Below are 56,316 nucleotides of genomic sequence, written 5' to 3' on the forward strand. Positions count from 1 at the left end.
GGCCGCGCCTGCCCGCGTTCAGTACGCCCGAAGGCGCTGCGGCGGGATCCAATCGACGGTCGCGCCGAGTTCACGCGCCCAGCGCAGGGGCGTGCTCGGGTCGCGCAGGGCCGCGCGCCCGATACGCACCGCGGCGACGCCGCGCTGCACGACCTCTTCCGCCTGCTGCGCCGTCTCGATCAGACCGACGGCCGAGGCGACGACGCCCTCCCGGGCGATGCGCTCGGCGAGGTGCGCCTGATAGCCCGGCCCGACGGGGATGTCGGCGAGCACGAGCCCTCCGGATGAGGCGTCCACGGCATCCGCTCCCGCCTCGACCGCCCACCCCGCGACGGTGGCGGCATCGTCGGGGGTGAGACCCCCCTCGACCCAGTCGGTCGCCGACAACCGCACGATGATCGGCACCGTCGGCAGCTCCGCTCGGATGCGACGGACGATGTCGAGCAACAGGGTCGCCCGGCCGGCGAGGTCGCCTCCGTAGCGATCGTCGCGGCGGTTCGACAGCGGCGACAGCAGCTGGTGAAGCAGATAGCCGTGGGCCGCGTGCACCTCGACCACGTCGAAGCCCGCGTCGTCCGCACGGCGCGCGGCGGCCACGAACGCCTCGGCGACGGCTTCGAGCTCGGCGGTCGTGGCCGGGCGCGGCGCCGCCAGACCCATGACCGGCGCGTCCGATGCCGACACCGTCTGCCAGCCACCCTGCTCGACGGGGACGGAGCCCCGCTCGTCGCCGTCGCGGCCGAAGCCTGCGAAGGTGCTCGCCTTGGCGCCGGCGTGGTTCAGCTGCACGCCGATCGCCGCGCCCTGCGCGTGGGCGAACGCGACGATGCCGCGCCACGCCTCGACCTGCGCCTCGTTCCACAGCCCGGTGTCCTGGCGGGTGATGCGCCCCTCGGGGACGACCGCCGTCGCTTCGACCACGAGCAGACCGGTGCCGCCCGCGGCGAGCGCGCCGTAGTGCACCCGGTGCCACTCGGTGGGGATGCCGTCGTACGCATCGACCGAGTACTGGCACATCGGGGCGATCCAGATGCGGTTGCGCAGCGTCAGCTCGCGCAGCCTCATCGGCTCGACGATGCCGGTCACGCGGCATCCCCTCCGCCCAGGCGCACGAGGATGCCGGCCGCGAGCGCCGTGCGCTGCACCATGCCGTCGATGGAGATCCACTCGTGACGCGCGTGCGCGCCGTCGCCGACGGCGCCGAGGCCGTCGAGCACCGGCAGCCCCAGAGCGGCGGCGAAGTTGCCGTCGCTGGCGCCGCCGACCGAGATCTCCTCGACCGCCCATCCCTGCTCCGCCGAGACCGCCTCCGCGATGCGGAACAGCGCCACCGTCGATGCGCTCCGCGGCATGACCGGTCGGTTCCACCCGCCGGCGATGTCCAACGTCGCCTCCGCGCGGTGGGGCTCGAGGGCGGCGAGCGCGGCGTCGATCCGCTCGCTCTCGGCCACGTCGGTCACGCGCACATCGACGAGGGCGTCGGCGCGACCGGCGGTGACGTTGGAGCGGGACCCACCCGCGACGGTGCCGACATTGACGCTCGTCCCGGCACCGAGGTCCGCGAGCGCGTGCAAGGCGAGCACGACGCGGGCCATCTCGTCGATGGCGCTGACCCCCCGCTCCGGGTCGAGCCCCGCGTGGCCCTCGACGCCGTGCGTCGTGACGCGGAAGATCCCCACGCCCTTGCGCGCCGTCTTGAGCGCGCCGCGGGCGCTCGCCTCGAAGACCAGCACGGCGTCGCGGCCCGTGACGGCCTCCTCGATGTGCGGGCGGGAGCCGAGCGAACCGATCTCCTCGTCGCCGTTGAGCACGAGACGGATGGCGGGCAGCGGCAGTCCCTGAGCGCGGGCGATCGCGATCGCGTGCGTCGCCTGGACGAGACCCGCCTTCATGTCGAAGACGCCGGGGCCGGTGAGCCGGTCGCCGTACACCGTGACGGGCCACTCGGCGAGGGTGCCGAGGGGCCACACGGTGTCGTAGTGGCAGAGGATCGCGACGGACCCCGCGCCGCCGCCCGTCGCCGCCCAGTCGAGCACGGCGACATCGCCGTGGGGAGCGGCGTCGATCACGCGCTCCGCGTCGGGGGCGCCGAGGTGGCGCGTCACGAAGGCGCGCACCCACGCGAGTCCCCCCGCGAGGGCGTCGAGGTCGTCCGAGGGGGTCTCCTGCTGCGTGTACGTCGTCAGGTCGGCGACGAGCGCCTCGCGCGCGGCCTCGGCGGCCGTGACCAGCGCGCTCATGCCGTCACCATCCGGTCGAGCTCGTCGAGGTGCGCCTCGTCCATCGCGATGGCGTGCGTCTCGAGCTGCTCGATGCGCGACACCAGCCACCGTGTGAGCGGGGCCGGGATCCCCCGGCCTTCGGCTGCTTCCAGCACCGGCGCGTACTGCGTCGGAACCTCGGTGCGCCGACCGCGCACGGCGATGTCGCGCCAGATCCCCGAGCGCTTCTTCGTCTGGCGGGCGAGCCAGGCCACGAGCCCGTCGGTCGCGGCGTCGGCGGCGCTCGCCTCGCCGAGGTAGTCGTAGGGGACGAAGGCGTCGAACCCCTCGAGGTGGATCCCCTCGGCGACCGCGACCTCCAGCACTTCCCGCACGAGGGCGTGCAGGCCCGCGCGGTGGCGGTCGATCAGGTCCCCCATGTCGTCGTCGGCGAGGGCGGATGCCACGAGCATCGCGCCGAATCCCAGCTTCGACCACAGGAATCCGGGCACGTTGTCGGAGACGATCGGCGTGCCCCACTCGCGCAGATCGTGGGCGAGTGCGCGGACGCGGTCACTGGACCCGCCGGCGTGCTCGCCCAGCGCGATGTCGCCGATGCCGCCGTCGCGCACCACACCGGGCTCGACGACGTCGGCGAACAGGTCGACGAAGGCGGCGACCGTGCGGTCGACGCCGATGTGCCGGGCGATGGTGGCCTCGTTCAGACCGTTCTGCATCGACGCGACCCACCCGTCGGGGGCGAGACGCGGCGCGATCCACTCGGCGACGGCGCCGGTGGCCTGCGCCTTGACGGCGAGGAGCACCGCGCCGAGCTCGTCGGGAGCCTCCTCGGGGGTCGAGATCGGCAGGCGCGCCGTGAACGCCCCACCGGGGTGCTCGATGCGCAGGCCCCGCTCGCGCACGGCGGCGATGTGCTCGGCATCCGTGTCGATCAGGCGTACCTCCGCCCCGGCCCGATGCAGGTGCACCGCGAGGGTGCCGCCGATGGCTCCCGCGCCGATGATCGTGTAATTCGAGGTCATTCGTGCTCTCCCTGGCCGGTGGCGGCCCAGTGTTGCGGGAGGTGCCACGCACCGGTCGACGATCCGCCGTCGACGCGCAGCACCTCCCCGGTGATCCATTCGGCTTCTCCACCCGCGAGCCAGACGACGGCGCGGGCGATGTCGGCGGGCGTCCCCCGGCGACCGAGAGGCGTGTCGCCGACAGCGGCGGCGTACTCGTCTGTGACGGGATTCACGCGCGAATCGACGGTGACGAACCCCGGCGAGACGGCGTTGACCCGGATGCCATGGGGCCCGAGTTCGAGGGCCGAGGCCCGGGTCGCGGCCTCCAGCGCCGCCTTCGACGTCGAGTACGGCGCCGCTCCCGGTCGAGCGCGCAGCGCCGCTCCGGAAGAGATGTTGACGACGGATGCCGGACGCCCGGCCTCGATGGCGCGGCGCGCGAGAGCCACGGTGAGCAGCACGGGCGCCCGCGTGTTCACGTCGAGCACGCGGTCCCAGGTGTGCGCGTCGAGGTCGAGGAAGGGCGTCGCGGGGTACACGCCCGCGCTGGAGACGAGCACGTCGACGGGCGCGGTCGACCACGCCGTGCGCATCAGGTCGGCGGGGGCGTCGTCCTCGCGGAGGTCGACCGTCGTCGTGGCGCAGCTCGGCGCGCCCGCGTCGAGGGCCAGGGCGGCCGTTTCGGCGAGGGGCTCGGCGTGCAGGTCGGCGACGGTGAGCGCCTCTCCGCGTCGTGCGAAGGCGAGGGCGATCTCGCGGCCGATCCCCGACCCCGCCCCGGTCACGAGGACGTGACGCATCAGTCCAGCTCCTTGCCCTTGGTCTCGGGCATGGTGAGGTACACCGCGAGGCCGATCGCCGCGGCGATGGACGCGTAGAGCCAGACCCATCCGCCGTAGCCGTTCGTGTTCATCCACGTGGTGATGTACGGCGCGGTGCCGCCGAAGCAGGCGACCGCGAGGGCGTACGGGAGGCCGATGCCCGTCGCGCGCACCTCGGGCGGGAACTGCTCCGCCATGATCACCGCGCAGTTCGCCGAGTAGCCGACCAGCAGCACGATGCCGATGATCTCCACGGCCAGCAGCGCCCAGAATCCGCCGCCGATCAGCTGGAAGGCGGGCCACGCGAAGATGAGGAAGCCGCCCGCGAAGGCCGCCATGGTGGGCTTGCGACCGATCTTGTCGGAGAGCAGACCCCCGAAGGGCAGCAGCACGATGAAGATGATCATCGCGATGACGTTCGCCAGCAGTGCCTGGTTCAGCGGGATGCCCGTGGTGACCGCCGCGTAGGTGGGCATGAAGTTGACCCACATGTAGTAGAGCAGGGTGCCGGCGATGGTGATGCCGAAGACGCGCAGCGTGGCCTTGGGGTGGTCGCGGAACATGCGCACGAAGGCGTTGTGGCGGGCGGGCTTCGCGGAGCCGTCGACGCGCTCCCGGCCGGTCGCGAACGACTGCGTCTCCTCGATGCCCCGCCGCAGCCACAGCCCGACGAATCCGAGCGAGGCGGCGAAGATGAAGGCGGCGCGCCAGCCCCAGCTGTCGACCGCTTCCGGCGGCAGCGCGGTCGTGATCGTGAAACCGAGCGCCGACGCGATGAGTACTCCCGCGGCGACCGAGACCTGCTGCCACGATCCGGCGAATCCACGCCGTTGGGGAGCAGCGGATTCGACGAGGAACGCCGACGCCGAGCCGAACTCCCCGCCCGCGGCGAAGCCCTGGGCGAGGCGGGCGAGCACGAGCAGCAGCGGCGCGAAGATGCCGACCTGTTCGTAGGTCGGAGCGAGGCCGATCACGAGGGTGGCGACCGCCATCAGGGTGATGGTGAAGAGCAGGCCCTTCTTGCGGCCGAAACGGTCGGCGTACGTGCCCATGACCGCGGCGCCGATGGGACGCATGATGAAGCCGACGGCGAAGATGGCGAGCGTCGACAGCAGGGCCGCGACGTCGTTGCCCGCGGGGAAGAAGTGGTGGGCGAAGATCGACGAGAACGTCGAGTAGACGGCCCAGTCGACGAACTCGACGGCGTTGCCGATCGAGCCGGCGACGATCGCCTTCTTGCCCTTCTTGCTGAGCTTCGTCGCGTGGACGGTCTCGGGTGCGGTGGAGGTCATCTGCATTCTCTCTCGAGGCGGTGCGGGTCAGAGGAGGGGGCGCACGTGGGCGGCCAGGTCGGCGTGGGTGCCGATCCACACGTCGTCGAACGAGCGGATGTGACGGAGCAGCTCATCGAGGATCCGCAGGCGCGAGCGGTGCCCGATGATGTGCGGGTGCATGGTCAGCTGGAAGACCCCGCCCTCCTCGCGCGCCGCGTCGAACTCGTCGATCCAGATCTGCAGGAGGCTGCGGGGCGGCATGTGGGGACGGAGGCCGCCGAATCGGTCCATCATCAAGTACGGGGCGTCGTCACGGATCCACTCGACCGGGATCTCGACGACCCCGGTGCGCTCGCCGTGCTCCAGCAGCTCGTAGGGGTCGGCATCCGCCATCAGCGAGGAGTCGTACACGAACCCGAGCTCGCGGATGACGGCGAGCGTCGACCCCGAGAAGTCCCACGACGGGGTCCGGATGCCGGTCGGGCGATGTCCGATCTGCCGCTCGAAGACATCGAGGCACCGGCTGACGAGCTCGAGCTCGTCGTCGTGGCCGAGTGCGGTGTTGCGCTCGTGGATCCAGCCGTGCACGGCGACTTCGTGACCGCCCGCGACGTAGGACGGCGCCTCGTCCGGCCGCAGCAGAGCGCAGACCGCGGGCATGTAGAACGACGAGGGCGCCTCGTACCGGGCGAGCAGGTCGAGGATCCGGGGCACCGCGAACCGTGCGCCGAACTCGCCCTGCGCCATCCGACCCGGTGACGTCTCCCCGTCGCGGAGGGGGATCGACTCGTGGTCGGAGTCGAACGACAGCAGCACGGCGACCCGCGCGCCCGACGGCCATCGCTGTGCGGGGTCGTCGTGCACGAGCCGGCGCCCCGCCCGGACGTGCTCCACGTGGCCGCGCCACACGCTCTCGTCCCACTGCCACGGTTGCTGCTCGTCCATGCGATCCTCCTGGCCTTCGACGACACCTGCGTCATCGATGCAGGCAACTGTAGGAATAAACAAACTTGGAGGCAAGCATGATGGGCAAATGTGTCGTTCGTGTTTCCTCGAATGGGATATTCGCGTTCCGGCCAGCGAGAAGCGGCTGAGATAGGTTGAGACCGTGCACCGATCAGACCCGCGCGCGGTCCGACCCCAGCTCGACGAGACCGATCTCGACATCGTCGCGGCCCTGCACATCGCCCCCCGCGTCCCCACGGCCGCACTGGCCGACATCCTCGGCATCCCCACCAGTACCGCGTCCCGGCGCCTCGCGCGCCTGCAGGACGAACGCCTTCTCCGGGTCGTCGGTCGGTTCGCCTGGGAGCTGATCACCTCGAGCAACCCGTTCGAGCTGTGGGTCACCTCCACCCCCGGGCACTCCGAGGCCGTCGTGAGCGAGCTCTTGCGCATTCCGGACGTGCAGTTCGTGCTGCGCACCAGCGGCGCGGCCGACATCTACGCCAACCTGTTCCCGCTGCGCGGGTCGGACCCCCACGATCTGCTGACCTCGACGATCCCCTCCATCCCCGGGGTGCGCGCCATCGACAGCCGGATGATCCTGGAGCCCGCGAAGGTCGGACAATCGTGGCGGTACCGCCGACTCGACGCTGCGCGCACCGCGGAGCTCGAGAAGCACTCCTCCGTGGCCGACGGCGAACCGCTCCGCGACCTCGAACAGCTGTCGGACCTCGAGTTCGAGACCATGCGGATGCTCGGCGCGAACGGCCGCGTCACCGCCGCCGAGGTGGGGCGCACGCTCGGCGTCTCGCCCACGACCGCCGCCCGCGCGATGCGGCTCCTCATCCACTCCGGGGCCATCTCCCCCCGCATCGAGATCCAGCCCGACCTCATGGGCTTCCCCCTCAACGCGGTCGTCACCATCGACGTCCGGCCGCGCGACATCCGCGGCGCGCTCGACACCCTCGCCGCGCACCCCAGCGTGCGCCTGCTGTCGACCGTCACCGGCTCGGCGCCGGTCAGCCTCGCGGGCGTCTTCGCCGGGCCCGTCGATCTCGCCCGCTTCGTGCGCGACGACCTCGGCACCCTCGCCGGCGTCAGATCGGTGCAGTCGGTCGCGGGCCTGCGGCTCGAACGCCGGTACTGGGTCGATCGCGACGGCCTGCGCCTCGGCGACTCCGTCGAGGGCGTGCTGCGCCGCTGAGCACCCCCCGACATCGCCGTGCTGCGGGCGACCGGACAGGCAGCCCCGGATGGCGGCCGTGAGGCGGCACCCGAGCCTCACCGATCGGGGGCGCGGCCCCTCGTCGAGGGCGCCCGACCGCGGGCCCCTCGGCAGGACGCCTCAGACGCGGAAGACCGCGTGCACGTCGTCGCCGAGCACATCGCGGCCACCGAGGCCGTCGATCTCGAGCAGCGTCGCGATCCCGACGACCTCGCTGCCCACCGCCTCGAGCAGGTCGCGCCCGGCGCGCAGGGTTCCGCCGGTCGCGAGCACGTCGTCGAGAAGCAGCACGCGCGCGCCGGCGGCGTTGTCGTCGTGCATCTCGATCTGCGCCGAGCCGTACTCGAGGTCGTACGACATCGTCGCCGCGGGGCGCGGCAGCTTGCCCGCCTTGCGGATCGGCATGAGACCCACGTCCGCGGCGATCGCGGCGGCGCCGGCGAGCAGGAACCCGCGCGCCTCGACCCCCGCGACAGCGTCGAAGCGGCCCGCGAAGGGCTCGATGAGCGCCTCGACGACGGTCCGCAGGGCGGCGGCATCCGTCAGCAGCGGGGTGATGTCGCGGAAGACGATGCCCGGCTTCGGGTAGTCGGGGATGCTGGTGATCAGCGATTCAGCGCGGGAGAGGGCGGAGGCGTCGGGCACCGCCCCAGCCTAATCGCGGCTCTCCCCTGCCGCCCCCGCACTCTCCCCCGTCGAGTGTCCAGAACACGCCGCAGCAGCCCGCGCGATCACGGCGTGTTCTGGACACTCGACGCGACGGAGGGGGGTGGGCGTACGCGGCGACGAGGGAGCGGTTGACGTGACTGTAAGCGCTTGCAGTAACGTGGGGCGCATGACTTTCACGCAGGAGGGCGCGCGCGCCGATCTCGTCTCGGCCCCGGGCTCCGAGTGGTGGCGCACTGCCGTCATCTACCAGATCTACCCCCGCTCCTTCGCCGACGCCTCGGGCGACGGCCTGGGCGACCTGCCCGGTGTCACCGCGCACCTCGACGACCTGCGCGATCTGGGAGTGGATGCCATCTGGCTCAGCCCCTTCCAGACCTCACCGCAGAAGGACGCGGGCTACGACGTCGCCGATTACCGCGATGTCGACCCGATCTTCGGCACCCTGGCCGACTTCGACGCGATGCTCGCCGGGGCCCACGAGCGTGGCATCCGGGTCATCGTCGACCTCGTCCCCAACCACTCCAGCGATCAGCACGTGTGGTTCCAGCAGGCGCTCGAGGCTGCGCCCGGCAGCCCGGAGCGCGCGCGGTACATCTTCCGCGACGGCAAGGGTGAGAACGGCGAGCTGCCCCCCAACAACTGGGAGAGCGTGTTCGGCGGCGGCATGTGGAAGCGCGTGACCGAGGCCGACGGCACGCCCGGCCAGTGGTACCTGCACATCTTCGACGAGAGCCAGCCCGACTTCGACTGGACCAACGAGGAGGTACGCGCGGAGTTCCGCGACGTGCTGCGGTTCTGGCTCGACCGCGGGGTCGACGGCTTCCGCGTCGACGTGGCGCACGGCCTCATCAAGGCCGAGGGCCTGCCCGACTACAGCCCCGACCCCGAGGCGGGTTCCATGGGCGGCGACGCCGAGGAGGTCCCCTACTGGGGCCAGCCCGGTGTGCACGACGTCTGGCGGGAGTGGCACGAGGTGCTCGACGAGTACGACGGCGACCGTGCCCTCTGCGCCGAAGCCTGGTTGCCGACGGTGAAGCAGACCGCCCTGTGGGTGCGCCCCGACGAGATGCACCAGGCGTTCAACTTCCACTACCTCGAGACGAAGTGGGATGCCGCCGCCCTCCGCGACGTCATCACGGAGTCGCTCGACGAGTACGGCGCCGTCGGCGCCCCGAGCACGTGGGTGCTGTCGAACCACGACGTCGTGCGTCACGCCTCGCGCCTGGCACTGACGGCCGAGAACCCGCAGGGCGCCGGCATCGGCCCGGCCTCCCCCGGCCAGCCCGACCCGGTGAAGGGCCTGCGTCGCGCCCGCGCCGCCACGTCGCTCATGCTCGCACTGCCCGGCTCGTCGTACCTCTACCAGGGCGAGGAGCTCGGCCTGCCCGAGGTCATCGATCTGCCCGACGACGCCCGCCAGGACCCCACCTGGTTCCGCACGAACGGCGAGCGCTACGGCCGCGACGGATGCCGCGTGCCGCTGCCCTGGACGGCCGATGCGCCGGCATACGGGTTCAACGACACCGGTGCGTCGTGGCTGCCCCAGCCGGCCGAGTGGGCGGACCTCGCGTTCGACCAGCAGGTCGACGACCCATCGTCGACGCTCACGCTCTACCGCTCGCTTCTCGCCGAGCGCCGCGCCCGCAACCTCGGCGCCGGCGACCTCGAGTGGGTCGACGGTCTCGGGGACGCCGTCGTGGCGTTCCGCAACGGGTCGCTGCTCGTCGTCGCGAACCTGGGCGATGCCGCCGTCGAGCTGCCCGCCGGAGAGGTGCTGATCGCGAGCGGCCCCCTCGACGGCGACCGCCTGCCCGCCGACACGACCGTCTGGATCGCGGCGGCCTGAGCCGCGGCATCCACCGTTTCGGACGACGCACGAGACCGTGGTCGGCATCGACGACGTCGCCCGCGCGGCGGGAGTGTCGACGGCCACGGTCTCGCGCGCGTTGAGCGGGCGCGGCCCCGTTTCGGCCGCGGCGCGCGATCGCGTGGTCGCCGCGGCCGAGAGGCTCGGGTACGTGGCGTCGGCCGCCGCATCGAGCCTCGCCTCGGGGCGCACGCGAGCGGTCGGAGTGGTCGTGCCCTTCCTCGACCGGTGGTTCTTCAGCACCGTGCTGGCGGGCATCTCCGACGCCCTCGTGCGCCAGGGCTACGACATCACGCTCTACAGCGTCAGCGCCGACCCCGCCGAACGCCGCCGCGTCTTCGACGACCACCTGCGCCGCCGCCGGATCGACGCGGTCATCACGATCGCCCTCGAGCTGGATGCCGAGGAGTCGGCGTCGCTGCGCGGCCTCGGCGTCCCGATCGTCGCGATCGCCGGACCCAACCCCCTGCTGACCACCCTGACCGTCGACGACCTGGCCGTCGGTCGCCTCGCGACCACGCACCTGCTCGAGTTGGGGCACCACCGCCTCGCGCACATCGGCGCGGATGCCGTCATCGACGCCGGATCCACCGTGCCGTCGTTGCGTCGACGCGGCTTCGAGGAGGTGCTCGCCGAGGCCGGGATCACCGACGCCCGCGTCGAGCCGGCCGACTTCACCATCGAGGGCGGGTCGGCGGCAGCAGCGCGCGCCCTCGAGGCCGCCGATGCACCGACCGCGGTGTTCGCGGCATCCGACGAGATGGCCATCGGCGCGATCCTTGCCGCGCGCGAACGCGGGCTGCGCGTGCCCGAGGACGTCTCGATCATCGGCGTCGACGGACATGAGCTCGGCCGCTGGTTCGGGTTGACCACGGTCGACCAGTTCGCGCGGGGCCAGGGCGAACGCGCCGCGGACGCCGTGCTCGCCGAGCTCGAGGGCGCCGAGCCGGCCCGCGGTCGCGGAACGCTGCCGTTCGAGCTGGTCGACCGCGGCTCGACCGCCGCGCCGTCTCGGTGACGCAGCGGCCGGGCCGCGGACGACGTGTTCAGCGAGCGGAGCCCCGCAGCGATCCGGTGGTCTGATCCGCCTCGGGGTCGTAGAGCATGCAGGAGATCTCGCGGTCGCCCTCGGCCCAGGTCTCCGCGGTCGGCGAGACGTACGTGTAGGCGAGCGTCGACTGCTCCCACGGAACACCGACGTAGTCGGGGTAGGCGGCGTCGCAGCCCTCGTAAGCCGACGACGCGATCGCGTCGTCACCGGGGAAGGCGCCGTCGGCGAGGAAGAAGCCGCCGAAGACCTCGTAGGTGTGCGGCTGGGCGCAGTCGACCAGGTTGGAGGGCGAGATGAAGCCGCTGGGGATGTCGTCGAGGCACGCCCCCACGGGCAGCGTGTACGCACCGCCGGGCGCCTGCTCGCTCGGGCCGATCGTCACCCCTCCATCGCCCGGTTCGGCGGGCAGCTCGAAGGGATCGCTCGAGGAGGTCGCGACGCCGGCACCGAAGATCGCGATGAGCACGAGCGCGAAGATCGCGACGATCGAGAGCACCGTGATGACGCCGCCCGCGATGATCCCGCCGATCGCGAGGCCACGGCCTTTCTCGCCGGTGCGCTTGATCTGGGCGAGGGCGACGGCCCCGGCGATGATCCCGCCGATCGGCAGCACGAAGCCCATGATGATCGCGGCGATCGCCACGCCGTTCGTGCGTTCGGAGGTCCCGGATGCCGCGCCGGGGGCGTATGGCGACGTTCCGGCCCCGGAGGGCGAGGCTCCGGGCGCGTACGGCGTATCCGACGGCGCGGCCGCTCCCGGATAGCCGGGGTACCCGGAGGAACCGGGATATCCGCTCGGCGGTACCGGGGGCGCTCCGACGTACGGCGGGGCGGGGGCCGCGGGCTCTCCCTCGGCGGCCGGCGGCGCCGGAGCGACCGGCGCGGGCCACGCGGCCGGGGCATCACCGGGCGAAGGAGCCGCGGCATCCCCCGATCCGGTGGGGGCAGCCTCCGCAGCATCGACGAGAAGCCCCTGAGACGCGAGGCGCCGGCCCGCGAGATGCGCGGCTTCGCGAACGACGTCGCCCGCCTTGGCGGCGCCGATCGCCCCACCCTTGAGGAACCCGCCGGCGGTCGAGTGCTCGAACGACGCGAGCGCACCCTCGGCTATCTCCGCGAGGTGCACGTCGAACCGGACGTGCATGTCCTGCCCGGCGAACGCGCCCGCGACGAGCGTCGTGCCCAGGCTGCCGCGCGAGACGTCGAGCGATCCGCCCGGGGTCGGCTGCACCGTGAAGCCCTGCTCGGTGAGAGCCGCCGCGACGGCGTCGCGGGCACGGTCGACGGGCAGGGTGAGACGAAGCTCGGCGGTGGCCATGGGTGCTCCCGGGTGTCGCGCGCCGCGAGACTCACAGCGCGCGTCCAGGTTAGACCCGTCGCCTGTCGTGGCGACACCGCTCGTCAGCAGCGGCCGCGGTCGGGCCGGTGGCGTCGCGGATCACCGGCCCTCGACCGACGCCACTCGACCCGGGACGCGTCAGCGGATGCGGCCCACCAGGTCGTCGCGCGTCAGGGTGTCGGCCTCCGCCAGCACCGCGCGGGCGGCATCCCGGGCCTCTTCGACGTTCCAGAGGAGCACGCCCACGACACGGTCGTCGTCGAGGTAGTAGACGACCCCGTGGTCGGTGTCGATCCAGTCCTCCACCGTCTCGAGCGACGAGTCCAGGGTTCCGACCGCCTCGTACCGGATGCCGAACACCGCCGAGTAGTAGTAGGGGGTGTGCGTGTACGGCTCGGCGGCGCCCGCCAGGTTGCGGCCTGCGGCCTTGCCCTGCTCGTTGGCGTTGTCGACGTGCTCGACCCGGCGACGCCCGAGCAGGCGGTCGGGGTAGCTCGCCACGTCGCCGGCGGCGTAGACGTCGTCGACCGAGGCGCGCAGTTGCGCATCCACGTGCACGCCGTCGTCGACCGCGAGGCCGGCCTTCTCGGCGAGGTCGGTGGCCACCTCGATGCCCAGACCGCTCACGACGGCGTCGGCGCGCACCTCGTCGCCGTTCTCGAGCCCGAGCGTGACGCCGTCGGCATCCGCCGATCCGCCCTCGACCTTGGATCCCGCGACGATCTCGACGCCCGCATCGCGGAACAGCGTCTCGAAACGCTCGGCGAGCGCCGCGGGGAAGACCGCGTCGCCCAGCACCGCACCCGTGTGGATGAGGACGGTGTCGACACCGTTCTGCACGAGGGCCGCCGCGAGCTCGGACCCGATGTACCCGCCGCCGACGACCGCGATGCGGTCGACGTCCTCGGCCAGGGCGCGAAGGCGCCGGTAGTCCTCCGCGGTGCGGAACGACAGCACCCGCTCGCCGTTCGATGCGTCGTCGACGGGGAGGGCGACGGGCTTCCCTCCCGTCGCGAGAAGGAGCTTGCCGTACGAGAAGGTCTCGCCGTCGGCATCCACCTCGTGCTCCTCGGGGCGGACCGCCGTGGCGCGCGTGCGCAGCCGGATGTCGGCGCCGGTGTCGGCGGCGGTGCCCAGCGGGACCTTGTCCCACGTGAACTCGTCATCGGTCCACAGCTTCTTGCTGAGGGCGGGGCGCGTGTACGGCTCGTCGATGTCGTCGCTCAGGATGCCGATCGATCCCTCGGCGTCGATCTCGCGGATGCCGCGCGCGGCGGTGTCGGCGACCATCCCGCCGCCGACGATGAGGTAGTCGAAGTGTGTCGTGGTCATGCGCTCAGCGTCCCCGCCCGACCTGACCGCACCGGACGGCTTGCGGGCGCGCGCGGCATCCGGTAGCGCCCGCCCCGGTCCGGCAGGAAGCAGGTCGAGTGTCCAGGACACGCCGCGTCTCGGACGCGCCTCGCGGCATGTCTCGGACACTCGATAGAAAGGGCGGCCGGGCGGGCGCGGGCGAGTGGTCGCGAACTAGGCTCGATCCATGAGCGTCGACCTCGAAAGCCTCTACACCGATCTGCACGCCCACCCGGAGCTGTCGTTCCAGGAGACGCGGACGGCGGGCGTCATCGCCCGCCACCTCGCCGACCTCGGCCTCGAGGTCGAAGAGGGCGTCGGGCGCACCGGTGTGGTCACCCGGATCGACAACGGCCCGGGCCCCGTCGTCTGGCTGCGCGCCGACATGGACGGTCTCCCCGTCGAGGAGCAGACCGGTCTCGCCTACGCCAGCACCGCCCGCGGCACCGATCCGGCGGGCAACGCCGTTCCGGTCATGCACGCGTGCGGTCACGACATGCACGTGACCGCCCTCATCGGGGCGCTCGAGCGGCTCGTCGCGACGACCGACGAGTGGTCGGGCACCGTCGTGGCGGTGTTCCAGCCCGCCGAGGAGTACGGCGCGGGCTCGCAGGCGATGATCGCCGACGGCGTGCTCGAGCGCTACCCGAAGCCCGACATCGTGCTCGGCCAACACGTCACGCCGCTGCCCGCGGGCGTCATCGGCGTGCGCCCGGGCACCCAGATGGCGGCATCCGACGGTCTCACCGTGGTGCTCCACGGCCGCGGTGGTCACGGCTCGCGCCCGCACTCCACGATCGACCCGGTCGTCATGGCCGCCGCCACCGTGATGCGCCTGCAGACCGTGGTCTCGCGCGAAGTCGACCCGCGCGACGTCGCCGTCGTGACGGTCGGTTCGATCCACGCGGGCCTGAAGAACAACATCATCCCGGCGGAGGCGAAGCTCGAGCTGAGCCTGCGCTACCCCGACGACGCGTCGCGCGAGCGCGTGATGGGCAAGGTCGAGCGGATCGTCCGCGCCGAGGCGGCGGCATCCGGAGCCGAGAAGGAACCCACCATCACCACCGACCACTCCCTGCCGCCCACCATCAACGACCCCGATGCCACCTCCCGCCTGACGGCCGCGTTCCGTCGGGCGTTCGGCGAGGCCGGCGTCGTCGACCCGGGTATGTTCACCGGGAGCGAGGACGTGTCATGGTTCGCCCGCGACTCGGGCGCGCCGCTGGTGTTCTGGTTCTGGGGCGGGGTGGACCCGCAGAAATTCGCGGATGCCGTGGCCGGCGGCACGATCGAGCGCGACATCCCGACGAACCACTCGCCTTTCTTCGCTCCGGTCATGCAGCCGACGATCGATCGCGGTGTCGAGAACCTCGTCGTCGCGGCGCGGGAGTTCCTGGACTGACGCGGGGCGCCGTGCGCGGGAGGGACCGACCCCGCGAGCGTCTCAGCCCCGGACGACCGCGTCCCGACCCGGCGTGCGGATACGCGACGGGTCGGGGAGCGGCCGTCCGCCCCGTCCTCACTCCGCGTACGTCGCCAGGCGCATGGTCGCCGTCGCGCTGTGCGCAGCCATGCCCTCGGAGTCGGAGATCGTCTGCACCGCTTCGGCGAGGGCGGGCGTGGCGGCCCGGCTGATCCGCTGGTAGGTGAGCGGTTTGACGAACCGCGACACCGACAGGCCGGCGCTGTGCTTGGCGCCGCCCGCGGTGGGAAGGACGTGGTTGGTCCCCGCCATGCCCTTGTCGGAGTAGGCGACCGTGCTCCAGGGCCCGAGGAAGATCGACCCGTAGTTGCGGAGGTGGTCGTGGTACCAGTCGTCGTCGGTCGTGATCACCTCGAGGTGCTCGGGCGCCAGGTCGTCCATGAGGGCGACCGCCGTCTCGCGGTCGGCCGCGACCGTCACGGTGCCGTAGTCGCGCCACGCGGGACCCGCGATCGGCTCCGTGGCGAGCGTCTCGAGCTGACGTTCGACGGCGGCGATCACGGCCTGCCCGTGCTCGTGCGACGTGGTCACCAGCGCCGCGGGAGAGTTGGGGCCGTGCTCGGCCTGCCCGAGAAGGTCGGCCGCGACGATCTCGGGGTCGGCACTGTCGTCGGAGAGCACGGCGACTTCGGAGGGCCCCGCGAGGAGGTCGATGGCGACGGTGCCGAACAACTGACGCTTCGCCTCGGCGACATAGGCGTTGCCGGCGCCCACCAACATGTCGACGGGGAGGTCGCCGAGCAGGCCGTAGGCCATCGCGGCGAGCGCCTGCACACCGCCGAGCACGAACACGCGGTCGACCCCCGAGAGGTGGGCGGCGTAGACGACGGCGTCGTTCGCGCCGCCATCGGGCTGCGGGGGCGTGCAGGCGATCACCGTCGGCACACCGGCCGCCTTCGCGACCCCGACCGTCATGAACGCGCTCGCGGTGAGAGGGAAGCGCCCCGCGGGCAGGTAGGCGCCGACACGCGACACGGGGACGTAGCGCACGCCCGTGGCGAGTCCCGGGACCAGCTCGGTCTCGAAGTCGGTCAGACGACCGCGCTGCTCGGCGGCGAACGCCTTCGTCCGCTCGGACCCCAGCTCGATCGCCGCGCGGAGATCGGGCGCGAGGCGGTCGCCGCTCGAGGCGATCTGCGCGGTGGTGAGCTCGATGTCGCCGCCCTCGTAGCGGTCGAGTCGACGCGCGTAATCGAGCACGGCATCCATCCCCCGACGACCGATGTCGCTGAGCATGGCCGAGACGGTCTCGATGACGGCCGGGTCGCGCTGAGCAGCGGGGGCGTCGATGAGCGGCGTCTTGAGGTGGTGGAAGGAGCCGTCGAAGCGCTCGAGGAGCGCGGGAGTGAATCGCATGAGTCGACGCTAGATCTCCCGATCCACCCCCACAAGAACGATGGATGCGATGCAAACCATCGGGTTTACCATTAGCTCGTGACCATCACCCAGCTGCGCGCCTTCCTGACCGCACTGGAACGGGGGTCGTTCACCGCCGCCGCGGTCGAACTCGACTCGACGCAGGCCTCGGTCTCAGAGCTCGTGGCCCGCCTCGAACGTGAGCTCGGCGTGCGGCTGTTCCAACGCGGAGGGCGGCGCCTCGTACCGACCGAGTCGGCCCTCGCGTTGCGGGCGCATGCGGAGCGCGCGGTGGGCGCGATCCATCACGGGGTCGAGGCGATGCGTGCACTCACCGCGCTCGAGTCCGGCACCTGCACCTTCGGCGTGCTGCGCAACGCCGCCTATTACGAGCTGTCGGATCTGCTGCAACGGTTCCACGAGCAGTATCCCGGGGTGCGGGTGCGGCTCGTGGGCATCAACTCCGCCCTGGTCGCGCGATCCATCGCCGCGGGCGAGATCGAGGCGGGACTCCTCGTGCTCCCCGTCGACGACGCGGGCCTGTCGATCACCCCGCTCATCCGCGACGAGGTCGTCTACGCCTCGGCTCGCCCCGACGCACCGGCGCACCCGGTGACCCTGGCCGAGGTCGCCGCCGCGAAACTCGTGCTGTACGACGCCTACGCCGGCTGGGACGATCCCACCCGGCGCCAGCTGCGTGAGCGCGCGAGCGCCCAGGGGCTGCTCCTCGAGCCCGCGATCGAAGTCGAGAACGTCGAGACGGCGTTGGGCCTGGTGGCCTCCGGGACCGCCGACACGATCGTCTCGCGCTCGATCGCCGAATCGCCGGCGTTCCCCGCCGGCATCCGGATCGCTCCCTTCACCGAACCCCTCTACGACACGATCGCGCTCGCGCGGCGAGAGGGGACGGAACTGTCACCGGCGGCGCGCCGCCTGGCCGACATGGCGCAGGACATGCTGCGCGCGCGTGCGGGACGCAGCGCGGTCGCCTGACGCACCCGCGGGTCCGCGGCTGACGCGCGCCGGCGCGTCCCGCTCCGCGCGGCGGCCTCAGCCGTACAGCTCGGGGCGCCGGTCGGCGAACAGGTCGTTGAACGGCGGGAGCGACTTGTCGGACGGATGCCGCACACGCAGCGTCGCCACGGCCGAGCCGCCGCCGCCCTCCGGCGCCGCCGCGATCCACCCGTCGTCGTCGATGATCGCCGTGCCCCCGGTCCACGCGACGCCGCGCTCGACCCCGTGGCGGTCGGCGATCACGGTCGCCAGGCGCGAGGAGCGGGCGGCGGCCATCGCCTGGATCGTCTCGGGGGCGCGCTCCCCCGCGGGCCGGTCGACCAGGGGCCAGTTCACCGGGAGCGCGAGCACCTCCGCCCCGGCGAGGGCGAGGCGCCGCGGAACCTCGGGGAACTCGTTGTCGTAGCAGATGGCCACCCCGATCCGACCGACGGGCGTCTCCACGACGGCGCCGGCGGTGTCCCCCGGCGCGAAGAACATCGACTCCTCGCCCCAGAGGTGCGATTTGCGATAGTCCCCCAGCCGGGCGTCGCGCGAGAGCAGCGCCGCGGTGTTGAACAGCCGGGGTCCGGCATCCTCCGCGTAGCCGATGACCGCGACCGCCCCCTCGGGCAGCTCCCGCGCGATCGCCTCCCAGCGGGGATCGTCGCGGGCGACGGCCGCGGACCGGGCCTCCGCGACGTCGGCGAAGACGTACCCGCTGAGGGCGAGCTCGGGCACGACGATCAGTCGCGCACCGGCATGAGCTGCGTCGGCGACGGCGGCGCGCACCGCCTCGAGGTTGGCCGCGACCTCCCCCACGACGATGCGGGGGGAGGTCGCGGCGACGACGAGCTCCCGAGGGGAGATCAGTCGTCCTCGGTCGCGGTCACCATCACGCCGACGGGCGCGAGGTAGCCGTTGGGGTCGAGCATCCAGTCGGCGTCGCGGGCTGCGTCCACGACCTCGGGGGCCCATTCGAGGTACACCCGGTCGTCTCCCGAGTTGACCACGAGCAGCTCTCCGGCGCCGCTGTCGCCGGCTTCGATGCACCGGAAGGCGCGCCAGGCGCCCGCGGGCACCGAGAACGAGTCCGAGGGGTCCAGCTCGACCGTCGTGGAGGGGTCGCCGTTCAGCGTGACCGCCCAGCGTCCGCTCTTGACCAGCAGCGCCTGGTTCTTGTCGTGACGGTGGCGCAGGATGCCTTCGTCCTCGGCGGCACGGACCCAGGCCATGTTGAAGGAGTGGGGTTCGTGGATGCGGGGGACCTGACGGCGGTCCTCGGTCATGCCGTAGCCGATGGCGAGGCTCAGTTCTGCGGCACCGCCCGGCAGGCTCGCGCACAGGAGGGCGTTGGCGCTGTAGACGCGGTCGCCGGGCTGGACGACCCGCTCACGCATCTGCTCGACCGAGAACGGGGTCAGCTCGTCGATGTACCGCTGCTGAATGGGCTTGATGAGCGCCACGTCCTGGGGCAGTTCGTCACCGGCGACGGTGTCGATGAGCTGGTTGTCGGCGGTGAGATAGAGACCGTACGACTCCGCCTCCTTCAGTACGGACGGCCCCCAGATGATGCCCCCCGTCACGTCGCGCCCGAGGACGGTCCACAGGATGCCGTCGTCCGGCCCCTCGTTCGTGAAACCGCGGAAGATCCAGGTCGGGATCGAGATGATGTCACCGTCGGTGCTGACGTACTCGCCCTGCTTGCCGTCGATCCCCCAGCGCAGGCGGAATTCGCCGCCGAGGTTGACGAACACCTCCGCCGTGAAGTGAAGGTGCAGGTTGTTCGAGATGCCGTTCGGCATCCCCGCGGCTCCGGTGTTGAAGCCGTGCTCCTCGGTGAGGTTGATGACCTGCCCCGCGTTCTGCGAGACGCCGCCGCCGATGAAGGCGTAGTTCGACTTGCGGTCGGACCCGGGGGTGCGACAGTCGATGAAGGCCGCGTTGTGCGGGGCCCAGTCGCTCTTGCGGATCGTTCGCCGCTGGATCTCGGCCCCGTCGACGTCTGTGGAGGGGCTCGCGTGGTCGGTGCTCATGATGTGTTCCTTCGTTGGATCAGTAGATGTTGCCGAGGACGACGGGCTCGTCGCCTCGCATTCCGGCGATCTGCGCGCGCAGCGCGATGTCGTCCCACAGCCGCACTTCCTTCACCAGCGCCCCCTGGTGGAAGGTGAACTGCGAGATCCCCAGTACGTCGACGGGGCGACCGGTGAGGGGGCCGTAGTTCGCGACGCCGTTGTAGTCGCCGACGAACTTCCACGTGACCGCGACGCGCAGACCCGCGTATCGCACGTCGTAGTTGGTCTGGATGTCGCGGATCTCGAACCGCCCGGCCGGGAACGACTCGAGGAACCGCAGCAGCGCGCGGCGGTACCCCTCGGGACGGATGACGAGGCGGTTGCCGACGGTCAGCAGCACCAGGTCACGATGGAAGAATTTCTCGACCTTCTGCAGGTCACGGTCGTTCCACACCGTCTGGATCATCTCGACGACGCGCTCGACCTCGGGGCGGTAGTCGTCGGGACGGGGGCCCGAGTCGCCCACCGCGGTGGGGTCGGCCGGAGCCGGCTCGGTCCAGGTGCCGGTGTAGCCGCGGAACGCCTGCGCACGGGCGAGCTCGTCGAGATCGCTCTGCAGCACGAGGGCGCCGGCGAGGGTGTCGCGAACGACCCACTCCTCGACCATGCGGCCGCGGCGGTACAGGCAGTTGGCGATCGTGCGGCTGTAGTCGGACGACTGCAGGTGCCCCGACAGCACCAGGTGCGAGCTGAGGAACGCATCGTCTCCGCGCGCCTCCCAGATGACGTCCTCCGCCTGTCCGGTGCGGTCGGGGGTCGCCGAGATGCGCATGAGGGTGCCCTCGATGACCTCGTCGCGGGTGGTCGAGGTGCCGTACGCCCCGTGGACGATCGAGTCGGGTTCGTAGTTGTCTCGGATGAAGCTGATGGAACGGTCCACCCAGATCAGATCGGTGACCTCGCGGATGAAGTCATCGGGATCCGCGTACGGCTGGTAGGCGACCGGGTCGAGAGGCACTCGGGGCTCCTTCGTGTGTGGCGCCAGGTCGGCGCGGGCGATGTCGGCAGTGTATGCGTATGCACAACCGCCACGCAAGAGTCCTGCGCACGCCGGACATCTCCCGCTCGAGTCCGCGCCGGAGGGTCAGCGCGTGACGGCGGCGGCGAGCGTGCGGCGCTCGATGAAGGTCGTCGCGAACTCCACGTGGGCGTACTCCTGCGGGCGCTCCTCGATGCGGCGCACCATGAGGCGTCCCGCCTCGCGCGCCATCTGCACGTAGTCGTAGGCGATGGTTGAGAGCTCGATGATGGGCCAGGATGCCGGGGGCAGGTCGTCGAAACCGATGATCGAGACGCCGTCGGGCACCGGCACACCCGCCCGCCGGGCGGCGTTGAGCGCCCCGTAGGCCATGACGTCGTTGCCGCAGAAGATGAGGGTGGGAGCACCCTCGAGCGCCAGCAGCTCCGCGGTCGCGGCGTCGCCCGCGTCGGTGTCGAACGGTCCGTGGCGCACGAGATCGGCGTCCAGTGAGACTCCGCGGTCGGCGAGGGCTGCGCGCAAGGCGCGCTCGCGGGAACGGCCCGTGCTGGTGTTCTGCGGCCCCAGCACCGCCCCGATGCGCCGATGCCCGAGGGCGAGGCCGCGATCGACGGCATCCTGCAATCCGACGGAGGGGGCGACGACCGTGGCATCCGCGTCGACGAGCGCCGCCGTGCGGTTGAAGTACACGAAGGGCAGACCCCTGTCGCGCAGGCGCAGCGGCACGACCGATTCCACCGTGGTCGTGGCGAGGATGACGCCGTCCAGGCCGTTGGCGATGAGACGCTCCGCCACCGACTCGTCGGTGGTCTCGGTGTGCAGCACCAGTTGATAGCCGTGGGTCTCGAGCTCGCGGTGGAGGGGGGCGATGATGTGCGAATAGAACTGGTTGTCGAGGTCGGTCACGAGCAGGCCGATGCGGCGCGTCCGCCCCGACGACAGCGCGCGCCCCGCCTCGCTGGGCACGTATCCCAGGAGCGCGGCGGCGTCGCGGACGCGCTTCTTGGTGTCTTCCGACACGCGGGGGTCGTCGCGCAGAGCGCGGGAGACGGTGGGCTGCGAGACGCCGGCCAGTCGAGCGACGTCTCTGCTCGTGATGGCCATGGATCCCCCCTGGCGGCTCAGTGCTGAGGGTCGAAGTCTAGCGAAAGGTTGACCCCGCGTGCATACGCAGTCATGATGTGAGCATACGTATGCAACGAGAGGATGCGAAGATGCCCCTTTACCTGAAGAAGGCGCCCACGAAGTCGTTCACCGACACCGCGCAGAGCGACGTCGCCGCCCGGGTGGGAACGATCATCGACGACATCCGCACGCAGGGAGACGACGCGGTGCGCCGGTACGCGGCGCAGTTCGATCGGTGGGAGCAGCCCTTCCGCCTCGACGACGCGCGCGTCGCGGAGATCATGGCCACCCTCGACCCCCAGGTGATCGAGGACATCCGCTTCGTCCAGGAGCAGGTGCGCACGTTCGCGCAGGCACAGCGCGACTCGCTCGTCGACATCGAGGTCGAGACCCTGCCCGGCGTGCACCTCGGGCAGAAGCACGTTCCCGTGCGGGCCGCCGGCGCCTACATCCCGGGCGGCAAATATCCCCTCACGGCATCCGCGCACATGACGATCATCACGGCCAAGGTGGCCGGCGTCCCGCGCGTCGTCGCGTGCACCCCGCCGATCCGCGGCGAGATCCCCGCGGCGACGGTCGCGGCGATGAAGCTCGCCGGAGCCGACGAGATCTACATCCTCGGCGGGGTCCAGGCCGTCACGGCCATGGCGGTGGGCACCGAGACGATCGCCCCCGTCAACCTGATCGCCGGACCCGGCAACGCCTACGTCGCCGAGGCGAAGCGGCAGCTGTTCGGCGAGGTGGGCATCGACCTCTTCGCGGGCCCGACCGAGATCCTCATCGTCGCCGACGACGACGCCGATCCGTTCCTGACCGCCGTCGACCTGCTCTCGCAAGCGGAGCACGGGCCCGAATCGCCGGCCGTGCTCATCACGACCTCGCGGGCCCTCGGCGAACGCGTGATGGAGCTGGTGGAGGAGATCCTGCCCGGCATGTCCACGCGCGACTACGCCGAGCCCGCGTGGCGCGACTGGGGCCAGGTGATCGTGGTCGACGATCTCGAGGAGGCATACGCCCTCGCCGACTCGTTCGCCTTCGAGCACGTGCAGATCTTCACGCGCGAGCCCCGCGCCGCGCTCGAGAAGATGCACGACTACGGGGCGCTGTTCCTCGGCGAGAACACCTGCGTCTCGTACGGCGACAAGGTCATCGGCACCAATCACGTGCTTCCGACGCTCGGCGCCGCCCGCTACACCGGCGGCCTCTGGGTGGGCAAGTACCTGCGCACGATCACGTACCAGGAGATCACCGACCCCGCGTCCTCCGCGATGCTCGGCGAGGTCTGCGGCCGCGCTGCGCGCGTCGAGCTCTTCGAGGGTCACGCCCGCTCCGGCGACGCGCGCGCCTGGCGCCACGGCGACGCGACCTTCCCCTGGATCGAGCAGAGCACGGCGGGAGCGCGATGACCGATCTGACCGGACGCACCGCGCTGGTCACGGGAGGAGGCAGCGGTCTCGGAGCGGCGATCGCCCACGCCCTGTCGACCGCCGGGGCCGACCTCGTCGTCGTGGGGCGCCGGCGCGACGCGCTCGACGCCGTCGCGGATCGGCTGCCGGGATCGGCGCGCGCGCTCGTCTGCGACGTCGCCGACGAGCACTCCGTGGCTCTTCTGAGCGAGGCGCTCGCCGGCACCGAGGTCTCGATCCTCGTCAACAACGCCGGCATCGCGGGCCCGGTGGCCGCCCTCACCGACATCGGCGTCGACGAATGGGACGAGGTCTTCGCGGTCAACGTGCGCGGGACCTTTCTCATGTGCCGCGCGTTCCTGCCCGCGATGGTCGCGCGAGGAGCCGGCGACGTCGTCAATCTCGCCTCCGTCTCGGGCAAGAGGCCCCTCGCGCACCGCACGCCCTACACCGCGTCGAAGATGGCGGTCCTCGGCCTCACGGCCACGCTGGCCTTCGAGGTCGGCCCCGCGGGGGTCAGCGTCAACACGCTGTCGCCGGGGCCGGTCGAGGGGGAGCGCATGGCCCGCAACTTCCGACGCGAAGCCGAGCGCTCGGGCGGCACCGCCGCCGAAGCCGAGGCCGCGTTCGTCTCGCGCGCAGCACTCGGGCGCATGGTGACGGAGGCCGAGGTCGGAGCGGCGGTCGTGGCCATGCTGGCGATGCCGGGCATGTGCGGCGCCGACGTCGATCTCTCCGCGGGGATGATCGCGTGAACCCGCCGAGCCGACCGGTCTCGCTCCGCGCGCGTGCCGAGTCCGGGGAACGGCTCATCGGTGCACTGCTGCGCATGCCCGCCGAAGAGTTGACCGAGATGCTCGCCGTCGCCGGGTTCGACTTCGTTCTGATCGACGCGGAGCACGGCCCCGCCGACGTCATCGCGCTGCGTCAGCACATCGCGGTCGCGACGATGCACGGCGTGCCCGTGATCGTCCGCGTCGGCGAGGACGACCCCGGCGCGATCCTGCGCGTGCTCGACCAAGGCGCACAAGGCGTGCTGGTGCCGCACATCGACGACGCGGCCGCGGCGGCAGCCGTGGTCGCGGCCGCTCACTACCCGCCCGTCGGCACGCGCGGCTTCGCGACCTACAGCCGGGCCGGACGCTTCGGCGAAACGGCGCCCGAAGACCACCGCGACTGGTACCTGCGCAACACCCTCGTGCTCGGGATGATCGAGTCGCCCGCAGGGGTCTCCGCTGCCGCCGCCATCGCCGCCGCGCCCGGCCTCGACGGGATCATGATCGGGCCGGCCGACCTCGCGGCATCCACGGGCCCGGACGACCTCCCCCTCCCCGAGGCGACCGCAGTCGTGAACCGCGCGGTGGCGGCGGCGGGCAAGATGCGCATGGACATCGTCGGCACCCCCGCCGCCGCGGCGGCGGCCTTCGACGACGGAGCGAGGCTCGTGGTCTACAACCTCGCGTCATCGCTCATGACGCACCTCCGCGGCCTTCGGGCGGCTGTCGATTGAGTTCGCCTGAGCCCCCGGCCCGCCCCTCTCACCCCTGACCATCTGCGGCGAACGCGCCTCCCGCGGCCAGTTGCCCCGGGTTGTCGCCCCGCACGCCGGGAGAGACCATCTGCGGCGAACGCGCCTCCCGCGCCCGGCGTCAGTTGCCCCGCGTGGTCGCCCCGCGCGCCGGGGAGAGACCATCTGCGGCGAACGCGCCCATCGCGGCCAGTTGCCCCGGGTTGTCGCCCCGCACAGCCGGGAGAGACCATCTGCGGCAAACGCGCCTCCCGCGCCCGGCGTCAGTTGCCCCGCGTGGTCGCCCCGCGCGCCGGGGAGAGACCATCTGCGGCAAAGGAACCCTCCCCCAGGGCGGGGCTCATCGACGAGACGCGCCCGGGTCGGATCGATGATGGCGAGGAGCCCGCGCGACATCCGAGACGGTACCTGAGCGCCCGGCCGCGCGCCGCCGGCTGCCGGCGTCAGAGCGGACCGTGGCTCGCTCCGGTGCGACCCGAGCGTGCCGATGCACCGCGCGGCACGGCATCCGTCCCGGCCCGCCACGCGCGCACGAGGGCGCCGAATTCGGACGGTCGCTCGAGCGGCACGAGGTGCCCCGCCTCGAGCCGCTTCTGACGCGCACCCGTCAGCGCCGCGGCGATCTCGTCGTGGAAATCCGGTGGGCACAGCGCGTCGTCCGCCCCCGCGACGACGAGCGTCGGCACGGCGGTGGAACGCAGATGCGGCAGGAGGTCCACGCGGCTCCCCTGCAGGCGCAGCTGCGCTTCGAGCACCCGGGACGGAGTCTCCTCCCCCATGCGTATCGTCCGCTCGACGAGGTCGGGGCGGGTCTCGCGCGCACTCGCCGACAGCAGGACGGGCAGGATGCCGGCTTGCAGTGCGGCGGGCGACTCCCCCGCGGACAGCCGGTCGAGCCACACCGCCCATCCCTCGCGCTGCCGCGGGGTGGGCGCCTTCGCGTTGGCCGCCGTGACGCACAGGCCGACGACGCGCTCGGGCGCGCGCACCGCCAGCGCCATCGCGACGATCGCGCCGAGCGAGAGGCCGCCGATCACGAACCGTCCGGGCAGCGTCCGCAGAAGCCGGTCGACCTGGGCGTCGAGGTCGTCGGCATCCACCGCCGGGGTGAGGGCGTCGTCAAGACCGCACCCCGTCCACAGGTCGGTCGTGCAGTTCATCCCCGCCAGCAGGACGAGGGGCGCAGCCGACACCCTCAGCCCTTGACGGCGCCGTCGCTCAGACCCGCCACGAGGTACTTCTGCGCGATGAAGGCGATGACGACGACGGGGATCGTCAGCAGCATCGACGCCGCGCCCGCCTGCTGGAGCATCGGCAGCGTCTGACCGAGCTGCGTGGCGATGAAGACGGGGACCGTCTTCGATGAGGTGTCGGTGAGCACCAGCGCCGTCAGATACTCCTGGAACGCGAAGAGGAAGACGAAGATGCCGGCAGTCAGGATGCCGGGTCCCATCAGCGGGATCATGACCCGGCGCAGCATGCCGATGCGGGTGCAGCCGTCGATCATGGCCGCCTCGTCCAGCTCACGGGGGATCTCGGCGAAGAAGTTGCGCAGCAGCCAGATCGTGAACGGTTGATTGATCGCGACGAGGGCGATGGCCAGCGCGAAGGTGGTGTCGTAGATCCCGAGCGCACGGCTGATGTCGTACATCGGCAGCACCACGGCGAAGCGCGGCAGGGCCCGGAAGATCAGGGCCAGCACGAGCAGGAGGGCCGAGATGTAGCTGGGGAACCGCGAGAGCGCATACGCAGCGGGGATGCCGATGACGAGGGCGATCAACGTGGAGATCACCGCCACCGAGAGGGTGTTGACGAGATAGTCGGCGAAATAGGTGGTCTCCCAGAGGTCGACGAACGCCTTCAGCGTCGGCTCGTAGCCCGACAGGACGGGCGGGTTGGCGAAGGCGACGTCGGTCGGCTTCGTCACCGACAGCGTCATCCAGATGAACGGGCTGAGCATGAGGAAGCACAGGATGCCGAGCAGCAACCCCGTGACACCTCGGATGCGGCGCCGCGGCCGCGGCCGTCGGTTCTTGCCCTCGATGTCGCCGGTGGTGATCGCGCGCGTGGAGAGCGCTTCGGTGCGGAGGGTCATCGGGCCGCCTTCGCTTCCTTGAAGATGCCCCGGATGAAGGGGATGAGCATGACCAGGATCAGCAGGATGGTCAGGACGTTGATGGCGCTGCCGAGACCGAGCTCCTGTGCGCCGTTGGCGAAGGCCACGGAATAGACGTAGAGCATGATCGACTCGTTGCCGATCGTCTCCGCCTGCGGCGACAAGGGGATCAGGGCGTCGAAGATGCGCAGCACATCCATGATCGTGATGAGGCAGACGAAGCCCAGCACTCCGCGGATGGTGGGGATGATGACCTGCAGGTGCGTCTGGAACGCGTTCGCCCCGTCGATCCGGGCGGCCTCCCGCAACTCGACCGGCACTCCCTGCAGACCGGCGAGGATGATGAGCATCGCGAACGGCAGCATCTGCCACACGGTGTTCAGAATGACGAGCAGGGCGTTGGGCACCTGATCGGTGAACCAGAGCACCTGCGTTCCGCCGAGGAAGCCGATCAATCGATTGACCACGCCTCCGAAGTTGTCGTCGAACAGCCACGAGAAGGCGACGGCGCCGACGAGATTGGGCAGCACGTACGACACGAGCATGATGCCGAGGACCAGCGGTCGCGACAGGCGGAGGGTGTTGACCGCGATGGCGATCAGATACCCGAAGACGAGCAGGATGGCGGTGGTGACCACCGTCACGGCGATGGTGAAGACGACGGCCCGATGGAATCGCGGATCGCTCAGGGCGTCGGTGAAGTTCGCGAGACCGACGAAGGTCCCCGGGACGCCGTACCGGACGTTCTCGAAGCTCCACTGCACGGTACGCAGAAGGGGGAACACGAGCAGAGCGCTCATGATGGCCAGGCTGGGGGCGAACAACACCCAGAACTCGCGTGCTTTCACGGGACGACTCCTCTCAGTGGGGCGCCGGCCCGGTCGTCGTCGACCGGGCCGGGCCCACCTGTTCACCGGTGGATGCGGGCGATGGCGGGCGTCAGCCCGCGATCTTCTCCCCCGCTGCCTGCATCTGCGCCGTCGCCTCGTCGACCGACAGGCCGCCGGCGAGGAACTGCGCCACGATCGGCGTGATCTCGTTGCTGATCGGGGCCAGCACCGGCGAGACCACGGGCGGCATGGCACCCGCGATGGAGTCGTTGGCAGCCTGCCCGTAGGGCGAGTTGTCGGCGGTGACCATGCCCTCGCGAGCGGGGTAGGCCGCCGGGACCGAGGCCTTCGACGCGTCCTCGCTGACGGCGGAGGCCATCATCTCGAACAGCATCTTGTGGTCGAGCTTGGTGTTGAACGGGATCGACCATCCGTCGATCGAGAGGCGGTCGTACAGGTACGGCGCCGACGTCGAGACCTTCGGCGGTGCCGCGAAGCCGAAGTTCTCGGACAGCTTGCTGTTCTCCGACTTGGTCAGATCGCTCATGCGCCCCGAGAACATGATCGACATCGCCGCGGTGTCGTTGTACATCTGCTGCTGCACCTTCGGCTGGTCGAAGGTGGTCACCTGCGGGTCCATGTAGGGCTGCAGGCTCTGCATGGCCTGGAGCGCCTCCTTGGCCTCCGGGGTGTCGAGGGTGACCGTGCCGTTCGCGTCGACGAAGTCGCCGCCGAGCGAGTTCATGACGGCTTGGAAGCTCGTCGTCACGTCGGCGGTGGCGAGCCACGGCAGCGCGATCGGGTACTGCATCTTGCCCGAGGCCTTGATGGCCTCGGCAGCGCTGATCATGTCATCGAAGGTCTGGGGGACCTCGAGGCCGAGCTCGTCGAAGACGTCGGTGCGGTAGGCCATGACGAACATCTGCGCCTGCATGGGCAGGGCGTAGAGCTTGCCGTCGTACGACATGCCCTGACGCATCGACTCGCTGATCGCGTTCAGGTCGTACTTGTCGGCGAATTCGGCGAACAGATCGTCGAGGGGGACGAGCTTGTCGTCGACGGCGAGGCTCGGGATGACGAAGCCGTAGGTCTCGACGATGTCGTAGCTGCCGGTGTCCCCCGACAGGGTGGCCGTGGTCTTCGTGACCTGGCCGCCGAAGTCGATCGGGTCGTGCTTGACCGTGACATCATCTTTCGTGCAGCTGGAGACCATCGTGTCGGTGAACGGATCGATGGCGGAGGAGTTGTAGGCGAGCACGTTGACCGTGGTCGCGGATTCGGGGGCGGTGTAGTCGCAGGTGACCTCGGTGGCATTCGCGTTCCCCGTGCGGCTACCCGCGCCGCATCCGGAGAGGGCGAGTGCACCCACGGCCGCGACGGCGGCGAGGGCGATAGCGCGCTTCTTGGTGGATGACATGGCCAAACCGTATACGTATGCATAGCGCTTAGGGAAGCCTAAGCGTTCACATCGGACGGTAACGATCGTGTTTCGTGAATACGTATGAGCATGGGCGGCGGCGCGGCCCGGGGCGCAAGACAAGAAGATGGGGCATCCGGTCTCATCGACACGTTGGGCACGCCAGGTCGGCGCCCGGCGCCGGGGCGCTCACGGAGGTGTGCTCCCACTCGGCGGTGAGAAGTCCAGCCCCGTGTTCGCGGCTGTCGGCGCGCGTACCGTGAACGCCGTGACGTTCAACGACAATGCCCGCGTCGGCGGGAACTCGGCCAAGCGGCGCGGCGGAACGGTCGCGGCCGTCGGCGGCGGCGCGGTGGGACTCGGTGCGATCGTGGTGTTCCTGATCTCGGCGTTCACCGGCACCGACCTGTCGGGGCTCCTCGGCGGCGGCGCCCCCGTCGCGCCCCAGGGCGGCGGTGAGGCGATCGCCAACTGTTCGACGGGACAGGATGCCAACAACGACGACACGTGCCGCCTCGCGGCGGCGACCCTCAGCATCGATCAGTTCTGGCAGGAGCGCCTCGACGGGTACCGGGAGCCGCAGCTGATCATCGTCGACCGGGCGACGTCGAGCTCGTGCGGGACGGCGTCGAACGCGACGGGACCGTTCTACTGCCCGCCGGATGAGACCGTGTACGTCGATCCGACGTTCTTCTCCATCCTGCGGGAGCAGTACGACACCACCGCCGGTCCCCTCGCCCAGCTCTACGTGCTCGCCCACGAATACGGCCACCACGTGCAGAACCTCACCGGGGTGATGCAGGAGTACCCGAACAACGGCACGGGCCCCGACAGCAACGGCGTGCGCACCGAACTGCAGGCCGACTGCTACGCCGGCGCCTGGGTCGCCGCGGCCGGCGAGCAGGTCGATGAGAACGGCACGCCGTATCTGCAGCCCCCGACCGAGCAGCAGATCACCGATGCGCTCTCGGCGGCGGCCGCGGTGGGCGACGATCACATCCAGGCCGAGGCGGGCCAGGTCACCAACCCCGAGAGCTTCACGCACGGCTCCAGCGAGCAGCGGACGCGGTGGTTCGACGCGGGCCGCCGGGGCGGTGTGAACGCCTGCGACACCTTCTCGGTGGCGGGCTCGAGCCTGTAGTCCGGGCCCCGGCGTCCGGCGTCGGGCGCCACGGAGCCGCCGTCCCGGCATCCGGATGCCGTCGTCCGCAGGACTTCACCCCGGCACGAGCCGCCCGCCGCGGACGTGGACGTCCGACGGCGGGCGGTCCGAGGACTCAGTCCTCGCGGCTGCGGGTGCGGAGGATGATGACGATGAGGATGCCGACGACCACCACGGCACCGCCGCCCGCGAGCAGTCCGATGGTGAGGCCGGACATCCCTGCCGGCGACGCCGCATCCGTCTCCGGTGCGGCCTCCCCCGCGCCGACGGCGGCGGCGCAGGGCGACTGCTCCGAGCCGTCGGACGCGCTCTCGCCCGTCCAGGTGAACGGGATGACGCCCGACACCGGATGACCGTCGGACGACACCGCGCGCCACTCGACCTGATAGTCGCCGGGTGCCCCGAGCGCGACGGCGGTCGTCAGTGTGGGACCGGCGAGAGCAGCGCACTCGCTCTCGTAGTGCCGGCCGTCGGGTCCCACCACGATGACGAGGTTCCCCCCGTCGGCGCCGAGCAGGTTGGCACTGAAGTCGAGGGTGACCTCCGACAGGCTCGAGACGCTGTCGCCCTCCGCGGGAGACGACGAGACGAGGCTGTCGTGCGCGGATGCGGCCGTGGCCCCGCCGAAGGCGGCGGTCATCGCCGCAGCGATCACCGCCGCCCCGGCGAGTGCGCGGCGAAGCGCGGTGCGGGAGCGCATGCTCACGCGCGCTTCGGACGACGCGCGAAGGCGAGGGCGCCGAGAACGGCACCGGCCGCGGCGACCACGAGGGCCGCGATGCTGAGCCCCAGCGCGACGCCCGACGAGGAGTCGCTCGTCGTGGCGCTCGCCTCGCTGGAGTGGTCGTCCGTGGCGGAGGCCGCCGTCGTCGACGTCCCGTGGCTGTGCTCCCCGGTCGGCGGAGCGTCGTTGATGTAGAGCACCGGCGCGGGCTCGAGCGTGTCGTCGGCTGCGACCTGGTCGGGCGTCGCCGCCCACTCCACGACCTCCCCGTCGGAGTAGGTCTGCGTCGCCGGCAGCAGCAGGTGCCCGGTGTCGGGCACCGGCCCGAGCACGGCCGAGAAGATCTGGAACTGGTCCTGGCCGATGCCGACGCCCGGGTCGGCCTGCCAGACGATCTTCAGTGCGGCATCCGAGATGGTGTTGCCGTCGACCTCGACGGGGGCGGGGAGGGCGCCCTTCTCGACCGTGGCGGTCCACCCGGTCACCGGCTCGACGAGCACGGAACTGAGCGGGGTGTCGGTGGGCAGGGCGACCTCGACCTTGACGGTGGATGCCGTCTCGGACTCGGTCGGGACGCGGAAGTTCACCGTGGCGTAGCTGCCCGGCGTCGCGGTGTTCGGGTTGACGGTGACGTGCGCGGACGCCGCGAGCGGTGCGCCGATGGCGAGGACGGCGCCGGCGGCGAGGCCCGCGAGGGTACGACGAAGGATGGTCTTGCGAGACATGGGTGCTGCTTTCTGCGAATGGGCGCGCCGATCAGACGGACGCGCCGCGAAGGAGGGTGTCGGAGGTCACGCCGCGCGCGGCGGACCCCGATGCCTCATCGGCGACAGCACCGTCATCGCCGTCGTCAGCAGCAGTGGTTCGGGTGCCGTGCGGACGGCATCCGTGCGCGCCGCCGGCCCGCGGAACGGGCGCAGCCGCAGAAGCACCGCGACGAAGAAGCGCGCGATCGCCCGCACCGCCCGCTCGCCGCGACCGAGGGCCAGGATCGTGACCGCCGCCGCGAACGCGTGCGCGACCCACATCCAGGGCGAATGCGCGGCGTGCGCAGGCCCCGTGGCGGCAGCATCCAGCAGAAGCGGCGCGGCACCGTGGTGCGACATCGGCCCCGCGCCGCTCCCGCTCAGATCGAGCGCCAGGATGCCGTGGAACAGCGCCTGGCTCAGCACGACCGCGAGCGAGAGGCGCCACCACGACGCCGTGCGCCCCGCCAGCAGCACGCAGACGGGGGCGGCGAGGCACAGCGCGAGGACGGCGTTGAGCGTGGGAGGGAGCTCCGCCCCGACGGAGGCGTGCGAGACGGTCGCGATGAAGGTCGCGACGGCCGCCGCGGCGACACCGCGGCCCACGCGTTGCGCGCGCCCTGCTCTCGACGACATCCGACCCTCCGCGTCCAGCCTAGGCGGCGCGGCCGGTGCCGGCGCGTGCGGTGTCACGGCATCGAAACGGGTGCCGTCCCGGCATCGAGCGGGGCCGGGACGCGACACGTGAACGCCGGATGGCGGGGCGGGGTCGCGACCGCGACCGATTCACTCGGTCCCGGCGCGCAGCGCCTCCCACGCGTCGTGCGCGGCGTCCGCGAGCTCGTCGACGTCGGGCACCGCGGCGGGGTCGACGCAGAAGCCGACGCCCAGCCAGCGGTCGTTGGAGATCGCCGCGACGCGCAGCGCGTGGCGGGGGCCCGGCTCCGACGACGTGTAGACGTGTCCGACGCGGCGCCCGGCGACGGCCACCGCGACGCGGGGACCGGGCACGTTCGAGATGGCGAGCGCGAATTCGCGTGGGTCGTCGGCGAGGCCGCGCACGTACGTTCCGAGGGGCCCCGCCGACGCGAGCGCGTGGAACAGTTCGTCGAGCGCCCGGGCATCGCGTCCGTTCTTGCGTGCGCGCATCTGCGCGCTCAGCAGGTCGAGTCGGCGCAGGTCGTCGGGCTCGTGCAGGTGCAGGCCCACGTCGACGAAGGAGTCGCGATTGCCGGATGCCGCGGCATCCTCCCCCTTCTCGTGCAGGCTCACGGGCACCTGGGCGTTCACGCGCGGCGTGTGGCCGTGGTGGAGGAGCCGTCGGCGCAGCGCCCCCGCGATCACGGCGAGGAGTACGTCGTTGACGGTCGCGTGCGCGGCGCGAGACGCACCGACCGCCCGCGCCTCGGCGAGGGGCACGTCGACGAACGCCAGGGCACGGCGTGCGGTGAGAGGGCGGTCGAACGGCGAATGCGATCCCGGGTGGCCGAGCTCGCGGGCGACGGTCAGCGGCATCCGCTCCCATTCGCTCCAGCGCGTCGGGCGCGCCGCGGGATCGCGGATGCCGACCTCGTGGGCCGGGGCGTCGTGCGGCTCGAAGACCACCGCCTCGAGGAAGCGCACGGCCGTCAGTCCGTCGGCGAGCGCGTGATGCAGGCGCACGGCCACGGCCTCGCGCCCGTCGGCGAGCGGCCCGATGAGGTCGATCGTCCACAACGGCCGCGACCGGTCGAGGGGTTCCGACATGAGCCGCCCGACGACCGCGCGCAGGCCCGCCGGGTCGCCCGCGGCAAAGCGGCGGACGTGGTGCGCGACCTCGACCTCGGCCGCGTCGACCCACGCGGGTCCTTCGCCGTCGTCGACCACGACCTGACGGCCGCGCGGGAAGGCACCCAGGCGTTCGGCGACGCTCGCGCGCACGGCCTCGAGGTCGAGGGACGGGCCCGGCTCGAGCACGAGCAGCTTCAGGGCGTGCCCGCGCACCACGTCGGACTCCAGCGCCAGGATGCGCGCGTCCGCCGGCGACAGCGGCTCTCTCATGGGGTCACGGTAGCGCGGCGGGTGGCGCAGCGCGGTTCTTCTCCCGACCGAGACGCCTCGGGGGTGGCGACACGCATCCCTCCGGTCGTCGCCAGGCAGGGGACACCGCCTCTGCGAGGGTGCGGCCCGCGTCCGCAGAATCGCCGGCATCCGCGAAGGCACCCCCGTAGGGTGAGCGCATGAAGAAGGCAGCAGCGATCGCGAGCGGGGTGTCGATCGTCGTCGTCGGCGGGCTCTTCGCGCTCGCCGCTCCCGCCGTGTCGGCCGCTTTCACGCACGTGACGTCGATCGGTGCGGCCGTGCCCGCTCCCTCCCCGACCGAGACCGCGGCATCCGGCGCGGGAGAGACGGACGCGACCGGGCTCGGCGAGGGCTACGTGGACGTCGGCAACGGCCTCATGATCCGGCGGAACGACCCCGAAGGGTGCGATATCCCGCGGTGGATCCATTTCGGCAGGATGAGCGCGAGCCTGAACGACGACCTGATCGACCGAGGCCCGCGCGAGCTCGCCGCCGGTCCGGTGGGGGTGGACGACGACGGTGTCGTCATGACCTACACCGTCGAACCGGGCAACTCGCTCTACGCGATCGGCGATCGTTTCTGCATCGCCAACCCGCTGAGCATCGCCGACCTCAACCACACGCGCGTGATCCAGCCCGGAGACGTGCTGCTCCTGCATCCCGATGGATCGCTTCCGTGGATCCCGTACTTCAGTCCCCCCGATGCCCCCGGGGGCTACCAGCAGATCCCCTATCAGCGCGCCATCGAGGCGATGCGTGTCGCCGCCCATGCCGATGATCTCGACGAAATGCGCTCGATCTTCCGGGACGATTTGGCGGGCCTGTTCCCCTCGGCCGACGACGCGGACGTGATCGCCCGCGCTCTCGACGCCGGAGATCTCGCCGCGCTGCGGCAGATGTTCGCCTGAGGCCCTTTCCTCTGGGTCTGTTGGCGACGCCCCGTTACGGTCGATGGATGGACGACCTCCGCGACACCTCCTCCGCGCTCGCCTACGGTGCCGACCTGCTCCGTGGCGAATGCGTCCGCCTGCGGGCGACCACCGACGCCGATCTCGACGCCCTCGTGGACTGGTGGCGCCGCGACGACGCGGCGGTCCTGCAGCAGGGCGGCGTGCAGCATCGGCCCGTCGCATCCGTGCGGGAGATGTTCCAGGCATGGAGCCGCAATGACTCCCCCGGCGGCGCGGGTTACAGCATCGACGACGAGGAGGGGCGCCTCATCGGCCACGCGACGCTGTGGGGAGGAAACCTGCCCGCGCGTGTCGCGACGTTCGCGATCATCATCGGCCCCGACGCGGTCGGCCGCGGCTACGGCACGGATGCCACCCGCACGATGCTCCGCTACGGCTTCGACGAGCTGGGCCTGCACAAGGTTGAACTGCGGGTCTGGGCCTTCAACACGCGAGCCCTTCGCGCCTACGAGAAGGCCGGATTCGTGCGTGAGGGCGTGCGCCGCGCCGTGGCGTTCCACGGGGGTCGCTTCCACGACGAGGTGCTCATGGGCGTGCTGGCCGAGGAGTTCGCCGCGAACCGGTGACGTCCACCCGGGCCGTCAGATCCGGGGCTGGAACGCGCTATGACGGATGGCGATCTTCGCCGTCACTCGAGGGTGCCACGGGCCGACGACGACGCGTCGACCGACGGACTCACCACTCCCGCCCGGTCGTCGACCAGGCGGCGGCGCCCGATCCACCCGGTGAGACCCCGCCCGTCACGCCAGACGACGAGGAGCGCCCCGGTCGCGAGCGCGAGCACGAAGGCCGTCAGCGACCACGGCGCGGGCAGCCCCGCGAGCACGGCGTACGCTCCAGCCCCGGTGAGGAAGCGCAGCGGTCGCGCCACCCACGCCGGCAGCACACCGTTCGTGAACCGCACGCGCGTGGCGAGGTCGCCGATCGACCTCCCCGTCGTCAGGACCACGACCAGCCACAGGCCGGCCGAGGCCAGCGTCCCCGCGAGCGAGGCCACCTCGTCGGTCGAGAAGGTCGCGGCATCCCCCAGGGTGAGGGCGATCACCGCCTGCACGGCCACCGAGACGGCGAAGCCCACGAGCCACACGCCCACCACGTCGCACACGATGCCGAGCAACCGACGGCGACGTGTGACCGGGCGGGGCTGCTCGACATCCGGGCTCTTCTGCACTCCCCGGTGCTGCGCGGGCACCGCGAACGCGAGCACCGACCCGAGGAGCGCTCCCGAGGTGTTGGCGATCAGATCGTCGACGTCGAAGACGCGGTAGGCGCACGGGAAGATCCCCCAGACGCCGGTGAGCTGCGTGGTCTCGATGACCCCCGAGACGACCAGGCCCGCGACTCCGGCGATCAGGATGCCGCGTCCGCCGAGCACCCGCAGGAAGAAGCCGAGCGGGAGGAAGAGCAGCACGTTCAACGCCACCTGCAGCACGACGGGGTCGGTGAGGTAGCGGCCCGAGACGGCGACCGCCGCGCGGATCTCGTCGACGAATTCGAAGGGGCGGAGGTTCACCCCCGCGCAGCGGTAGGCGTCGCCGTCGGGCAGGGGGATGAGCGTGTACGTCCAGATCGCCCAGAAGTACACGGCGGCGCCCGCCCACAGCAGGGTGCGCCACAGCGTCAATCCCCCGCGACGGCGATAGCTGACCGCGACGAACGGCACGAACGCCAGCACCGCGACCACCGCACCCGCGAAGACGGCGAGCAGCCCCGATCCGACGATGTTGTGCACCCCGCGAGCTTAGGGGGAGGTCGGTCGGGCCTCCGTAGCCTTGTGCACATGTGCCGCGCCACCCGCCTCCGCGACGAGCTCGTCGCCCGCATCGACGACACGGGCTTCCGCGCCCACGGACTGCACGTGCGGGTCGGCGACGCCGTCGCGGAACACCGCTGGGCGCCCGACGAGCGCGAGGAGATCCACTCGGTCGCCAAGGCCGTCGCGGTGCTCGCTGCGGGGATCGCGGCCGACGAGGGTCTCGCGGCGCTGGACGCCCCGGTGGGCGAGCTGCTGCCCGCCGCAACCGACGTGACCCTCCGCCACCTCCTGTCGATGTCGAGCGGCATCGACTTCCCCTACTCCGAGACGATGATGACCGACTGGCCCGACGTCGCCGCCGAGTTCCTCTCCCGCCCCACGCGGGGGCGCGTCTTCCAGTACTCCAACGCGAGCACGTACACCGCGATGCACGCGCTGTCGCAGCGCACGGGCGACGTCGAGGAGTTCCTGCGACCGCGGTTGTTCACCCCGCTGGGTCTCGACGACGTCGCATGGCGACGCTGCCCGCTCGGGCGGGTGCTCGGTGGCGAGGGACTCTCCCTCCGCACGGAGGAGATGGCCCGTCTCGGAAAGCTCATCCGCGACCGCGGCATGTGGGACGGGCGCCGCCTCGTCTCGGCGCAGACGGTGGATGCGCTGCACACGGCGTGGATCGGAACGGGGAGCGCGGGAGAGGGCTATCGCCGCTACGCGCTCGCGGGATGGGACGGCCCCGGTGCCGCGTGGCGGCTGCATGGCGCGCACGGCCAACTGCTCGTCTTCGTCGCCGACACCGTCGTCACGATCACCGCGCACGACCACGTCGGCGCCGACGCGATCGCCGCATACATCGCCGAGCGCTGCGCCGCCTGACCCCGTCGAGACCGCTCCCGCGTCGAGGCCCATCCTTCGACGGGGCCGCATCTCGTGCCCGGCGTCGTGGCGCCGCGACACCCGGCACAGCAGGCCGACCGACGACGGTCAACCCTCCGGTGACGACCGAGGTGGCGGCATACCGTCGCTCGCGACCAGCACGGTCGATTCAGGCACCGGTGGCGTGCAGAAAAGGTGAGATCCCATGACTCGTGAGCAGAACATCGCATCCCAGCAGGCATTCGGCGAGGCGGTGAACGCGGGCGACTTCGCCGCGTTCGACGACCTCGTCGCTCCCGATTCGGTCGACCACGACCCGGCGCCCGGTCAGGAGCAAGGTCCGCGCGGGTACGCCGCGTTCTTCGGCGAGCTGCGGACGGCGTTCCCCGACATGGCACTCGCGGTGGAGAAGCTCGTCGCGGATGACGACAGCGTCGCGTTCGCGTACACGCTGACCGGGACGCAGACCGGCGAGTTCCGCGGCCACGCTCCGACAGGCCGGCCGGTGAAGATCCGCGGCGTGCAGATCAGCACCTTCGTCGACGGCAAGCTCGCCGAGCGCTGGGGAAGCAGCGACGAGCTGGGCATCCTCACCCAGCTGGGCCTCGCGCCCGACGCGTGACGGACAGATCGCACCCGCGAGAACACCCTTCGGCACTCCCGGACGACGTCCTTCACCCGATGGAGGTCGTCCGGGAGGATCCGTGGAGGTCGACCATCCGGTGAACGACGTGCGCGTCGGATTGCGCAGCGCCCGGAGTGCGCGTAATGTCGCGCGCCGTGACTGACGAAAGTCGCGTTGACGGCGAAGAGACGCCGATCGCGAAACGCATTCTGATCGGCGAGCCTCTCACCTCCGAGAAACTCGACGAGCAGCTCCTCCCCAAGAAGATGGCACTGCCCATCTTCGCCTCCGACGCCCTTTCCTCGGTGGCATACGCCCCGCAGGAGCTGCTGATGATCCTGCTCATCGGCGGAACGGCTCTGTTGACCCTCAGCCCGTGGGTCGCGGTGGCCGTCGTGGTGCTGCTGGTCGTGGTGGTGCTCAGCTACCGTCAGCTCATCAAGGCCTACCCCTCGGGCGGCGGCGACTACGAAGTAGCCAGCAAGAACCTGGGCGAAGTGCCGGGGGTCGTCGTCGCAGCGGCCCTGCTCGTGGACTACGTGCTCACGGTGGCCGTGTCGGTGGCATCCGGTGTCGACAACATCATCTCGGCGCTCCCGGAACTCAACCCGTTCCGCGTCGAAATCGCGGTCGGGTTCGTCATCCTCATCGTCATCGTCAACCTCCGCGGCGTGCGCGAGGCCTCGAGCGTCTTCGCGATCCCCACCTACCTGTTCATCGGGTCGGTCGGCGTGATGATCGTCGTCGGCCTGGGTCGTACCCTCTTCGGTTTCGCCCCCGTCGCCTCGAGCGCGCAGTACGCGGTGCAGGCGGAGTCGCTGACGCAGGCGGCGCTGATCCTGCTCGTCTTGCGCGCGTTCTCGAGCGGCTGTTCCGCTCTCACGGGCGTCGAGGCCGTGTCGAACGGCGTGCCCGCGTTCCGGATGCCGAAGATCCGCAACGCCCAGACGACGCTGACGATGATGGGCGGCATCGCGATCATCCTGTTCGTGGGCCTCACCGCGCTTGCGCTGATCTCGGGCGTGCACTACGCCGAGAACCCCTGCCACCTCATCGGGTTCGACTGCGCGAACAACCCGCAGCCGAGCCTCATGGCCCAGGTCGCCGCGGCGACCTTCGGCATGGGCAGCATCCCGTTCTTCATCATCCAGGCCGCGACCGCGTGCGTGCTGCTGCTCGCGGCCAACACCGCGTTCAACGGCTTCCCGCTGCTCGGGTCGGTGCTCGCGCGCGACGGCTACGCCCCGAAGGCGCTCAACACCCGCGGCGACCGGCTCGTGTACTCGAACGGCATGATCATCCTCGGCATCGTCGCCATCGGTGTGCTGATCGTCTACCAGGCCAACCTCACCACGCTGATCCAGCTGTACATCATCGGCGTCTTCGTGTCGTTCTCGCTCGGTCAGATCGGCATGGTCAAGCACTGGCGCCGCACGCTGCGCGGATTGAAGGACCTGCCCCCCGAGGCGGCGAAGCAGCAGTCGGCGGCGATCGAACGCCGCTCGGCCATCGCAGGCCTGTGGATCAACTCCGTCGGCGCGGCCATGACCGTGCTCGTGCTGCTCATCGTGACCATCACGAAGTTCACGCACGGCGCGTGGCTGGTGTTCATCGCCATCCCGATCCTGGCGGTGCTCATGATCGGCGTGAACCGGTACTACCGCGACGTCGAGCACGAGATCCGCATGGACGACGACGTGCACTTCGGCTCGTCGGGCGACGTCGCCATCGTCCTCGTCAACCGCCTGCAGAAGCCCGTGATGAAGGCGATCGACTACGCCCTCGCCGCCAACCACGACAAGACCCTCGCCGTGCACGTCGCCATCACCGACGAAGACGCGGCGAAGCTGCAGAGGGAGTGGGCGGAGCACAACATGCCCCTGCCCCTCGTCATCATCGACTCGCCGTACCGCACCTACAGCTCGCCCGTGTCGACGTTCATCAAGAAGTACCGCGCGAACAACGGCTCCGCCGTCGTCACCGTGTACCTGCCGCAGTTCATCGTGGGGCACTGGTGGGAGTCGATCCTCCACAACCGCCGCTCGCGCCGCCTGGCCCAGCAGCTCATGCTCGTGCACGGCGTCTCGATCACGCTCGTGCCGTGGCTGCTCGACTCGTCGGAGCTCATCTACGGACGCCGGTCGCGCCCCCTGCCCGGCCAATCGCGCAGCGGCCGTCCGATCGCCGAGGTCCCGGCGCAGCGCGTGAAGAAGACGCCGTCGAATCCGGCATCCTGATCCAATCCGGACGCCCTCGCCACGCGGCGGGGGCGTTCGGCGTTTCGCGCGGCAGGCCGCCCGGGCGCCGACCGGACCGGTCTACGGGACCGTGAGACTGCGCGGCCCTGACGAATCGGCGGCATGCTGCGGCCGAGATGTCAGCCGCATGCCGTCTCGTCGAGCGCCGAGCGATCGAACGGCATCGTCACGTTCGGGTCGCTCCGAACATCCCCTGGTTGGATGGAGGGTCACGAGGAGGATCGAGAACAGTGGACGCCCTGTCGCGCGCCCGGGCGATGCAGCTGCTCGGCGCGTTCAACGACCAGATGACCCGTGTCATCGACGGCGTCTTCGGAACGCAGTGGGCGGAGATCGAGGAGATGTCCGCCCTGGTCGCGCTCGCGTCGGAGCGCTCGTTGACCACCCGCCGTCTGGCCGAGGTCAGCGGGCTCGGACGTCGGGCGATCTCCCGATTGGTGGTTCGCCTGCGGGCCGAGGGGGTCGTGACGACGCGTGCCTCCGGCACCGACGGGCGGGCCGTGGAGGTCGCGCTCACCCCCGACGGCGAGCGGCTCGCGGAGGGCCTGCGCACAGCCATCACCGCCTTCCTGCGTCACAGCGCCGAGATCGCCGCCGAGATCAGCCTCGGCCTGGGCGACCCCGCGACCACCGAGCTCCCCGCCATCCCCGCGGACGCCCTGGAGCTTCTCGGCCGCGTCTGCGCCTCGGGGGCGGCGCTCGTGGGCTACATGCCGGCCGCGGCTCGCGAGGGGAAACGCGCCGCGCGGCAGCGCGCGGCACTGGTCGCCATCGCGATGCAGGACGGCGTGCGCCCCTCCGCCCTCTCCGCCCCGCTCGAGGTCTCACCCGCGGGCGTGGCGTACATCGTCGACCAGTTGTGCGCGAAGGGGTTCGTGGAACGTCGGCGCGGCGAGGTCGCCGGCGATGCGCGCGCCGTACTGCTGCGCGTCACCGACGAGGGGATGCGGGCCGTGGCGTCCGTGTCCGCCGGGATCGAGAGCGAGAGCGCACGCCTGACCGCACTGTTCGCCGAGATAGCCGTCTGGCGGCCTCCCGCGGGCGCGGTGCCTGTCGGCGGCGATCACACGCGCGCGCGATGACGACGCCCGCCGTCGGTCGGCGCTCGGGTCGCTCGCGCGATGACCACGCTCTCGGCCGGCCTTCGGGTCGCTCGCACGATGACGACGCCCGCCGCACTCTCCGGACCGCCCCATCGCATCTTGCGTTGTTCGGAGATGTCCTGAACACTTCATTAAGAAGTGTCCTGAACGCGGAGGGGGCGACATGTCGAGAGAAGACCACGCACGAGAAGGCGCGCAGGCGGCCGTGGGAGACGACGAGGTCATCGACGTGGCGGTGGTCATGCCGCGCGGGTCGACGAAGTCGGGCATCCTGGGCGCCGCGGTGGGCGCGGGCTTCGGCGGCGACAACGCGATGGCCTGGGGCGTCACCGGGGGCATGCTCGCGCAGCGGGCGGCGAGCGCATCGAAGGGGAGCTATCCCTCGATCGTGCTGGCCCTGTCCGCGACGCGACTGTATGTTCTGGGTCGCTCCTCGACCGGGATCGTCGGGGGATGGAAAGACCTCCACCCCGTCGCGCACATCGACCGCGCGAACCTCACGGTCCACCGTCGCCACAGCGGAACGGTGCGGGTGCTCGAACTCACGGACACGACCACCGGGAGCACCCTTGAGTTCGAGGCGATGCACGTCGGCGGCCTGGGCCTCGACGACCTGCTCGCTGAGTTGAGCGACTGACGAGACGGTGGCTTACAACGACCGACCCCCCGGGGTCACGTTCGTCGCCGTGCTCGCCTGGCTCTCGGCCGCGCTGCAGATCCTCCTCGGCATCCTGCTACTGACCGGCACCCTGGCTGCCGACGGGGTGTCCGTTCCCTCGACGTGGTTCTCGATCGCGATCGGGGTCATCACCTTGCTGGTGAGCTTCGGACTGTTCAGCGGAAACCGGCTCGCGCGCGCGATCGTCACGGCATCCCTCGTCCTGTCGATCCTCAGCGCGGCGCTGCAGGCGGTTGTTCACCGTGACGCCGACGTACTCGTCGGCTCGATCGTCACCATCCTGCTCGCGGTGTTCGGCATCGCCCTGCTCTTCACGACTCGCGCTCGACGCTTCTTCGCCTGATACGAAAGGTCCCCTCATGTCTCGCACTGAGAAACTCGCCCCGGTCGAGACCGGCGCGAACGCCTGGCAACGGTTCTGGAACCGCGGCGGATGGTGGCGCGCCGTGCTGATGGCCGTCATCTACCTCGCCCTTTACAACGGCATGGGTCTCGCCCTCGCGCCGGTGCTGAGCGGCCTCGTGAACGTCGAGAACCTGTTCGGTGATCCGCTCTCCGCCTTCCTCGCAATCGGCCTTCAGCCGCTGCTCGGCAGCATCGTGCTCGTGATCATCGCCGCGAGCATCGGGTGGCTCCCCCGCCCCCTGTTCGGGCGCCAGCCGGTGCTCCCGCGCAGGTGGTGGTTCTGGCTCGGGCCGATCTTCGTGCTCGTCCCGATCGTCGGCCACTTCTTCGGCATCGACTACGCCCGATACGGCACCGGAGTGGTACTGGCCGTGCTCGCGGCGGGCCTGTTCGTGGGCTTCTCCGAGGACTTCCTCACCCGAGGCATGGCGGTGGTGATGCTGCGCCGCCACGGCTATCGCGAGTGGGCGGTGATGGCGCTGTCGTCGCTGATCTTCGCCTCGCTGCACTTCTCCAACTTCTTCACCGGACAGCCGGTGTCGACCGTATTGCCGACCGTGATCTACGCCTTCGCGTTCGGAGTCTGCATGTACGCCACCCTCCGCGCCGGTGGCTCGCTGATCTGGCCGATCCTGCTGCACATCTTCACCGATCCCACGACGATCCTGTCGTCAGGCGGGATCGACGACGGCACGCACGCCGCCCTGAACACGGGTAACACCATTGCGATCGCCGGGACCTTCGCCTACCTCACGTGGGCCGTCGTGCTGCTCGTCGTCACCCGTGGCGATGCCGAGGGCCGCGCCGACGCCGACGAGCAGCCGCGGCGACGCGCGACGCACGCCGAGCCCGCGGCATCCTGATCCGATCCGGACGCCCTCGCCACGCGGCGGGGGCGTTCGGCGTTTCGCAACGCGGCCAGAAGGTGGACGCCGCGCGGAGTGCTCCGCCAGGGTGGGGGCCATGCCGATCCTCGCTCTGCTGACCCTCGTCGTGATGGTGATCGCGCTGATCGATGCCATCACGCGCCGCGACGACCAGGTCAAGCACATGCCGAAGTTCGTGTGGGTGTTCTTCATCGTGCTGCTGCCGCTGATCGGGTCGATCCTGTGGTTCACGATCGGGCGCGAGTACGAGCAGCGCACGGCTCCCCTGACTTTCGGTGACCCGCGGCGGTGGCAGAGGCAGCCCGACCCGTCGCCCGCCCCGGCCCCGCGCGACGCACGCACCACGGAGCAGCAGATCGCCGACCTCGAGCGCGAGATGCACCTCGCCGACCTCGAGGAGCAGGTGCGTCGCCGCCGCGCCGAGGGCGGCGCCTGACGCGCCCGACCAGGGTCGAGTGTCCACGACACCCGGACCGATCTCCGGAGCGTCCGGGTGTCCTGGACACTCGGCGGGGATGGCTGGGCCGACGCGGGCGCGCGCCCGTCAGTCCGTCGGGCGCTGCCGCATCCGCTTGACGTCGGTGCGACGCTGCTTGGCCTGCAGGCGGCGCTCCTTCGACCCGCGGGTCGGCTTCGTCGCCCGGCGCGGCGGAGCCGGGGGCCGCACCGCCTCGGCCACGAGGGCGGCGAGCCGGGCGCGGGCCGCGTCGCGGTTGCGCAGCTGCGCCCGATGCTCGGAAGCCGCGATCGTCAGCACCCCGTCGACCAGCCGGTCGCCGAGCCGCTCGAGCACGCGCTCGCGCTGCACGGTCGAGAGAACGGCGGATGCCGTGGCATCCCACATCAGCTCCGCGCGCGAATCGGCGGTGTTCACCCCCTGACCGCCCGGGCCCGACGAGCGCGAGAACCGCCACGACAGCTCGGACGCGGGGATCACCAGCCCCGCGCTCACGCGCACGTCGTTCTCGGCCATGTCTCCATCATGCGCGGTCGGCGCACATCTCCTGCAGAATCCGCGCCCCCGTAAGCACTCCGTATGGGTCCGTGAGCGACCCGTAGGGAAAGCGTTAGGGCCCGAGGATGCCGCGGCCCGGCGGAGTTGTATCGACAGACGTGCCGCCCCGCGGCGCCCGCGGCTCGCCCGCGGTTCCGTCCCGAACCTGGAGTCGTCGTGCTCGATGTCGTCTTCCTCGCCGTGACCGCCGCGCTGTTCGCGCTGGTCGCGCTCGTCGCCAAGGGGGTCGAGAAGTTGGGCCCCGAGGCTCGTTCCTCGTCCGCCCGCCCCGTAGGACGCGGAGGCGACCGGTCATGACCTTCTTCTCGATCCTCGCCGCGGTGCTCGCGGTCGCCGCCGTCGTCTACCTCGTGGTCGCCCTCGTCCGACCGGAGAAGTTCTGACCATGGACGGTGGAAGCATCTGGTCGATCGTCCTGACCGGCCTCACCCTCGTCGTCGCGCTGGGCCTGGCCTATCGCCCGCTCGGCGACCACATCGCCCGCATCTACACCGGCGAGCGCGACCTCGCCGTCGAGCGCGGCACCTACCGTCTGATCGGCGTCGACGCCCGCAGCGCACAGACGTGGCAGGCCTACCTGCGGTCGGTGCTGCTGTTCTCGTTCGTGAGCGTCGTCTTCGTCTACACCCTCATGCGCCTGCAGCCGCTGCTGCCGTTCGCCCTGGGGCTCGAGGCGCCGGGCGAGGCCCTCTCGTTCAACACCGCGGTCTCGTTCGTGACCAACACGAACTGGCAGTCGTACTCCGGCGAGACCACGCTCGGGTACACCGTGCAGTTCGCCGCCCTCACCGTGCAGAACTTCGTCTCGGCCGCCGTGGGCATCGCGATCGCGATCGCCCTGGTGCGCGGCTTCGCGTACCGCCGCAGCGGCGTGATCGGAAACTTCTGGGTCGACCTCGTGCGCGGCACCTACCGGCTGCTGCTGCCCTTCTCGATCGTCGCCGCACTCGTGCTGCTCGCCGGCGGTGTCATCCAGAACCTCAACGGCTTCACGGATGCCACGACCCTGGCCGGGGCGGCGCAGTCGATCCCGGGTGGGCCGGTGGCATCCCAGGAGGCCATCAAGCTGCTCGGGACCAACGGCGGCGGCTTCTTCAACGTCAACTCCGCCCATCCGTTCGAGAACCCGACGCCGTGGACCAACCTCTTCGAGATCTTCCTGATGCTGGTCATCCCGTTCTCGCTGCCCCGCGCCTTCGGCCGCATCGTGGGCGATGACCGCCAGGGCTACACGATCCTCGGGGTGATGGCCGCGATCTTCGTGGCATCCACGGCTCTGCTCACGTGGGCCGAGACGGTGGGGGCGGGTACCGCCCCGGGCCTCGCCGGCGGCGCGATGGAGGGCAAGGAGGTGCGGTTCGGCATCTTCGGCTCGACGCTGTTCGGCTCGACGAGCACCCTCACCTCGACCGGTGCGGTGAACTCGATGCACGACAGCTACACGGCGCTGGGCGGCATGATGCCGATGATCAACATGATGCTCGGTGAGGTCGCCCCCGGCGGTGTCGGCTCGGGCCTGTACGGCATGCTGATCCTCGCCGTGATCGCGGTGTTCGTCGGCGGCCTGCTGATCGGCCGCACGCCCGAGTACCTCGGGAAGAAGATCGGGCCGCGCGAGATCAAGCTCGCGAGCCTCTACATCCTCGTCACCCCCACCCTCGTGCTCGCCGGGACCGCCCTGAGCTTCGGGGTTCCGGCCATCCGCTCCGACGTCGAGACCACGTCGATCTGGAACCCGGGCGTGCACGGCCTCAGCGAGGTGCTCTACGCGTTCACGTCGGCGGCGAACAACAACGGCTCGGCTTTCGCGGGCCTCACCGCCAACACCCCGTGGTTCACCACCGCGCTCGGTGTGGCGATGCTGCTCGGCCGCTTCCTGCCGATCGTGTTCGTGCTGGCCCTCGCCGGCGCCCTCGCGGCCCAGGATGCCGTGCCGGCGACGGTCGGAACCCTGCCCACGCACCGCCCGCAGTTCGCGGGCCTGCTGGCCGGTGTCGCCGTGATCGTCACCGCCCTCACCTATTTCCCCGTCCTCACCCTCGGACCCCTCGCTGAAGGACTGACCCGCTGATGTCCACCCTCACCCACGCCCCGGCGCCCGAAGCGTCGGCCCCCACCTCCGATGCCCCGCGCCGAGCCTTCAGCACCGCGCAGATCGTCGCCGCCCTCCCCGGCGCGGCGAAGAAACTGAACCCGGCCGCGCAGTGGCGCAACCCGGTGATGTTCCTCGTCTGGGTCGGCGCCGCGCTGACCACCTTCATCGCGGTCGCCGAGCCGTTCCTCGGGGCTGCCGACGGCTCCCTGCCCTTCGGCTTCACCTGGGGCATCGCGATCTGGCTGTGGCTCACGGTGTTCTTCGCGAACATCGCCGAGTCGGTCGCCGAGGGCCGCGGCAAGGCGCAGGCGGCGACTCTGCGCAAGACGCGCACGACGACCTCGGCGCGGCGGGTCGTCGCGTACTCCCCCACGGACCCCGGGGCGGTGAACGCGGCCACCGAAGACGTCCCCTCGGGCGACCTGCGCGTCGGCGACATCGTGCTGGTGGAGACCGGGGAGCTGATCCCCGGCGACGGCGACATCGTGCACGGCATCGCGACCGTCGACGAATCGGCCATCACGGGCGAATCGGCACCGGTGGTGCGCGAGTCGGGCGGCGACCGCAGCGCCGTCACCGGCGGTACGCGCGTGCTCAGCGACCGCATCGTCGTGACGATCACGTCGAAGCCCGGTGAGACGTTCGTCGACCGCATGATCGCGCTCGTCGAGGGCGCGTCGCGCCAGCGCACGCCCAACGAGATCGCGCTCAACATCCTGCTGGCGAGCCTGTCGATCGTGTTCGTCGTCGTCGTGCTCGTGCTGAACCCGATCGCCTCGTACGCGGCATCCCCCGTGTCGATCCCCGTGCTCGTGGCCCTGCTCGTCTGCCTGATCCCGACGACCATCGGGGCGCTGCTCAGCGCCATCGGCATCGCGGGCATGGACCGCCTGGTGCAGCGAAACGTCCTGGCCATGTCGGGACGCGCGGTCGAGGCCGCGGGCGACGTCACCACCCTGCTGCTCGATAAGACCGGCACGATCACCTACGGGAACCGTCGCGCGTCGGCCTTCGTGCCTCTCGACGGCGTCGGCGGGCCGATGCTCGCCGAGTTCGCCTCGCTGTCGTCGCAGGCCGACCCCACGCCCGAGGGCGTCTCGGTGGTCGAGCTCGCAGCGGCCCAGGGGATCGTCGCCGAGATGCCCCGCGGCGCGGAGCCCGTTCCCTTCACGGCCCAGACCCGCATGAGCGGCCTCGACCTCGTCGACGGCACGCAGGTGCGCAAGGGCGCCGCCTCGGCCGTGGTGGCCTGGCTGGCGGCATCCGGCTCCCCCGTTCCCGAGGCGCTGCGCGCGCAGCTGCAGAACGCGACGGATGCCATTTCGCAGTCGGGCGGCACGCCGCTGGTCGTCGCGACGTGGACGCCGGCGCGGGGCCCGGTGGCTTCGACGGGCTCAGCCACCTCTGAAACCGAGGTCGCGGAGCACGCGACCGAGGTCCCTGAGCCTGTTGAAGGGACCGGAACCGGCGTCGGCCGCGTGCTCGGCGTCATCCACCTCAAGGACGTCGTCAAGGACGGCCTGCGCGAGCGCTTCGGCGAGCTGCGCGCGATGGGCATCCGCACCGTGATGATCACGGGCGACAACCCCCTCACGGCCAAGGCGATCGCCGCCGAGGCGGGCGTCGACGACTTCCTCGCCGAGGCCACCCCCGAAGACAAGCTCGCCCTCATCCAGCGCGAGCAGGAGGGCGGCAACCTCGTCGCGATGACCGGCGACGGCACGAACGACGCCCCCGCGCTCGCTCAGGCCGACGTGGGTGTCGCGATGAACACGGGCACCTCGGCCGCGAAAGAGGCCGGCAACATGGTCGACCTCGATTCCGACCCGACCAAGCTCATCGACATCGTGCGCATCGGCAAGCAGCTGCTCATCACGCGCGGTGCGCTCACCACGTTCTCGCTCGCCAACGACATCGCGAAGTACTTCGCGATCATCCCGGCGATGTTCATGGGGGTGTTCCCCGGGCTCGCGGTGCTCAACATCATGCAGCTGTCGTCGCCGGCATCCGCGGTGCTCAGCGCCATCATCTTCAACGCGATCGTCATCATCGTGCTCATCCCGCTGGCCCTGCGCGGTGTGAAGTACCGCGCGGCGAGCGCCTCGAGCATCCTCAGCCGCAACCTGCTCGTGTACGGGCTCGGCGGCGTCCTCGTCCCCTTCATCGGTATCAAGCTCATCGACCTCGTCGTGAGCCTGCTCCCCGGCTTCTGAAAGGCCCCCCTGATGCGCACCACCCTGCGTACCGCCGGCGTCGCCGTCCGCGCGATGCTCGTCTTCACCCTGCTCCTCGGCGTCGGCTACATGCTGCTGATCACCGCCGTCGGCCAGATCGCCCTGCCGTTCGCGGCGAACGGTTCGCTCATCAGAACGGCCGACGGGCAGGTCGCGGGTTCGCAGCTGATCGGGCAGTCCTTCACGGATGCCGACGGCAACGCCCTCCCGCAGTACTTCCAGTCCCGTCCCTCGGCCGCGGGCGACGGCTACGACTCCGCGGCATCGAGCGGGTCGAACCTCGGCCCCGAGAATGACGACCTGATCTCCTCGATCGAGGAGCGCACGGCCGCCGCGGTCGAGCTCGACGGATCGGGTCGGATCCCCGCCGATGCCCTGACCGCCTCGGCATCCGGGCTCGACCCCGACATCTCGGTCGCCAACGCCGAACGACAGGTCGCCCGCGTCGCCGAGGCCCGTGGCCTCTCGGCATCCGAGGTCGAATCCCTCGTCGACGCGCACACGATCCCGCGCGACCTGGGGTACCTCGGCGATCCCCGCGTGAACGTCGTCGCGCTCAATCGCGCGCTCGACGCGCTCTGAGAGACGAGAATCAGGGACATGCGTCTGTCACCCGCCGCCGTCGCGCCTCCCGCGCGGCGGCGGCGTGCGCTCGGAGCACCCCTGCCGAGTGTCCAGGACACGCCGCGCGCCCGCCGCGGAACCGGCGTGTCCTGGACACTCGACGGGCTTCCGGCGCGGCCGAAACCGGGGAGCCTCGCGTGAAGCGCGGGCGGCTGCGCGTGCTGCTCGGTATGGCGCCGGGCGTCGGCAAGACGTACGAGATGCTCGAAGAGGGGCGCCGCCTGCGCGACGAGGGGCGCGACGTCGTCATCGCGATCGTCGAGACCCACGGTCGTCTCGCGACGGCCGCCCAGGCCGAGGGCCTCGAGGTCGTTCCGCGCCGCAGCGTCGCGCATCGCGGCGTCGCGCTCGACGAGATGGACCTGGATGCCGTGCTCGAGCGGCACCCGCACATCGCGCTGGTCGACGAGCTCGCGCACACCAACGCGCCCGGCTCGCGTCACGATAAACGCTGGAACGACGTCGAGAAGCTGCTCGACGCGGGCATCGACGTCATCACGACCGTGAACGTGCAGCACATCGACTCCCTCAACGCCGTCGTCGAGAAGATCACCGGCGTGACCCAGCGCGAGACGGTCCCGGATGCCGTGGTGCGCGCCGCCGACCAGATCGAGGTCGTCGACCTCGCGCCGCAGTCCTTGCGCGACCGCCTCGCGGCCGGCTCGGTGTATCCGGCCGAGCGCATCGACGCGGCCCTGTCGAACTACTTCCGCCTCGGCAACCTGACGGCGCTGCGGGAGCTCGCGCTGCTGTGGCTCGCCGACGAGGTCGACTCGGCGCTCCAGCGCTACCGCTCCGAGCACGGCATCGAGGGGTCGTGGCAGGCGCGCGAGCGCGTGGTCGTGGCCCTCACCGGCGGCCCCGAGGGCGAGACCCTGCTGCGCCGCGGCGCGCGCATCGCCGCCCGATCGGCGGGCGGCGAGCTTCTCGCCGTGCACGTGTCGACGCAGGACGGCCTGCGCGCCAGCGCCCCCGGTGCCCTCGCCGAGCAGCGCGCGCTCGTCGAGACCCTCGGCGGCAGCTACCACCAGGTGGTGGGCGACGACCCCGCCACCGCGCTCGTCGACTTCGCGCGATCGGTGAACGCCTCGCAGCTCGTCATCGGCGTGAGCCGCCGCGGACGCCTGGCCACCGCCCTCACCGGTCCCGGCATCGGCGCGACCGTCATCCGCCTCTCGGGCGACATCGACGTGCACATCGTCAACCACGCGCGCGCGGGCGGGCGCTTCGCCCTCCCCCGCCTGACCGGCCCCGCGCTCAGCGCGAAGCGTCGCATCCTGGGCTTCGTGGCCGCCCTCGCGGGCGGACCGCTCATCTCGCTGCTGCTGCTGTCGACGGGATCCGACGACTCCATCACGACCGACGTGCTGGCCTACCAGCTGCTCGTGGTGATCGTCGCGCTCATCGGCGGCATCTGGCCGGCGGTCTTCGCGGCGGTGCTGTCGGGGGTGACGCTGGACTTCCTCTTCATCCAGCCGCTGTACACGGTCACGATCTCCGACCCCGTGCACGCGATCGCGCTGGGGCTGTACGTGATCATCGCGATGCTCGTGAGCATCGTCGTCGATCAGGCCGCCCGACGCGCCCGCGCGGCCCGCCGCGCCGCGGCGGAGGCCGAGCTGCTGGCGACCGTCGCCGGCAGCGTGCTGCGCGGCGAGAGCGCCGTTCCCGCGCTGGTCAGCCGTGCCCGCGAGGCGTTCGGACTCGCCGGCGTGCGACTCGTGGCATCCGACGGATCGACCCTGGCCACCGACGGCGAGCCCGTTCGCGACGGACGCTCGACCACCGTGCCCGTGGGCGACGACCGCGCGCGCCTCGAGCTGCACGGGCGCGACCTGGATGCCGGAGAGCGGCGCCTGCTCGACGTCGTCGTCGCGCAGCTCGCCGCCGCCCTCGAACGCACCGACCTGGCCGAGACCGCGGCCGAGGCGGGGGCGCTGGCCGAGACCGACCAGGTGCGCAGCGCCCTGCTGTCGGCCGTGAGCCACGATCTGCGTCGCCCGCTCGCCGCCGCCGTCGCCTCCCTCGGGGGCCTGCGGGCGGCCGGCGACAACCTCTCCGACGACGATCGCCGCGAACTGCTCGAGACCGCCGACGAGAGCCTCGCGACGCTGTCGGTGCTGGTCACCGACCTGCTCGACGTGAGTCGCGTGCAGGCCGGGGTGCTCGCCGTGTCGCTCACCGAGGTGGATGCCGCCGGCGTCGTGCTCGCGGCCCTCGACGAGCTCGATCTGGGCCCGGATGACGTCGAGCTGGCCCTCGACGCCGATCTGCCGCCGCTGCGGGCCGACCCCGTGCTGCTGCAGCGCGTGCTCGTGAACGTGCTCGCCAACGCCGACCGCTACACGCCCGCGGGCCGGCGCGTGCGTATCGCGACGAGCCGCTTGGGCGGCACGGCCGAGATCCGCGTGATCGATCACGGTCCCGGCATCGCCGCCGACCGCCGCGAAGACATGTTCTCGCCGTTCCAGCGCCTCGGCGACACCGACAACACCGCGGGCCTCGGCCTCGGACTCGCGCTGTCGCGCGGCTTCGCCGAGGGCATGGGCGGAACCTTGACCCCCGAGGACACCCCCGGCGGGGGCCTGACGATGGTCGTGGCGCTGCCGGTGGCCCCGGACAGGCCGGTCGACGACCCGTACACGAGCCGTGCCGCAGCGGGTCTCGGCGCCCAGGCCGCGGCATCCGGATCCCGAGAGGACGCAGCGTGAAGGTACTGATCGCCGACGACGATCCCCAGCTCGTCCGCGCCCTGCGCATCACCCTCGCCGCGCACGGCTACGACGTCGTCGCCGCGGCCGACGGCGCCGCGGCCATCACGCTCGCCGCGCAGGCGCATCCCGACATCGTGCTGCTCGACCTCGGGATGCCGCACCTCGACGGCGTGCAGGTGATCCAGGCGCTGCGCGGGTGGACGACGGCCCCGATCATCGTCGTGTCGGGCCGCACGGGCTCGGCCGACAAGGTCGAGGCGCTCGACGCCGGCGCCGACGACTACGTGACCAAGCCGTTCCAGATCGACGAGCTCCTCGCACGACTGCGCGTGCACGCGCGGCGCACGGCGCCCTCGACCGGGGAGTCGATCGTGCGCTTCGGCGACGTCGAGGTCGACCTCGCGGCGAAGGCGGTGCTGCGGGCGCAGACCCGCGTGCACCTCACCCCGACGGAGTGGCGGATGCTGGAGTTCCTGGCCCGCAACCCCGGCTCCCTCGTCACGCGACAGACCCTGCTGAAGGAGATCTGGGCCAGCGAGCAGGTCGCCGACAGCGGCTATCTGCGGCTGTACATGTCGCAGCTGCGCAAGAAGCTCGAAGCCGACCCCTCGAACCCGGTTCACCTGCTGACGGAGCAGGGGATGGGGTACCGGCTGGTGGTGTGACACCGGCGGAAGCCGTCCCGTCCCGCCACCGCCGGTGTCGCGTCCGCACCGCGAGGCCGGTCCTCAGGAGCGCGGCTCGACCTCGACCGCATCCGGGGCCTGCGCAGCCTCGAACTCCGCCTGCACGCGTGCGCAGCGGCAGGCGAAGACGATCGAGTGCAGCAGCATCAGCGCACCTCGCCGACCGTGTGGCATCCGGGGCAGGGGAAGGCGATGCGGTCGCCCACGCGCACGTCGCCGGGCAGGACGACGGTGCCGCACGAGTCCTCCCCGTGCGCATCGAGCACGGTGAAGGGCTCGTCGTACGCGTACGACACCCGCCCGAGCAGCCGGGCCTCGCGCCAGACCGCCTCGAGGCCCGCGACGCATGCGTCCAGGCGCAGCGTCGCGGGCGTGGCATCCACCACCGTCGCGACCACGACGGTCGTCGACAGCACGGCGGATGCCACCCCGCCCGACGCCGGGATCACCGCCGGGCCCGTGCACACGCACGGCGTGCCGCAGATCTCGGCGTATCGGGCTACCGACATCGCCCGCACGGTCACGTCGTCGAGCGTGGGGGCGGAGCCGGCGGGCCAGGCCGCCGCGTCGAAGGGCGCCGGGATGCTGGCGCGGAGGGTGGGGAGCAGGGCCGTGAGGGTCATGGCATCCGGTCTACGCCGCGAACGGGCGCCGATCCGCCGCCCTCATGGTTTCCGAACGACCGCCGCGGCGGTTCTCACTGTTCGCCTACGGCAGGCTCAGTTCAAGACGGACGGTACCTCGGCCCAGACCGCGCGATCCGCGACCGAGGGAGCCGCCGGGATGCGCCCCTCACCGTCCGGCTCGGGGATCGCCGACAGCAGGGCGCGCGTGTAGGGATGCCGCGGCTGCGCCCACAGGTCGGAGGTCGGCCCCGATTCCAGGACGCGCCCGCCGAACATGACGTGCGTGCGATCGGCGATGCGCCGGACGACCGCGAGGTCGTGCGAGATGAACAGCATCCCGGCGCCCGCCTCGGCGACCAGGTCGCGCATGAGCGCGGCCACGCTCGTCTGCGTCGACGCGTCGAGGGCCGAGATCGGCTCGTCGGCGACGAGCAGCGACGGACGCGCGGCGAGGGCGCGTGCGATCGCGAGGCGCTGCTTCTGACCGCCCGAGAACTGATGCGGAAAACGAGTGGCGACGGCGGCCGGCAGCCCCACGCGCTCGAGCCATTCCTCGACGCTCGATCCGGCCGCCCCGCGCGCGCGAGCGGTCGCGATGCCGTCGGCGATCTGATCGCCGACCCGTCGGCGCGGGTTCAGCGAGGTCGACGGGTCTTGGAACACCATCTGGATGCGGGTGAGCGCCCTCGCGCGTCGGCGCAGCCCGAGCGGGGCGACGGGCTCACCCTGGAACAGCACGGTGCCACCGGCGGTCTTCTCGATGCCGACCACGGCACGCGCGAAGCTCGACTTGCCGCTGCCCGACTCCCCCACCAGCGCCACGGTCTCGCCCGGGGCGACCCGCAGCGACACCTGGTCGACGGCGACCACGGGAGGAGTCCCCGGGTAGCGCACCGTGACGCTCTGCGCGTCGAGGACGGCGGTGTCAGTCATCGATCTCGCCCTTCGTCGCGGCATCCGGAATCTCGATCTTCGACCCCGGCAGCGCCGCCAGCAGTGCACGCGTGTAGGCATGCCGGGGGTCGCGGAAGAGGGTCTCACGGTCGGCGCGCTCGACGATGAGCCCGTCCTTCATCACGGCCACCTCGTCGGCGATCGCGCTCATCACGCCGAGGTCGTGCGTGACGAGCAGGACCGCGAGGCGGCGCTCGGTCGCCAGATCGCGCAGCAGCTGCAGGATGCCGGCCTGCACGGTCACATCGAGGGCGGTGGTCGGCTCGTCGGCCAGCAGCACCTCCGGGTCGCACGCGAGGGCGCACGCGATCGCGATGCGCTGGCGCTGACCGCCGGAGAACTGGTGCGGGTAGCGTCCCAGGGCTTCCGCGGGGCGCGGCACCTGCACGGTCTGCAGCAGCTCCTCGGCCCGCGCGCGAGCGGCCTTGCCCTTCAGCCCGAGGTGCACGCGCAGGTGGTCGGTGAGCTGGCGACCGACCGTCAGCTGCGGGTGCAGCGACGACGACGGGTCCTGGAAGACCATCGCGATGCGTTTCCCGCGGATGCGGTTGAGCGCGCGCCGACCGAGCCCGAGGATCTCGTCGCCGGCGAGCAGGATCGACCCCCCGGTACGCGCCTGCCGCGGCAGCAGCCCGAGCACGGCGAGGGAGGTGAGCGTCTTGCCCGACCCCGACTCTCCGGCGAGGCCGTGGATGCGACCCGCCTCGAGCTCGAGGGAGACGCCGCGCACCAGCGGGCGGCCGATGTCGATCGTCAGGTCGCGGATGGAGAGGGCGCTCACGCGGCCACCCCCGTCGCCGAGGCCTGGTGGTCGGCCTGGCGCTCGTGCGTGATCTCCGCCGTCGGGTCGAGCACGTCGCGCATCGCATCGCCGAGGAAGTTGAATGCCAGCACGACCGTGAGGATGGCCAGGCCCGGGAACACTCCCAGCCACCAGGCGTCGAAGTTCTGCATCGCACCCGAGATCATCGACCCCCATTCGGCCGTCGGCGGCTGCGCGCCCAGGCCCAGGAACGACAGACCCGACAGCAGGAGGATCGCCGCGCCGATGTCGAGGGTCGCGAGCACGAGCACGGGGCCGGCGATGTTCGGGAGGATGTCGACGAAGAGCGTCCGCAGCGGCGAGTGGCCGAGCAGGCGCCCCGCGATGACGTAGTTCTGTCCGCGGAGTCCGAGCACGATGCTGCGGGTCACGCGCGAGTACTGCGGCCACGACACCACGATCGCCGCGATCACGGCGTTGAAGAGCGAAGGCCCCAGCGAGGCGGTGACGACCATGGCCAGGATGACGGTGGGGAAGGCCATGAAGAGGTCGGTGATGCGCATGAGGGTCTCATCGACCCACCCGCCGAAGTAGCCGGCGACCGAGCCGACGACCGTGCCGATGATCATCGCCGCGATCACGAGCATGAGAGCCAGCGGGAGGCTGACGGTGGCGCCGGTCATCAGTCGCGAGAAGATGTCGCGTCCGTTGCCGTCGGTGCCCAGCAGCGTGTCGACGCCGGGCTCCTGCAGGCGCGGCAGCACCTGCGCGTTCGGACCGAACGGCACCCACCACTGCGCGGTGAAGGCCACCACGATCCAGGCGCCGGCGATGATCGAGCCGATGATCCCGAGAGGCGTGCGCCAGGCGCGGGGCCAGCGGAAGCGGAGTCGTCCGCGCCTCGACGCGGCGGCGAGGTGGCTCATGCGATCCTCACTCTCGGGTCGAGCACGCCGTAGAGCAGGTCGACCACGAAGTTGATGAGCAGGTAGATCAGGCCCACGACGAGACCGACGCCCATGATCCCGGGCAGATCGAGATTGGCGGCGGAGTTGTAGGCGTAGGTGCCCAGCCCCGGCCAGGCGAAGACCGATTCGACCAGGACGGTGCCCGACAGCAGCGCGCCGAACGCGACGCCGACGACGGTGAGGATGGGCAGTGACGCCCCGCGCAGCACGTAGTCGAGGATGATCCGCATCGCGGGGAGCCCCTTCGCGCGGGCGGCGCGGACGTAGTCGCTGCCGAGCACCTCCAGCACCGAGGTGCGGATGAAG

The 56,316-nt window shown here is 71.3% G+C and carries 55 protein-coding genes (1 of these 55 cut by a window edge); 26 read left to right on the plus strand and 29 right to left on the minus strand.

Annotated features, from left to right (window positions below):
- Positions 1–18: 18 nt before the first annotated feature.
- From AB0N82_RS02805 to AB0N82_RS02830, 6 genes are read right to left on the minus strand one after another with little or no spacing between them, the layout of a single operon-like run.
- On the minus strand, positions 19–1,086 hold the full coding sequence (locus AB0N82_RS02805; protein ID WP_363387858.1) for an oxidoreductase: 1,068 nt from the start codon (positions 1,084–1,086) through the stop codon (positions 19–21).
- Positions 1,083–2,240 (minus strand): M20 family metallopeptidase, encoded by a 1,158-nt coding sequence (locus AB0N82_RS02810; RefSeq protein ID WP_363387861.1) that lies wholly within the window; start codon positions 2,238–2,240, stop codon positions 1,083–1,085. The genes AB0N82_RS02805 and AB0N82_RS02810 overlap by 4 nt, the downstream gene beginning before the upstream one ends.
- Positions 2,237–3,244 carry a 2-dehydropantoate 2-reductase gene (locus AB0N82_RS02815; RefSeq protein ID WP_363387864.1) on the minus strand — a complete coding sequence of 336 codons (1,008 nt, stop codon included), beginning with the start codon at positions 3,242–3,244 and terminating at the stop codon, positions 2,237–2,239. Before AB0N82_RS02815 ends, AB0N82_RS02810 begins: the two co-directional genes overlap by 4 nt.
- The gene (locus AB0N82_RS02820) at positions 3,241–4,026 is read right to left on the minus strand and encodes an SDR family oxidoreductase (protein WP_363387867.1); all 786 of its coding nucleotides are present in this window, start codon (positions 4,024–4,026) and stop codon (positions 3,241–3,243) included. The genes AB0N82_RS02815 and AB0N82_RS02820 overlap by 4 nt, the downstream gene beginning before the upstream one ends.
- Positions 4,026–5,339 (minus strand): MFS transporter, encoded by a 1,314-nt coding sequence (locus AB0N82_RS02825; RefSeq protein ID WP_315993923.1) that lies wholly within the window; start codon positions 5,337–5,339, stop codon positions 4,026–4,028. Before AB0N82_RS02825 ends, AB0N82_RS02820 begins: the two co-directional genes overlap by 1 nt.
- A gap of 27 nt (positions 5,340–5,366) precedes the next feature.
- Positions 5,367–6,266, minus strand: coding sequence for a polysaccharide deacetylase (locus AB0N82_RS02830; RefSeq protein ID WP_315993924.1), 900 nt, complete (start codon positions 6,264–6,266; stop codon positions 5,367–5,369).
- A 163-nt stretch (positions 6,267–6,429) separates the two neighbouring features.
- Between AB0N82_RS02830 and AB0N82_RS02835 the strand changes: the two genes are divergently transcribed.
- Positions 6,430–7,470, plus strand: a complete 1,041-nt coding sequence (locus tag AB0N82_RS02835; RefSeq protein WP_315993925.1) for an Lrp/AsnC family transcriptional regulator — start codon at positions 6,430–6,432, stop codon at positions 7,468–7,470.
- Positions 7,471–7,611: 141 nt separating this feature from the next.
- Here AB0N82_RS02835 and AB0N82_RS02840 read toward each other — a convergent pair whose 3' ends face one another.
- The gene (locus AB0N82_RS02840) at positions 7,612–8,136 is read right to left on the minus strand and encodes an adenine phosphoribosyltransferase (RefSeq protein WP_363387872.1); all 525 of its coding nucleotides are present in this window, start codon (positions 8,134–8,136) and stop codon (positions 7,612–7,614) included.
- 190 nt (positions 8,137–8,326) lie between these two features.
- On the opposite strand from AB0N82_RS02840, the gene AB0N82_RS02845 reads away from it, so the two are divergent.
- Positions 8,327–10,006: a glycoside hydrolase family 13 protein gene (locus AB0N82_RS02845; protein ID WP_363387875.1), complete on the plus strand. Its 1,680-nt coding sequence runs from the start codon at positions 8,327–8,329 to the stop codon at positions 10,004–10,006.
- Between the two features lie 37 nt (positions 10,007–10,043).
- A complete protein-coding gene (locus AB0N82_RS02850; RefSeq protein WP_363387878.1) occupies positions 10,044–11,045 on the plus strand; it encodes a LacI family DNA-binding transcriptional regulator in 1,002 nt (333 codons plus the stop codon).
- A 28-nt stretch (positions 11,046–11,073) separates the two neighbouring features.
- On the opposite strand, the gene AB0N82_RS02855 is transcribed toward AB0N82_RS02850, so the two are convergent.
- Both AB0N82_RS02855 and AB0N82_RS02860 read right to left on the minus strand, forming a co-directional pair.
- Entirely contained in the window at positions 11,074–12,396 is a 1,323-nt protein-coding gene (locus tag AB0N82_RS02855) for a septum formation family protein (RefSeq protein ID WP_363387882.1), read from the minus strand.
- Between the two features lie 159 nt (positions 12,397–12,555).
- A complete protein-coding gene (locus AB0N82_RS02860; protein WP_315993938.1) occupies positions 12,556–13,749 on the minus strand; it encodes an FAD-dependent oxidoreductase in 1,194 nt (397 codons plus the stop codon).
- Positions 13,750–13,957: 208 nt separating this feature from the next.
- Between AB0N82_RS02860 and AB0N82_RS02865 the strand changes: the two genes are divergently transcribed.
- The gene (locus AB0N82_RS02865; protein WP_363387886.1) at positions 13,958–15,172 is read left to right on the plus strand and encodes an amidohydrolase; all 1,215 of its coding nucleotides are present in this window, start codon (positions 13,958–13,960) and stop codon (positions 15,170–15,172) included.
- Between the two features lie 117 nt (positions 15,173–15,289).
- Here the strand turns inward: AB0N82_RS02865 and hisD (AB0N82_RS02870) are convergent, their stop codons facing one another.
- Positions 15,290–16,609, minus strand: coding sequence for a histidinol dehydrogenase (hisD, locus tag AB0N82_RS02870; RefSeq protein WP_363387889.1), 1,320 nt, complete (start codon positions 16,607–16,609; stop codon positions 15,290–15,292).
- A 78-nt stretch (positions 16,610–16,687) separates the two neighbouring features.
- On the opposite strand from hisD (AB0N82_RS02870), the gene AB0N82_RS02875 reads away from it, so the two are divergent.
- Positions 16,688–17,602: a LysR family transcriptional regulator gene (locus AB0N82_RS02875; protein WP_315993941.1), complete on the plus strand. Its 915-nt coding sequence runs from the start codon at positions 16,688–16,690 to the stop codon at positions 17,600–17,602.
- 57 nt (positions 17,603–17,659) lie between these two features.
- On the opposite strand, the gene AB0N82_RS02880 is transcribed toward AB0N82_RS02875, so the two are convergent.
- The 4 genes from AB0N82_RS02880 to AB0N82_RS02895 form a co-directional block, all read right to left on the minus strand.
- Positions 17,660–18,475, minus strand: a complete 816-nt coding sequence (locus tag AB0N82_RS02880; protein WP_363389419.1) for a nitrilase-related carbon-nitrogen hydrolase — start codon at positions 18,473–18,475, stop codon at positions 17,660–17,662.
- Positions 18,472–19,638, minus strand: a complete 1,167-nt coding sequence (locus tag AB0N82_RS02885) for a cupin domain-containing protein (protein WP_315993942.1) — start codon at positions 19,636–19,638, stop codon at positions 18,472–18,474. Before AB0N82_RS02885 ends, AB0N82_RS02880 begins: the two co-directional genes overlap by 4 nt.
- Positions 19,639–19,657: 19 nt before the next feature.
- The gene (locus AB0N82_RS02890; protein ID WP_363387894.1) at positions 19,658–20,638 is read right to left on the minus strand and encodes an ester cyclase; all 981 of its coding nucleotides are present in this window, start codon (positions 20,636–20,638) and stop codon (positions 19,658–19,660) included.
- A 126-nt stretch (positions 20,639–20,764) separates the two neighbouring features.
- Positions 20,765–21,763 (minus strand): LacI family DNA-binding transcriptional regulator, encoded by a 999-nt coding sequence (locus AB0N82_RS02895; protein ID WP_363387897.1) that lies wholly within the window; start codon positions 21,761–21,763, stop codon positions 20,765–20,767.
- A 110-nt stretch (positions 21,764–21,873) separates the two neighbouring features.
- Between AB0N82_RS02895 and hisD (AB0N82_RS02900) the strand changes: the two genes are divergently transcribed.
- From hisD (AB0N82_RS02900) to AB0N82_RS02910, 3 genes are read left to right on the plus strand one after another with little or no spacing between them, the layout of a single operon-like run.
- Complete coding sequence (gene hisD / locus AB0N82_RS02900) at positions 21,874–23,190, plus strand: histidinol dehydrogenase (protein WP_315993945.1); 1,317 nt, start codon at positions 21,874–21,876, stop codon at positions 23,188–23,190.
- Positions 23,187–23,945: an SDR family oxidoreductase gene (locus AB0N82_RS02905; protein ID WP_363387901.1), complete on the plus strand. Its 759-nt coding sequence runs from the start codon at positions 23,187–23,189 to the stop codon at positions 23,943–23,945. Before hisD (AB0N82_RS02900) ends, AB0N82_RS02905 begins: the two co-directional genes overlap by 4 nt.
- Positions 23,942–24,700 (plus strand): aldolase/citrate lyase family protein, encoded by a 759-nt coding sequence (locus AB0N82_RS02910; RefSeq protein ID WP_363387905.1) that lies wholly within the window; start codon positions 23,942–23,944, stop codon positions 24,698–24,700. The genes AB0N82_RS02905 and AB0N82_RS02910 overlap by 4 nt, the downstream gene beginning before the upstream one ends.
- A gap of 461 nt (positions 24,701–25,161) precedes the next feature.
- Here AB0N82_RS02910 and AB0N82_RS02915 read toward each other — a convergent pair whose 3' ends face one another.
- From AB0N82_RS02915 to AB0N82_RS02930, 4 genes are all read right to left on the minus strand, one after another.
- Positions 25,162–25,911 (minus strand): alpha/beta fold hydrolase, encoded by a 750-nt coding sequence (locus AB0N82_RS02915; protein WP_363387909.1) that lies wholly within the window; start codon positions 25,909–25,911, stop codon positions 25,162–25,164.
- A gap of 2 nt (positions 25,912–25,913) precedes the next feature.
- Complete coding sequence (locus AB0N82_RS02920) at positions 25,914–26,813, minus strand: carbohydrate ABC transporter permease (RefSeq protein ID WP_315993949.1); 900 nt, start codon at positions 26,811–26,813, stop codon at positions 25,914–25,916.
- The gene (locus tag AB0N82_RS02925; protein ID WP_363387914.1) at positions 26,810–27,682 is read right to left on the minus strand and encodes a sugar ABC transporter permease; all 873 of its coding nucleotides are present in this window, start codon (positions 27,680–27,682) and stop codon (positions 26,810–26,812) included. The genes AB0N82_RS02920 and AB0N82_RS02925 overlap by 4 nt, the downstream gene beginning before the upstream one ends.
- Before the next feature lie 91 nt (positions 27,683–27,773).
- Entirely contained in the window at positions 27,774–29,081 is a 1,308-nt protein-coding gene (locus AB0N82_RS02930) for an extracellular solute-binding protein (RefSeq protein ID WP_315993951.1), read from the minus strand.
- Positions 29,082–29,349: 268 nt separating this feature from the next.
- On the opposite strand from AB0N82_RS02930, the gene AB0N82_RS02935 reads away from it, so the two are divergent.
- Positions 29,350–30,222: a neutral zinc metallopeptidase gene (locus AB0N82_RS02935; protein WP_363387921.1), complete on the plus strand. Its 873-nt coding sequence runs from the start codon at positions 29,350–29,352 to the stop codon at positions 30,220–30,222.
- Between the two features lie 136 nt (positions 30,223–30,358).
- Here AB0N82_RS02935 and AB0N82_RS02940 read toward each other — a convergent pair whose 3' ends face one another.
- The 4 genes from AB0N82_RS02940 to AB0N82_RS02955 form a co-directional block, all read right to left on the minus strand.
- Positions 30,359–30,943 carry a copper resistance protein CopC gene (locus AB0N82_RS02940; RefSeq protein WP_315994597.1) on the minus strand — a complete coding sequence of 195 codons (585 nt, stop codon included), beginning with the start codon at positions 30,941–30,943 and terminating at the stop codon, positions 30,359–30,361.
- 2 nt (positions 30,944–30,945) lie between these two features.
- Complete coding sequence (locus tag AB0N82_RS02945) at positions 30,946–31,692, minus strand: YcnI family protein (protein ID WP_363387924.1); 747 nt, start codon at positions 31,690–31,692, stop codon at positions 30,946–30,948.
- Between the two features lie 66 nt (positions 31,693–31,758).
- Positions 31,759–32,349: a hypothetical protein gene (locus AB0N82_RS02950; RefSeq protein WP_315993954.1), complete on the minus strand. Its 591-nt coding sequence runs from the start codon at positions 32,347–32,349 to the stop codon at positions 31,759–31,761.
- Between the two features lie 150 nt (positions 32,350–32,499).
- Entirely contained in the window at positions 32,500–33,753 is a 1,254-nt protein-coding gene (locus AB0N82_RS02955; RefSeq protein WP_315993955.1) for a wax ester/triacylglycerol synthase domain-containing protein, read from the minus strand.
- 179 nt (positions 33,754–33,932) lie between these two features.
- Here AB0N82_RS02955 and AB0N82_RS02960 point away from each other — a divergent pair, with 179 nt between their 5' ends.
- Positions 33,933–34,682, plus strand: a complete 750-nt coding sequence (locus AB0N82_RS02960) for a LysM peptidoglycan-binding domain-containing protein (protein WP_363387928.1) — start codon at positions 33,933–33,935, stop codon at positions 34,680–34,682.
- A gap of 47 nt (positions 34,683–34,729) precedes the next feature.
- Complete coding sequence (locus AB0N82_RS02965; RefSeq protein ID WP_363387931.1) at positions 34,730–35,311, plus strand: GNAT family protein; 582 nt, start codon at positions 34,730–34,732, stop codon at positions 35,309–35,311.
- 62 nt (positions 35,312–35,373) lie between these two features.
- Here the strand turns inward: AB0N82_RS02965 and AB0N82_RS02970 are convergent, their stop codons facing one another.
- The gene (locus AB0N82_RS02970) at positions 35,374–36,477 is read right to left on the minus strand and encodes a VanZ family protein (RefSeq protein ID WP_363387934.1); all 1,104 of its coding nucleotides are present in this window, start codon (positions 36,475–36,477) and stop codon (positions 35,374–35,376) included.
- Between the two features lie 48 nt (positions 36,478–36,525).
- Between AB0N82_RS02970 and AB0N82_RS02975 the strand changes: the two genes are divergently transcribed.
- The 8 genes from AB0N82_RS02975 (at position 36,526) to AB0N82_RS03010 (ending at position 43,767) form a co-directional block, all read left to right on the plus strand.
- Positions 36,526–37,374: a serine hydrolase gene (locus AB0N82_RS02975; protein WP_315993959.1), complete on the plus strand. Its 849-nt coding sequence runs from the start codon at positions 36,526–36,528 to the stop codon at positions 37,372–37,374.
- A gap of 205 nt (positions 37,375–37,579) precedes the next feature.
- The gene (locus AB0N82_RS02980; RefSeq protein WP_315993960.1) at positions 37,580–37,996 is read left to right on the plus strand and encodes an ester cyclase; all 417 of its coding nucleotides are present in this window, start codon (positions 37,580–37,582) and stop codon (positions 37,994–37,996) included.
- Positions 37,997–38,142: 146 nt separating this feature from the next.
- Positions 38,143–40,236: an APC family permease gene (locus AB0N82_RS02985; RefSeq protein ID WP_363387939.1), complete on the plus strand. Its 2,094-nt coding sequence runs from the start codon at positions 38,143–38,145 to the stop codon at positions 40,234–40,236.
- 251 nt (positions 40,237–40,487) lie between these two features.
- Positions 40,488–41,339 (plus strand): MarR family winged helix-turn-helix transcriptional regulator, encoded by an 852-nt coding sequence (locus AB0N82_RS02990; protein ID WP_363387942.1) that lies wholly within the window; start codon positions 40,488–40,490, stop codon positions 41,337–41,339.
- A gap of 184 nt (positions 41,340–41,523) precedes the next feature.
- Positions 41,524–41,997 carry a hypothetical protein gene (locus tag AB0N82_RS02995; RefSeq protein ID WP_363387945.1) on the plus strand — a complete coding sequence of 158 codons (474 nt, stop codon included), beginning with the start codon at positions 41,524–41,526 and terminating at the stop codon, positions 41,995–41,997.
- 7 nt (positions 41,998–42,004) lie between these two features.
- Entirely contained in the window at positions 42,005–42,382 is a 378-nt protein-coding gene (locus AB0N82_RS03000; RefSeq protein ID WP_363387948.1) for a hypothetical protein, read from the plus strand.
- A gap of 16 nt (positions 42,383–42,398) precedes the next feature.
- Positions 42,399–43,307 carry a CPBP family intramembrane glutamic endopeptidase gene (locus AB0N82_RS03005; RefSeq protein WP_363387951.1) on the plus strand — a complete coding sequence of 303 codons (909 nt, stop codon included), beginning with the start codon at positions 42,399–42,401 and terminating at the stop codon, positions 43,305–43,307.
- Positions 43,308–43,407: 100 nt separating this feature from the next.
- On the plus strand, positions 43,408–43,767 hold the full coding sequence (locus tag AB0N82_RS03010) for a PLD nuclease N-terminal domain-containing protein (RefSeq protein WP_315993962.1): 360 nt from the start codon (positions 43,408–43,410) through the stop codon (positions 43,765–43,767).
- A gap of 108 nt (positions 43,768–43,875) precedes the next feature.
- On the opposite strand, the gene arfB is transcribed toward AB0N82_RS03010, so the two are convergent.
- Positions 43,876–44,304, minus strand: a complete 429-nt coding sequence (arfB, locus tag AB0N82_RS03015; RefSeq protein WP_315993963.1) for an alternative ribosome rescue aminoacyl-tRNA hydrolase ArfB — start codon at positions 44,302–44,304, stop codon at positions 43,876–43,878.
- Positions 44,305–44,502: 198 nt separating this feature from the next.
- On the opposite strand from arfB, the gene AB0N82_RS03020 reads away from it, so the two are divergent.
- The 7 genes from AB0N82_RS03020 to AB0N82_RS03050 all read left to right on the plus strand — a co-directional run bounded on the left by AB0N82_RS03020 (position 44,503) and on the right by AB0N82_RS03050 (position 52,678).
- Positions 44,503–44,643 (plus strand): hypothetical protein, encoded by a 141-nt coding sequence (locus AB0N82_RS03020; RefSeq protein WP_363387956.1) that lies wholly within the window; start codon positions 44,503–44,505, stop codon positions 44,641–44,643.
- Complete coding sequence (gene kdpF / locus AB0N82_RS03025) at positions 44,640–44,729, plus strand: K(+)-transporting ATPase subunit F (RefSeq protein WP_363387959.1); 90 nt, start codon at positions 44,640–44,642, stop codon at positions 44,727–44,729. The genes AB0N82_RS03020 and kdpF overlap by 4 nt, the downstream gene beginning before the upstream one ends.
- Before the next feature lie 2 nt (positions 44,730–44,731).
- The gene (gene kdpA, locus AB0N82_RS03030) at positions 44,732–46,417 is read left to right on the plus strand and encodes a potassium-transporting ATPase subunit KdpA (RefSeq protein ID WP_363387962.1); all 1,686 of its coding nucleotides are present in this window, start codon (positions 44,732–44,734) and stop codon (positions 46,415–46,417) included.
- The gene (gene kdpB, locus AB0N82_RS03035) at positions 46,417–48,654 is read left to right on the plus strand and encodes a potassium-transporting ATPase subunit KdpB (protein WP_363387965.1); all 2,238 of its coding nucleotides are present in this window, start codon (positions 46,417–46,419) and stop codon (positions 48,652–48,654) included. The genes kdpA and kdpB overlap by 1 nt, the downstream gene beginning before the upstream one ends.
- A gap of 12 nt (positions 48,655–48,666) precedes the next feature.
- Positions 48,667–49,257, plus strand: a complete 591-nt coding sequence (gene kdpC / locus AB0N82_RS03040) for a K(+)-transporting ATPase subunit C (RefSeq protein WP_363387968.1) — start codon at positions 48,667–48,669, stop codon at positions 49,255–49,257.
- A 179-nt stretch (positions 49,258–49,436) separates the two neighbouring features.
- Positions 49,437–52,010 (plus strand): DUF4118 domain-containing protein, encoded by a 2,574-nt coding sequence (locus AB0N82_RS03045; RefSeq protein WP_363387971.1) that lies wholly within the window; start codon positions 49,437–49,439, stop codon positions 52,008–52,010.
- Positions 52,007–52,678, plus strand: a complete 672-nt coding sequence (locus AB0N82_RS03050; RefSeq protein WP_363387974.1) for a response regulator — start codon at positions 52,007–52,009, stop codon at positions 52,676–52,678. Before AB0N82_RS03045 ends, AB0N82_RS03050 begins: the two co-directional genes overlap by 4 nt.
- 167 nt (positions 52,679–52,845) lie before the next feature.
- On the opposite strand, the gene AB0N82_RS03055 is transcribed toward AB0N82_RS03050, so the two are convergent.
- The 5 genes from AB0N82_RS03055 to AB0N82_RS03075 form a co-directional block, all read right to left on the minus strand.
- The gene (locus AB0N82_RS03055; protein WP_363387977.1) at positions 52,846–53,322 is read right to left on the minus strand and encodes a hypothetical protein; all 477 of its coding nucleotides are present in this window, start codon (positions 53,320–53,322) and stop codon (positions 52,846–52,848) included.
- Positions 53,323–53,418: 96 nt separating this feature from the next.
- A complete protein-coding gene (locus AB0N82_RS03060; protein ID WP_363387980.1) occupies positions 53,419–54,258 on the minus strand; it encodes an ATP-binding cassette domain-containing protein in 840 nt (279 codons plus the stop codon).
- Entirely contained in the window at positions 54,251–55,060 is an 810-nt protein-coding gene (locus AB0N82_RS03065; RefSeq protein WP_315993973.1) for an ABC transporter ATP-binding protein, read from the minus strand. Before AB0N82_RS03065 ends, AB0N82_RS03060 begins: the two co-directional genes overlap by 8 nt.
- Entirely contained in the window at positions 55,057–55,968 is a 912-nt protein-coding gene (locus AB0N82_RS03070) for an ABC transporter permease (protein WP_315993974.1), read from the minus strand. The genes AB0N82_RS03065 and AB0N82_RS03070 overlap by 4 nt, the downstream gene beginning before the upstream one ends.
- Positions 55,965–56,316 carry the 3' portion of an ABC transporter permease gene (locus AB0N82_RS03075; RefSeq protein ID WP_315993975.1) on the minus strand. The gene runs 707 nt beyond the window's last position, so only the last 352 of its 1,059 coding nucleotides appear in the window; its start codon lies off the right edge, out of view; its stop codon occupies positions 55,965–55,967. Before AB0N82_RS03075 ends, AB0N82_RS03070 begins: the two co-directional genes overlap by 4 nt.

It is taken from the genome of Microbacterium sp. NPDC089186, assembly GCF_040685115.1.
In the GTDB taxonomy this organism is placed as follows: Bacteria; Actinomycetota; Actinomycetes; order Actinomycetales; family Microbacteriaceae; genus Microbacterium; species Microbacterium galbum.

Excerpts from the sequence above, each read along its gene's own strand:
- AB0N82_RS02895 (WP_363387897.1), bottom strand. The coding sequence starts at position 21,763 with ATGGCCATCACGAGCAGAGACGTCGCTCGACTGGCCGGCGTCTCGCAG.
- AB0N82_RS03070 (WP_315993974.1), bottom strand. The coding sequence starts at position 55,968 with ATGAGCCACCTCGCCGCCGCGTCGAGGCGCGGACGACTCCGCTTCCGC.
- AB0N82_RS02905 (WP_363387901.1), top strand. The coding sequence starts at position 23,187 with ATGACCGATCTGACCGGACGCACCGCGCTGGTCACGGGAGGAGGCAGC.
- AB0N82_RS03010 (WP_315993962.1), top strand. The coding sequence starts at position 43,408 with ATGCCGATCCTCGCTCTGCTGACCCTCGTCGTGATGGTGATCGCGCTG.
- AB0N82_RS02820 (WP_363387867.1), bottom strand. The coding sequence starts at position 4,026 with ATGCGTCACGTCCTCGTGACCGGGGCGGGGTCGGGGATCGGCCGCGAG.
- AB0N82_RS02810 (WP_363387861.1), bottom strand. The coding sequence starts at position 2,240 with ATGAGCGCGCTGGTCACGGCCGCCGAGGCCGCGCGCGAGGCGCTCGTC.
- AB0N82_RS02980 (WP_315993960.1), top strand. The coding sequence starts at position 37,580 with ATGACTCGTGAGCAGAACATCGCATCCCAGCAGGCATTCGGCGAGGCG.
- AB0N82_RS02855 (WP_363387882.1), bottom strand. The coding sequence starts at position 12,396 with ATGGCCACCGCCGAGCTTCGTCTCACCCTGCCCGTCGACCGTGCCCGC.
- hisD (WP_363387889.1), bottom strand. The coding sequence starts at position 16,609 with ATGCGATTCACTCCCGCGCTCCTCGAGCGCTTCGACGGCTCCTTCCAC.
- AB0N82_RS02865 (WP_363387886.1), top strand. The coding sequence starts at position 13,958 with ATGAGCGTCGACCTCGAAAGCCTCTACACCGATCTGCACGCCCACCCG.
- AB0N82_RS02945 (WP_363387924.1), bottom strand. The coding sequence starts at position 31,692 with ATGTCTCGCAAGACCATCCTTCGTCGTACCCTCGCGGGCCTCGCCGCC.
- kdpB (WP_363387965.1), top strand. The coding sequence starts at position 46,417 with ATGTCCACCCTCACCCACGCCCCGGCGCCCGAAGCGTCGGCCCCCACC.
- kdpF (WP_363387959.1), top strand. The coding sequence starts at position 44,640 with ATGACCTTCTTCTCGATCCTCGCCGCGGTGCTCGCGGTCGCCGCCGTC.
- AB0N82_RS02995 (WP_363387945.1), top strand. The coding sequence starts at position 41,524 with ATGTCGAGAGAAGACCACGCACGAGAAGGCGCGCAGGCGGCCGTGGGA.
- AB0N82_RS02960 (WP_363387928.1), top strand. The coding sequence starts at position 33,933 with ATGAAGAAGGCAGCAGCGATCGCGAGCGGGGTGTCGATCGTCGTCGTC.
- arfB (WP_315993963.1), bottom strand. The coding sequence starts at position 44,304 with ATGGCCGAGAACGACGTGCGCGTGAGCGCGGGGCTGGTGATCCCCGCG.
- kdpA (WP_363387962.1), top strand. The coding sequence starts at position 44,732 with ATGGACGGTGGAAGCATCTGGTCGATCGTCCTGACCGGCCTCACCCTC.
- AB0N82_RS02860 (WP_315993938.1), bottom strand. The coding sequence starts at position 13,749 with ATGACCACGACACACTTCGACTACCTCATCGTCGGCGGCGGGATGGTC.
- AB0N82_RS02920 (WP_315993949.1), bottom strand. The coding sequence starts at position 26,813 with ATGACCCTCCGCACCGAAGCGCTCTCCACGCGCGCGATCACCACCGGC.
- AB0N82_RS02985 (WP_363387939.1), top strand. The coding sequence starts at position 38,143 with ATGTCGCGCGCCGTGACTGACGAAAGTCGCGTTGACGGCGAAGAGACG.
- AB0N82_RS02815 (WP_363387864.1), bottom strand. The coding sequence starts at position 3,244 with ATGACCTCGAATTACACGATCATCGGCGCGGGAGCCATCGGCGGCACC.
- AB0N82_RS03055 (WP_363387977.1), bottom strand. The coding sequence starts at position 53,322 with ATGACCCTCACGGCCCTGCTCCCCACCCTCCGCGCCAGCATCCCGGCG.
- kdpC (WP_363387968.1), top strand. The coding sequence starts at position 48,667 with ATGCGCACCACCCTGCGTACCGCCGGCGTCGCCGTCCGCGCGATGCTC.
- AB0N82_RS02950 (WP_315993954.1), bottom strand. The coding sequence starts at position 32,349 with ATGTCGTCGAGAGCAGGGCGCGCGCAACGCGTGGGCCGCGGTGTCGCC.
- AB0N82_RS02930 (WP_315993951.1), bottom strand. The coding sequence starts at position 29,081 with ATGTCATCCACCAAGAAGCGCGCTATCGCCCTCGCCGCCGTCGCGGCC.
- AB0N82_RS02825 (WP_315993923.1), bottom strand. The coding sequence starts at position 5,339 with ATGACCTCCACCGCACCCGAGACCGTCCACGCGACGAAGCTCAGCAAG.
- AB0N82_RS02965 (WP_363387931.1), top strand. The coding sequence starts at position 34,730 with ATGGACGACCTCCGCGACACCTCCTCCGCGCTCGCCTACGGTGCCGAC.
- AB0N82_RS02845 (WP_363387875.1), top strand. The coding sequence starts at position 8,327 with ATGACTTTCACGCAGGAGGGCGCGCGCGCCGATCTCGTCTCGGCCCCG.
- hisD (WP_315993945.1), top strand. The coding sequence starts at position 21,874 with ATGCCCCTTTACCTGAAGAAGGCGCCCACGAAGTCGTTCACCGACACC.
- AB0N82_RS03060 (WP_363387980.1), bottom strand. The coding sequence starts at position 54,258 with ATGACTGACACCGCCGTCCTCGACGCGCAGAGCGTCACGGTGCGCTAC.
- AB0N82_RS02975 (WP_315993959.1), top strand. The coding sequence starts at position 36,526 with ATGTGCCGCGCCACCCGCCTCCGCGACGAGCTCGTCGCCCGCATCGAC.
- AB0N82_RS02940 (WP_315994597.1), bottom strand. The coding sequence starts at position 30,943 with ATGCGCTCCCGCACCGCGCTTCGCCGCGCACTCGCCGGGGCGGCGGTG.
- AB0N82_RS03005 (WP_363387951.1), top strand. The coding sequence starts at position 42,399 with ATGTCTCGCACTGAGAAACTCGCCCCGGTCGAGACCGGCGCGAACGCC.
- AB0N82_RS02830 (WP_315993924.1), bottom strand. The coding sequence starts at position 6,266 with ATGGACGAGCAGCAACCGTGGCAGTGGGACGAGAGCGTGTGGCGCGGC.
- AB0N82_RS02955 (WP_315993955.1), bottom strand. The coding sequence starts at position 33,753 with ATGAGAGAGCCGCTGTCGCCGGCGGACGCGCGCATCCTGGCGCTGGAG.
- AB0N82_RS02885 (WP_315993942.1), bottom strand. The coding sequence starts at position 19,638 with ATGAGCACCGACCACGCGAGCCCCTCCACAGACGTCGACGGGGCCGAG.